The sequence below is a fragment of the Amycolatopsis eburnea genome, assembly GCF_003937945.1.
In the GTDB taxonomy this organism is placed as follows: Bacteria; Actinomycetota; Actinomycetes; order Mycobacteriales; family Pseudonocardiaceae; genus Amycolatopsis; species Amycolatopsis eburnea.
In genome coordinates, this window is sequence record NZ_RSEC01000047.1 from 1 (window position 1) to 41,050 (window position 41,050).

At 71.9% G+C, this 41,050-nt stretch carries 39 protein-coding genes and 1 pseudogene; 23 read left to right on the forward strand and 17 right to left on the reverse strand.

Annotation, left to right across the window (positions count from 1 at the left end):
* Positions 1 to 169 precede the first annotated feature (169 nt).
* Positions 170 to 1,375 carry an HNH endonuclease signature motif containing protein gene (locus tag EIY87_RS21300; protein ID WP_125310945.1) on the forward strand — a complete coding sequence of 402 codons (1,206 nt, stop codon included), beginning with the start codon at positions 170 to 172 and terminating at the stop codon, positions 1,373 to 1,375.
* A 344-nt stretch (positions 1,376 to 1,719) separates the two neighbouring features.
* Entirely contained in the window at positions 1,720 to 2,262 is a 543-nt protein-coding gene (locus tag EIY87_RS21305) for a DM13 domain-containing protein (protein ID WP_125310947.1), read from the forward strand.
* On the opposite strand, the gene EIY87_RS21310 is transcribed toward EIY87_RS21305, so the two are convergent.
* A complete protein-coding gene (locus tag EIY87_RS21310) occupies positions 2,252 to 3,199 on the reverse strand; it encodes a LysR family transcriptional regulator (RefSeq protein ID WP_125310949.1) in 948 nt (315 codons plus the stop codon). The genes EIY87_RS21305 and EIY87_RS21310 overlap by 11 nt on opposite strands.
* A gap of 81 nt (positions 3,200 to 3,280) precedes the next feature.
* Here EIY87_RS21310 and EIY87_RS49395 point away from each other — a divergent pair.
* Positions 3,281 to 3,490: pseudogene (locus tag EIY87_RS49395) on the forward strand (CBU_0592 family membrane protein); the annotation flags it as partial.
* 27 nt (positions 3,491 to 3,517) lie between these two features.
* Here the strand turns inward: EIY87_RS49395 and EIY87_RS21315 are convergent.
* Positions 3,518 to 4,480: a zinc-binding dehydrogenase gene (locus EIY87_RS21315; RefSeq protein ID WP_125310951.1), complete on the reverse strand. Its 963-nt coding sequence runs from the start codon at positions 4,478 to 4,480 to the stop codon at positions 3,518 to 3,520.
* Between the two features lie 55 nt (positions 4,481 to 4,535).
* Here EIY87_RS21315 and EIY87_RS21320 point away from each other — a divergent pair, with 55 nt between their 5' ends.
* On the forward strand, positions 4,536 to 5,297 hold the full coding sequence (locus tag EIY87_RS21320; protein ID WP_125310953.1) for an AraC family transcriptional regulator: 762 nt from the start codon (positions 4,536 to 4,538) through the stop codon (positions 5,295 to 5,297).
* Here EIY87_RS21320 and EIY87_RS21325 read toward each other — a convergent pair.
* Together EIY87_RS21325 and EIY87_RS21330 are read right to left on the reverse strand one after the other, a co-directional pair.
* Entirely contained in the window at positions 5,281 to 5,628 is a 348-nt protein-coding gene (locus EIY87_RS21325) for a hypothetical protein (RefSeq protein WP_125310955.1), read from the reverse strand. The two genes, EIY87_RS21320 and EIY87_RS21325, sit on opposite strands and share 17 nt — an antisense overlap.
* A 71-nt stretch (positions 5,629 to 5,699) precedes the next feature.
* Positions 5,700 to 6,626 carry a LysR family transcriptional regulator gene (locus EIY87_RS21330; protein ID WP_125310957.1) on the reverse strand — a complete coding sequence of 309 codons (927 nt, stop codon included), beginning with the start codon at positions 6,624 to 6,626 and terminating at the stop codon, positions 5,700 to 5,702.
* Positions 6,627 to 6,711: 85 nt separating this feature from the next.
* Here EIY87_RS21330 and EIY87_RS21335 point away from each other — a divergent pair, with 85 nt between their 5' ends.
* Genes EIY87_RS21335 through EIY87_RS21345 form a run of 3 tightly spaced genes read left to right on the forward strand, consistent with a single transcriptional unit; the run spans position 6,712 to position 10,072 of the window.
* Positions 6,712 to 7,407: a succinate dehydrogenase cytochrome b subunit gene (locus EIY87_RS21335; RefSeq protein WP_449657952.1), complete on the forward strand. Its 696-nt coding sequence runs from the start codon at positions 6,712 to 6,714 to the stop codon at positions 7,405 to 7,407.
* The gene (locus tag EIY87_RS21340; protein WP_125310961.1) at positions 7,407 to 9,329 is read left to right on the forward strand and encodes a fumarate reductase/succinate dehydrogenase flavoprotein subunit; all 1,923 of its coding nucleotides are present in this window, start codon (positions 7,407 to 7,409) and stop codon (positions 9,327 to 9,329) included. The genes EIY87_RS21335 and EIY87_RS21340 overlap by 1 nt, the downstream gene beginning before the upstream one ends.
* Positions 9,326 to 10,072: a succinate dehydrogenase/fumarate reductase iron-sulfur subunit gene (locus tag EIY87_RS21345; protein WP_125310963.1), complete on the forward strand. Its 747-nt coding sequence runs from the start codon at positions 9,326 to 9,328 to the stop codon at positions 10,070 to 10,072. The genes EIY87_RS21340 and EIY87_RS21345 overlap by 4 nt, the downstream gene beginning before the upstream one ends.
* Here the strand turns inward: EIY87_RS21345 and EIY87_RS21350 are convergent.
* Positions 10,029 to 10,844: an SGNH/GDSL hydrolase family protein gene (locus EIY87_RS21350; protein ID WP_125310965.1), complete on the reverse strand. Its 816-nt coding sequence runs from the start codon at positions 10,842 to 10,844 to the stop codon at positions 10,029 to 10,031. The genes EIY87_RS21345 and EIY87_RS21350 overlap by 44 nt on opposite strands.
* A complete protein-coding gene (locus tag EIY87_RS21355; RefSeq protein ID WP_125310967.1) occupies positions 10,841 to 12,175 on the reverse strand; it encodes an MFS transporter in 1,335 nt (444 codons plus the stop codon). The genes EIY87_RS21350 and EIY87_RS21355 overlap by 4 nt, the downstream gene beginning before the upstream one ends.
* A gap of 136 nt (positions 12,176 to 12,311) precedes the next feature.
* Between EIY87_RS21355 and EIY87_RS21360 the strand changes: the two genes are divergently transcribed.
* Both EIY87_RS21360 and EIY87_RS21365 read left to right on the forward strand, forming a co-directional pair.
* The gene (locus EIY87_RS21360; RefSeq protein ID WP_125310969.1) at positions 12,312 to 12,935 is read left to right on the forward strand and encodes a TetR/AcrR family transcriptional regulator; all 624 of its coding nucleotides are present in this window, start codon (positions 12,312 to 12,314) and stop codon (positions 12,933 to 12,935) included.
* A gap of 228 nt (positions 12,936 to 13,163) precedes the next feature.
* Positions 13,164 to 14,513, forward strand: a complete 1,350-nt coding sequence (locus EIY87_RS21365; protein WP_125310971.1) for an endo-1,4-beta-xylanase — start codon at positions 13,164 to 13,166, stop codon at positions 14,511 to 14,513.
* 53 nt (positions 14,514 to 14,566) lie between these two features.
* Here EIY87_RS21365 and EIY87_RS21370 read toward each other — a convergent pair whose 3' ends face one another.
* Positions 14,567 to 15,316, reverse strand: coding sequence for a GH12 family glycosyl hydrolase domain-containing protein (locus EIY87_RS21370; RefSeq protein WP_125310973.1), 750 nt, complete (start codon positions 15,314 to 15,316; stop codon positions 14,567 to 14,569).
* A 224-nt stretch (positions 15,317 to 15,540) separates the two neighbouring features.
* On the opposite strand from EIY87_RS21370, the gene EIY87_RS21375 reads away from it, so the two are divergent.
* On the forward strand, positions 15,541 to 18,399 hold the full coding sequence (locus EIY87_RS21375) for a glycoside hydrolase family 9 protein (protein ID WP_125310975.1): 2,859 nt from the start codon (positions 15,541 to 15,543) through the stop codon (positions 18,397 to 18,399).
* A 97-nt stretch (positions 18,400 to 18,496) separates the two neighbouring features.
* Here EIY87_RS21375 and EIY87_RS21380 read toward each other — a convergent pair whose 3' ends face one another.
* From EIY87_RS21380 to EIY87_RS21390, 3 genes are all read right to left on the reverse strand, one after another.
* On the reverse strand, positions 18,497 to 19,432 hold the full coding sequence (locus EIY87_RS21380) for a LysR family transcriptional regulator (protein WP_125310977.1): 936 nt from the start codon (positions 19,430 to 19,432) through the stop codon (positions 18,497 to 18,499).
* Between the two features lie 113 nt (positions 19,433 to 19,545).
* On the reverse strand, positions 19,546 to 19,692 hold the full coding sequence (locus EIY87_RS48405; protein WP_225439968.1) for a hypothetical protein: 147 nt from the start codon (positions 19,690 to 19,692) through the stop codon (positions 19,546 to 19,548).
* 169 nt (positions 19,693 to 19,861) lie between these two features.
* Complete coding sequence (locus tag EIY87_RS21390; RefSeq protein ID WP_125310979.1) at positions 19,862 to 20,410, reverse strand: MarR family winged helix-turn-helix transcriptional regulator; 549 nt, start codon at positions 20,408 to 20,410, stop codon at positions 19,862 to 19,864.
* A 147-nt stretch (positions 20,411 to 20,557) separates the two neighbouring features.
* On the opposite strand from EIY87_RS21390, the gene EIY87_RS21395 reads away from it, so the two are divergent.
* The 3 genes from EIY87_RS21395 (at position 20,558) to EIY87_RS21405 (ending at position 24,489) form a co-directional block, all read left to right on the forward strand.
* Positions 20,558 to 22,570 (forward strand): phosphocholine-specific phospholipase C, encoded by a 2,013-nt coding sequence (locus EIY87_RS21395; protein ID WP_125310981.1) that lies wholly within the window; start codon positions 20,558 to 20,560, stop codon positions 22,568 to 22,570.
* A gap of 203 nt (positions 22,571 to 22,773) precedes the next feature.
* Positions 22,774 to 24,105 (forward strand): MFS transporter, encoded by a 1,332-nt coding sequence (locus tag EIY87_RS21400; protein ID WP_125310983.1) that lies wholly within the window; start codon positions 22,774 to 22,776, stop codon positions 24,103 to 24,105.
* A gap of 87 nt (positions 24,106 to 24,192) precedes the next feature.
* On the forward strand, positions 24,193 to 24,489 hold the full coding sequence (locus tag EIY87_RS21405) for a DUF1540 domain-containing protein (RefSeq protein WP_125310985.1): 297 nt from the start codon (positions 24,193 to 24,195) through the stop codon (positions 24,487 to 24,489).
* On the opposite strand, the gene EIY87_RS21410 is transcribed toward EIY87_RS21405, so the two are convergent.
* Positions 24,477 to 25,496 carry a methyltransferase gene (locus EIY87_RS21410; protein ID WP_125311015.1) on the reverse strand — a complete coding sequence of 340 codons (1,020 nt, stop codon included), beginning with the start codon at positions 25,494 to 25,496 and terminating at the stop codon, positions 24,477 to 24,479. The genes EIY87_RS21405 and EIY87_RS21410 overlap by 13 nt on opposite strands.
* 74 nt (positions 25,497 to 25,570) lie before the next feature.
* Here EIY87_RS21410 and EIY87_RS21415 point away from each other — a divergent pair, with 74 nt between their 5' ends.
* The 6 genes from EIY87_RS21415 to EIY87_RS21440 are packed head-to-tail and all read left to right on the forward strand — an operon-like array spanning position 25,571 to position 30,811.
* Positions 25,571 to 26,140 carry a helix-turn-helix domain-containing protein gene (locus tag EIY87_RS21415; RefSeq protein WP_125311017.1) on the forward strand — a complete coding sequence of 190 codons (570 nt, stop codon included), beginning with the start codon at positions 25,571 to 25,573 and terminating at the stop codon, positions 26,138 to 26,140.
* A 60-nt stretch (positions 26,141 to 26,200) separates the two neighbouring features.
* Complete coding sequence (locus EIY87_RS21420; RefSeq protein WP_125310987.1) at positions 26,201 to 27,367, forward strand: NAD(P)/FAD-dependent oxidoreductase; 1,167 nt, start codon at positions 26,201 to 26,203, stop codon at positions 27,365 to 27,367.
* 2 nt (positions 27,368 to 27,369) lie between these two features.
* On the forward strand, positions 27,370 to 27,618 hold the full coding sequence (locus EIY87_RS21425; protein WP_225439970.1) for a (2Fe-2S)-binding protein: 249 nt from the start codon (positions 27,370 to 27,372) through the stop codon (positions 27,616 to 27,618).
* Positions 27,615 to 28,901: an FAD/NAD(P)-dependent oxidoreductase gene (locus EIY87_RS21430; protein ID WP_125310991.1), complete on the forward strand. Its 1,287-nt coding sequence runs from the start codon at positions 27,615 to 27,617 to the stop codon at positions 28,899 to 28,901. The genes EIY87_RS21425 and EIY87_RS21430 overlap by 4 nt, the downstream gene beginning before the upstream one ends.
* Positions 28,898 to 29,809 (forward strand): dihydrodipicolinate synthase family protein, encoded by a 912-nt coding sequence (locus EIY87_RS21435; RefSeq protein WP_125310993.1) that lies wholly within the window; start codon positions 28,898 to 28,900, stop codon positions 29,807 to 29,809. Before EIY87_RS21430 ends, EIY87_RS21435 begins: the two co-directional genes overlap by 4 nt.
* Positions 29,810 to 30,811 carry a proline racemase family protein gene (locus tag EIY87_RS21440; protein ID WP_125310995.1) on the forward strand — a complete coding sequence of 334 codons (1,002 nt, stop codon included), beginning with the start codon at positions 29,810 to 29,812 and terminating at the stop codon, positions 30,809 to 30,811.
* Here the strand turns inward: EIY87_RS21440 and EIY87_RS21445 are convergent.
* Together EIY87_RS21445 and EIY87_RS21450 are read right to left on the reverse strand one after the other, a co-directional pair.
* Positions 30,808 to 32,157, reverse strand: a complete 1,350-nt coding sequence (locus tag EIY87_RS21445; RefSeq protein ID WP_125310997.1) for an FAD-dependent oxidoreductase — start codon at positions 32,155 to 32,157, stop codon at positions 30,808 to 30,810. The genes EIY87_RS21440 and EIY87_RS21445 overlap by 4 nt on opposite strands.
* A 25-nt stretch (positions 32,158 to 32,182) precedes the next feature.
* Positions 32,183 to 33,541 (reverse strand): nucleotide disphospho-sugar-binding domain-containing protein, encoded by a 1,359-nt coding sequence (locus EIY87_RS21450; RefSeq protein WP_125310999.1) that lies wholly within the window; start codon positions 33,539 to 33,541, stop codon positions 32,183 to 32,185.
* Positions 33,542 to 33,751: 210 nt separating this feature from the next.
* On the opposite strand from EIY87_RS21450, the gene EIY87_RS21455 reads away from it, so the two are divergent.
* Positions 33,752 to 34,273, forward strand: coding sequence for a pyridoxamine 5'-phosphate oxidase family protein (locus EIY87_RS21455; protein ID WP_125311001.1), 522 nt, complete (start codon positions 33,752 to 33,754; stop codon positions 34,271 to 34,273).
* Positions 34,270 to 35,046, forward strand: a complete 777-nt coding sequence (locus tag EIY87_RS21460; RefSeq protein WP_125311003.1) for a class I SAM-dependent methyltransferase — start codon at positions 34,270 to 34,272, stop codon at positions 35,044 to 35,046. The genes EIY87_RS21455 and EIY87_RS21460 overlap by 4 nt, the downstream gene beginning before the upstream one ends.
* A 43-nt stretch (positions 35,047 to 35,089) precedes the next feature.
* On the opposite strand, the gene EIY87_RS21465 is transcribed toward EIY87_RS21460, so the two are convergent.
* Positions 35,090 to 36,253 carry a DegT/DnrJ/EryC1/StrS family aminotransferase gene (locus tag EIY87_RS21465; RefSeq protein ID WP_125311005.1) on the reverse strand — a complete coding sequence of 388 codons (1,164 nt, stop codon included), beginning with the start codon at positions 36,251 to 36,253 and terminating at the stop codon, positions 35,090 to 35,092.
* Between the two features lie 134 nt (positions 36,254 to 36,387).
* On the opposite strand from EIY87_RS21465, the gene EIY87_RS21470 reads away from it, so the two are divergent.
* Together EIY87_RS21470 and EIY87_RS21475 are read left to right on the forward strand one after the other, a co-directional pair.
* Complete coding sequence (locus EIY87_RS21470) at positions 36,388 to 37,032, forward strand: dTDP-4-dehydrorhamnose 3,5-epimerase family protein (protein WP_125311007.1); 645 nt, start codon at positions 36,388 to 36,390, stop codon at positions 37,030 to 37,032.
* A 118-nt stretch (positions 37,033 to 37,150) separates the two neighbouring features.
* Positions 37,151 to 38,743: an MFS transporter gene (locus EIY87_RS21475; RefSeq protein ID WP_125311009.1), complete on the forward strand. Its 1,593-nt coding sequence runs from the start codon at positions 37,151 to 37,153 to the stop codon at positions 38,741 to 38,743.
* A gap of 44 nt (positions 38,744 to 38,787) precedes the next feature.
* Here the strand turns inward: EIY87_RS21475 and EIY87_RS21480 are convergent, their stop codons facing one another.
* The 3 genes from EIY87_RS21480 to EIY87_RS21490 form a co-directional block, all read right to left on the reverse strand.
* Positions 38,788 to 39,147, reverse strand: coding sequence for a darcynin family protein (locus EIY87_RS21480; protein WP_125311011.1), 360 nt, complete (start codon positions 39,145 to 39,147; stop codon positions 38,788 to 38,790).
* Positions 39,148 to 39,158: 11 nt separating this feature from the next.
* Positions 39,159 to 40,049, reverse strand: a complete 891-nt coding sequence (locus tag EIY87_RS21485) for an SDR family oxidoreductase (RefSeq protein WP_125311013.1) — start codon at positions 40,047 to 40,049, stop codon at positions 39,159 to 39,161.
* A gap of 111 nt (positions 40,050 to 40,160) precedes the next feature.
* The coding region (locus EIY87_RS21490) for a family 2B encapsulin nanocompartment shell protein (protein WP_263855618.1) at positions 40,161 to 41,050 on the reverse strand (890 nt) is incomplete at its 5' end.

The following is a 41,050-nucleotide window of genomic DNA, read 5'->3' on the forward strand; positions in this document are numbered from 1 at the left end:
GCGTCCGCGGCTACATCTCCACCGCCCGCAAGAACAGCCTCCACGTCATCACCGCACTCCGCGACGCCATCACCGGAAACCCCTGGCTACCAACAACTGCCGAAATGGCCTGAACAGTCACCCTGATCGTGTGATGAACAGGTGTTCGTATTCCCGGTAATCTGGGTGTGTGGACAGAGAAGCGGTGTGGCAAGCGGATGCGGCGGCCTTGGCCGACCGTGTTGTTGCGCTGCTCACTGTGGTGCGGTCTGCTGAGGCGGAAATCGGTGCGCTGCTGGTGGAAATCGAATCCCGCGGCGTCCAGGAACTCTTCGGATACCGCACCACTGCACGCCTTTACGAGCACCTCGCGGACGTTCCGCACGCTGCCGCCAGACGCACCGTCGCCCGTGCCCAAGCCCTCTACTCCTCCGACGCCACCCCCGCCCTCGCCCCGGCCACCGGTGCCGCCGCCGTGACCGGCTCGTTGAGCACTCCGATGATCGACACCATCATCGACGCCGTCTCCCGCATCCCCGCCACCCACCGCGACACCGCCGAAGCCGACCTCCTCACCTTCGCCACCGACGCCGGTCATAAACAAGTCGCCGCCCTCGGCGCGCGGATCCTGGCCCACCTCGACCCCGACGGCGTTGAACCCGAGGACACCGAACCCGCCACCCCGACCCGGGAACTGTCGCTGCGCCGCAAACGCACCGGAACCTGGGAACTCACCGGCCGCTTCGACGACGAAACCGGCACCCGCGCCAGCGCCCTGCTCGACGCGTTGGCCGAACGTCGCGGTGCCGACGACCTCCGCTCCCCGCAGGAACGCTACGGCGACGCCTTCTCCGACGCAGTCGACCTGGCGTTGAATTCCCCAGAGTTACCGACGCAGGCTGGGGAACGCGCCCACGTCATGGTCGCGGTCTCCCTCACCGACCTCCAGTCCGGCCTCGGCACGGCCACCCTCGGCGACACCGGCGTGATTTCGGCCGCCGAAGCCCGCCTTCACGCCTGCGACTGCAAACTGATCCCCGCCGTCCTCGGCTCCGCCAGCGAACCCCTCGACTTAGGTCGTGCCCGCCGCCTGATCTCACCCGGCTTGCGCCGGGCGTTGTTCCTGCGCGACCGCGGCTGCGCCTTCCCCGGCTGCCACCGCCCACCCCGCCACTGCCAGGGCCACCACATCCGCCACTGGGCCGACGGCGGCCCGACGGAACTGGCCAACCTGGTCCTGTTGTGCGGCCACCACCACCGGCTGTTGCACCGCTCCGGCTGGCAAGTCCGCATCGCCACCGACGGCCACCCGGAGTTCCTGCCACCACGGTTCCTGGACAAACGCCGAAAACCCCGGCGCAACAACCTGCATCAGCCGCTGCCCTTCGCAGCCTGAACACGGGACAGGCCCGCAGCCACCGGCTACTGGCCTATCCCCACGTCTGCTGGTACTGGAACTTCCCATCCCAGCCGGTCGTTCCCGTTGGAACGCAACGACCTCGTGGGTGCCGTCCACTTCGGGTCGGTGAACGGCGGCCTGGCAGCCAGCGTCCGCAGCCGGTGGGTGACGGCCCATTCAGGCATCCGCGTCCCGGTGGCACCGCCGCAGTTGCGGTGGACCGTCCGCCGCCACCCGAGTGGCTGAGCGGGCCCGTAAGAGATCGGTAACCGTCAACCGCGGTACGTCTGGGCGATTCGTCCCGTTGAATAGGGCATCGCCGATGACGGAGGACGACCGAGATGAACCGCACGACCCGCCGACTCGCCCGCCCCTGGCTGATCGGCGTCCTGGCAGCAGGCCTGGTCGCGGTCGCGGTGGGCCTGTACTGGTTCCAGCCGTGGCAGCTGTGGGTCGACCAGACGGTGCAGGAAACCCTGCCGACGGCCGCCGCCGCGCCGGCGCCGGAGTCGTCGGCGCCGCAGCCCGTGGCGCCGGTCGAAGTCGCGGCCGGCAAGCTGATCAGCCACGAACACGAGACCACCGGCACCGTCCGGGTCCTGCGCGCCGCCGACGGGTCACTGCTGCTGCGCCTGGAAGACCTGGCCACCAGCAGCGGCCCCGACGTGCACGTCTGGCTCACCGACGCGCCCGTGAAACCGGGCAAGGACGGCTGGGGTGTCTTCGACGACGGCAAGTACCTCGACGCCGGCAAGCTCAAGGGCAACAAGGGAAACCAGAACTACGCCCTTCCGGCGGGCACCGACCTGGCCGGTTACTCCAGCGTCAGCATCTGGTGCGATCGCTTCAACGTGTCGTTCGGGGCCGCGGAACTCAGCCGGTGATCGACTCGGCCGGGTGGGGCGTCCAGGGGATGGCCACGTCGAGGTCGGCGGCGAACGCGACGATCGCGTCCAGGACGGTCACCACCTCCGTGCGGGGTTCGGAGCGGGTCGTGCGGTGCCGGGCGATGAGGGTGCGGGTGCCGAGGCCGGGCAGGGACACCGCCTTGACGCCCTCCGGCACGGCTTCCCGCACCGCCAGCGCGGGTACCAGCGCGATGCCCAGGCCGCCCGCGACCATCGACAGCGCCACGTTGTAGTCGTAGTAGCTGTGCCCCGGTGGCGGTGCCGACGGCAGCGCGCCGCGCGTGCGTTCGGTGGCGGCGTGGGCCGCGGTTTCGGAGTCGACGCCGAGCCAGGTGAGGTGCTGCAGGTCGGCCGTGCTCGCCGGGTCCGCCGTGCCGGTGGGGAGGACCAGCAGCCAGGGCTCTTCGAGGATCGGGACGTCGCGGGTGCCGCGGGCCGGCTTTCCCTGGCCCGCGGGGCTTTCGTCTTCGAGGATGAGCAGGTCGACCGCGCCCGAGCGCAGCGACTGCAGTGCCTTGCGCGTCTCCATTTCGCGGATCACGACTTCCAGGGCGGGGAACTGCTCGCGCAGCTGGTGCAGGAGCGGGATCAGCAGCGTGCGGATGACGGACTGGAAGGCGGCGATGACGACCGTGCCGGTGACGTCTTCGGCCAGCGCGGCGAGGGCCTTGCGCGCGTCGATCAGTTCGGCCTCGATGTGTTCGGCCGCCTCGGCCAGCACCCGCCCGGCGGGGGTCAGCACGGCGCCGGTCGGCTGGCGGTCCAGCACCGCGGTGCCGGTCGACTCCTCGAGGCGGGCGATCTGCTGGGACACCGCCGACGGGGTCAGGTGCAGGAGCTCGGCGGCGGCGAGCACGCCGCCGGCGCGGTGCACGGCGAGCAGGACGGCCAGCCGTCGGGGATCGATCTGCATTCAGCAGAGCTTAACCCCTGGAGCAGATAACTTCGATTGCGCTGCACCCTACGAGCCGGTCACGATGGCGGCATGGAGGAAATGTTGTCGCTGGCCGCCACCGCGGCCGGCTGGCTGGGCGCCGCGGGCACCGCCGCGGCGTACGGTCTGGTGTCCCGCCGGGTGATCGCACCGGAGTCGGCCACGTTCCAGGCGCTCAACCTGTCGGGCGCCGCGCTGCTGGGTGTTTCGGCCGCGGCCACCGGCTCGTGGCCCGCGGTCGCGGCGAACTCCGTCTGGGTCCTGATCAGCGTCGTGACGCTGTTCAGCGCGCGGCCGCTACGGCACCACGACGAACTTCCCGGTCCCCTCGTCGCCCTCCATGGCGCGGTGGGCGGCGACGATGTCGTCCAGCGCGAACACCCGGTCCAAATGGGACGGACACCGACCGGCCTCGACCGCGTCGACGATCCGCCGCAGCACGGCGGCGTTGCCCTTCAGCGTGTCGCTGTGGAAGGCCGTGAGCTTCGTCCCCGACGGGATCGCCGCGATCGGTTCCAGCTCCGGGATCACCCACCCGCTGAGCGAGCCCGCCACGCACACCGTGCCGCCCGGCCGGACCAGGCGCAGGGAGTCCACCGCCGTGCGCGCGCCGACCAGGTCGAGGACGTGGTCCGGGCCTGACGGCCAGATCGCGCGGACGCCGGCCGCCACCGAGGCGCCGTCGTCGACCACGGCGTGGTCGGTGGTCAGGGCCGCGGCTTTGCCTGCCCGGCGGGTCGTGGCGGCGGTCTCGACGCCCCGCGCGGCCGCGAGCGACGCGGCGGCCATGCCCACCGAGGACGTGCCGCCGCGGATCAGCAGCCGGTCGCCCGGCTCCAGGCCGAGGGTGTCCAGGGCGCCCTGCGCGGTCATGAACGTTTCCGGCAGCGCGGCCAGTACCGGCCACGGCAACGTCGTCTCGACCGGCATCAGCAGGGCGTTCGGCACCAGCGCGTACTCCGCGTAGCCGCCGTCGAACTGCCGGCCCAGCTCACCCATCACCGCGGCGACGGTGGTGCCTTCGGCGAGCGCGGGGTCGGTCGATTCGGCCACGACGCCGACGCATTCGATCCCCAGCACGCGCGGGAAGGTGACCGCGGGGGAGTGACCCTGGCGGGTCCGCAGCTCGGAGCGGTTCAAGCCCGCGCCCCGGACGTGGACCAGGCTCCAGCCGGGCCGGACCGCGGGCACCGGGATCTCGCGGACCTCCAGCACTTCCGGGCCACCGGGGCGGACGCAGACCGCTGCTCTCATCTTCATGTCCGCCACTTTGGGCCCGGACCGGCGTGGCCGACCACCGGTAGGATGCCAAGTCATGCCCATCGGACGCCAAGCTTCGCGGATCTGGCCGTCCGGCGGTGCCCACCTGTGGAGTCCGGGGGCGAGCAGCGAGGCGCACACCCACGACCGCGGCCACCTGGTGTACGCGGCTCGCGGGGTGCTGTCGGTGCACTCCGAACGGGGGACGTCGGTGGTGCCCGCCACGCGCGTGGCCTGGATCCCCGCCGGGTTCGGCCACCACCACCGGGCGCACGGCCACACCGACATGCGGATCGTCTTCCTGACGGCGTCCCTGGCCCGGCTCGTTCCCGCGCACCCCGCGGTCTTCGCCGCGTCCGGCCTCGCCCGGGAGGTCCTGCTCGCGCTGACCGGCACCCGCGAGTACGACCGCGCGGCGACCGCCCGCCTGCACCGGGTGCTCGTCGAGGAGCTCCGGGAAGCGCCGGAGCAGCCGCTGCAGCTGCCGGAACCCCGCGACGACCGGCTGCGCGCCGTCGCGCGGGTGCTGTACGAGAACCCCGCCGACACCACCCCGCTCGCCGAGCTGGGCCGCCGGAGCGGGGCGAGCGCCCGCACGCTGAGCCGGCTGTTCCGCGACGAGCTCGGCATGACGTTCTACGAGTGGCGCACCCAGCTGCGCGTCCACCACGCGCTGGTCCTGCTGGCCGAGGGCCACGACACGACGCGCGTGGCGCACGCCTGCGGCTGGGCGAACCCGAGCGGCTTCATCACGGCGTTCACGGCGATCATCGGGACCACCCCGGGCCGCCACCGGCAGCTCACCAGACCAGTTTGATGCCCATGGCCATCGCGGTGAAGCACAGGATCCACAGGACGATCGGGCCCGCGGCGCCGTGGAACTCGACGAGCGTGCCCAGCCGCATCTTGATCCGGTCGAAGCGCGCTTCGAACGCGGCGATGATCAGGAACGAGGCCAAGGCCGCCGACGGGAGGCCGACGATGGCGGGGAAGTGGCCGGCCACCAGGTCCCGGACCCACGGTTCCCGGCGCCAGGACGCCGCGGCCACGGGGAAGGTGAACACGGACATCTGGACGAGGGCAGCCAGGCCGCCGAGCCAGACGACGGCGTGCCGGACGCGGTGGGATCTCTCGGGCTGTTCGGTCACGCCAACAGAGGCGCGGCCCGGGCACCCCGCGTAACGGATTCCGGCTACGGTTCACCTGGACGGCGCAACGGTCAGCCCGCCGCCGGACTGTCCACAAGAGACACCAGCCCGACCGGCAGGCGCTTCCGGTCCGCGACGAAGCCGACGATCGCGTCGCGCAGGGCGCGCACCGCGCGGGTCGGGTCCACCTCCCGCCGGACCGCGAGCTGCACCACCCGGGTCATCCCCGCTTCCGGGGCGAACCGCGTCATCGAGAACCGGTCGCCCGCCACCGTGCTCGGGACCACCGCCGCACCCAATCCCGCGCGGACCAGTTCGAGGACCGCGTCCATCTCCCCGCCCTCGATCGCGAACGCCGGTTCGAAACCCGCGGTGCGGCAGGCGTTCACCGTCGCCTCGCGGACGTCGTACCCGCGGCGGAACATCACCAGCGGGACGTCGGCCAGGTCGCGGATGCCGAGGCGGGTGCTCGCGATCGGGGCGTCGGCCGGGGCGATCACCACCAGTTCCTCCAGCAGCAACGGCGTCGCCGCCAGGTGCGGGTCCGCCGGGGCGCTCGCCAGCAGGGCCAGGTCCAGCGCGCCTTCGGACAGCCGCTGCCGCAGGTCGCCCGAGCCGCTTTCGTGCAGCTCCAGCTGGATGCCCGGGTAGCGGCGGCGGAACGCGGCCAGCATCGCCGGGAGCAGGCCCGTGCACAGGCTGGGCGGCGCGCCCAGCCGCACGCGGCCGCGGTCGAGCTCGTCCAGCTCCCGGATGGCCCGCTGGGCGGTTTCGGTCTCGGCGAGGATGCGCCGCGCGATCGGGAGCAGGGTTTCGCCCGCTTCGGTGAGCGTGACGTTGCCGCGGATCCGGTGGAACAGCGGTGCGCCCAGGTCGTGTTCGAGCGCGCGGATCTGCTGCGACAGCGAGGGCTGGGCGACGCGCACCTGTTCGGCGGCGCGGGTGAAGTGCCGGTGTTCGGCGACGGCCACGAAGTAGGCGAGCTGCTGGAACTGCACGCCATTATGATAGCCGCTGGCTATCGCGAGCAGAGTTATCATGTCTTTGACCTCTCAATGGTGCCCACCTAACGTCGAGCGAGTGGTGAACGACCTCGCAACCCGGCGGCCCGTCCGGGACTTCTGGGCCTCGACGATCGGCAAGAAGATCGTCATGGCGGTGAGCGGCGCGCTGCTGCTCGCGTTCGTCTTCGCGCACATGGTCGGCAACCTCAAGACGTTCCTCGGGGCCGGCGACCTCAACCACTACGCCCACTGGCTGCGCACGATCGGCGAGCCGGTGCTGCGCTACGAGTGGTTCCTCTGGATCCAGCGCGTGGTCCTGTTCGCGGCGCTCGTCCTGCACGTCACCGCGGCGGTGCAGCTGGCCCGGCGCGACCTGCGCGCGCGGCCGGTGCGCTACGTCCACCGGCGGCCGGTACGGGCCACCTTCGCGGTGCGCACCATGCGCTGGGGCGGTGCGACGCTCGCGCTGTTCCTCGTCTGGCACATCCTCGACTTCACCGTCGGCGCGGTGAACCGGGACTTCGTACCCGGCGACCTGTACCACAACCTCGTCGCCGACTTCCAGGTCTGGTGGGTGAACCTGATCTACCTGGCCGCACTCGCGATGCTTGGCCTGCACATCCACCACGGCTTCGCCAGCGCCGCGCGCACGCTGGGCGTCACCAGCGTGCGGCGAGAACGGGCGATCAAGCTCCTCGGCAGCACGACGGCGGTCGTGGTCGCGGGCGGCTACGCCCTCGTCCCGGTCGCGATCATGACAGGACTGGTGCGCTGATGACCGACTACCTGACCGGCGACCCGATCGCCGACACCAAGGCGCCCGCCGTCCCGCTGGAAAACCGCTGGGACGAACGGAAGTTCGCGGCCAAGCTGGTGAACCCGGCGAACCGGCGCAAGCACCGCGTGATCGTGGTGGGCACCGGGCTGGCCGGCGGCTCGGCCGGCGCGACGCTCGCCGAACAGGGCTACCACGTCGTGCAGTTCTGCTTCCAGGACTCGCCGCGGCGCGCGCACTCGGTCGCCGCGCAGGGCGGCATCAACGCCGCGAAGAACTACCGCAACGACGGCGACTCCGTCTACCGGCTCTTCCACGACACGGTCAAGGGCGGCGACTTCCGGTCCCGGGAGTCCAATGTGTACCGGCTCGCCCAGGTGTCGGCGCAGATCATCGACCAGGCCGTGGCCCAGGGCGTGCCGTTCGCCCGCGAGTACGGCGGCCTGCTCGACACCCGCTCGTTCGGCGGGGTGCAGGTGCAGCGCACGTTCTACGCGCGCGGCCAGACCGGCCAGCAGCTGCTGATCGGCGCGTACCAGGCGCTGTCGCGGCAGATCGACGCCGGGAACGTCGAGCTGCACCCGCGGACCGAGATGCTCGACCTGGTCGTCGTCGACGGCCGGGCGCGCGGGATCGTCGCGCGCGACCTCGTCACCGGGGAGATCGAGACGCACCTCGCGGACGCCGTCGTCCTCGCGACCGGGGGCTACGGCAACGTCTTCTACCTGTCCACCAACGCGAAGGGCTCCAACGCCACCGCGATCTGGCGGGCGCACAAGCGCGGGGCGTACTTCGCGAACCCGTGCTTCACCCAGATCCACCCGACGTGCATCCCGCGCTCGGGCGAGCACCAGTCGAAGCTGACGCTGATGAGCGAGTCGCTGCGCAACGACGGCCGCATCTGGGTGCCGAAGCAGCCGGGTGACACCCGGCCGCCGGCGGAGATCCCGGAAGACGAGCGCGACTACTACCTGGAACGCCAGTACCCGAGCTTCGGCAACCTCGTGCCGCGCGACATCGCCTCGCGGGCGGCGAAGAACGTCTGCGACGCCGGGTTCGGCGTCGGGCCCGGCGGTCTCGGCGTCTACCTGGACTTCGCCGACGCGATCACGCGGTTGGGCCGCAAGGCGATCGAAGCCCGCTACGGCAACCTCTTCGACATGTACCAGCGCATCACGGCGGAAGACCCGTACACCGCGCCGATGCGGATCTACCCGGCCATCCACTACACGATGGGCGGGCTCTGGGTGGACTACGACCTGCAGAGCACGATCCCCGGGCTGTTCGTGATCGGCGAGGCGAACTTCTCCGACCACGGCGCGAACCGGCTCGGCGCGTCGGCGCTCATGCAGGGCCTCGCCGACGGCTACTTCGTGCTGCCCGCCACGCTGAACGACTACCTCGGCTCGACCCGGCTCGACGAGGTGCGCCCCGACGCCGCCGCGCCGGTGGAAACCGAGGTGCGCGAACGGATCGAGCGGCTGCTGGCGGTCAAGGGAACGCGGTCGGTCGACTCCTTCCACCGCGAGCTCGGCGTGCTGATGTGGGACCACTGCGGGATGTCCCGCACCCGCGAAGGCCTGCGCAAGGCCCTGGACCGGGTGCCCGAGCTGCGCGCCGAGTTCTGGCGCGACGTCCGGATCCCCGGCAGCGGCGCGGAACTCAACCAGGAGCTGGAAAAGGCGAACCGGGTGGCCGACTTCCTGGAGCTGGCCGAACTCCTGCTCGTCGACGCGCTCGCCCGTGAGGAGTCCTGCGGCGGCCACTTCCGCGAAGAACACCAGACCCCGGACGGCGAAGCCCGCCGCGACGACGAGAACTTCGCGTACGTCGCCGCGTGGGAATACGGCGAGAAACCTGTGCTGCACCGCGAGGAACTCGTCTTCGACCACGTCCACCCGACCCAGCGGAGCTACACGTGAAACTCACCGTCCGCATCTGGCGCCAGGCCGGTCCCGCCACGGAGGGCAGGCTGGTCTCGTACCCGGTCGACGGGATCAGCCCGGACATGTCCTTCCTGGAAATGCTGGACGTGCTCAACCAGGAACTGATCGCCGCCGGCGAGGAACCCGTCGCGTTCGACCACGACTGCCGCGAGGGCATCTGCGGCTCCTGCGGCGTCGTGATCAACGGGCAGGCCCACGGGCCCGAGCGCACGACGTCGTGCCAGCTGCACATGCGCTCGTTCGCCGACGGCGAGGTGATCGACGTCGAACCCTGGCGCGCCAAGGGTTTCCCGGTGATCAAGGACCTGGTCGTGGACCGCTCGGCGCTCGACCGGATCGTCCAGGCCGGCGGTTACGTCAGCGCCCCCACCGGCAGCGCCCCGGACGCCCACGCGACGCCGGTGCCCAAGCCGGACGCGGACCTCGCCTTCGACAACGCGACCTGCATCGGCTGCGGCGCGTGCGTCGCGGCCTGCCCCAACGGCTCGGCCACCCTCTTCACCGCGGCCAAGGTGACCCACCTTTCGCTGCTGCCGCAAGGACAGCCGGAACGCGCCCAGCGGGTGCTGGACATGGTCGACGCGATGGACGCGGAGGGCTTCGGCGGCTGCACGAACACCGGGGAGTGCGTGGCGTCGTGCCCGAAGGGCATCCCGTTCGCGAGCATCTCGGCCCTCAACCGCGAGTTCCGGAAGGCGAGCCGAGCCGGGCGCCGATGATCCCGGCGGCGGCCGCCATGCCCGCGGCGTTCGGGTGGTACGGGTACGCCGGCGACGCCGGCACCGCGCCTTCCAGCCAGCGCACGGCCGGTTCGGCGCACAGGCCGTGCCCGGCGCTCGGCCCCCGGATGTCCACATAGGACGCACCGTGCCGCCGGGACTGCTCGGCGAGCATGGCCATCAGGCGGTCGAACGTCGCCTGGATGAAGTCTGCGTCGGCGGCGGTGTACGGGTCGGCGGGGTAGCAGCCGCCCGGGCGCCAGTACGTCAGGTAGCCGGTCACGACGACGCGTGCCGCGGGGGAGCGGCGGTGGATCTCCGCCAGCGCGCCCGCGATCTTGGTCGCGGTGGCGGCGATCCGCGCGGGGAACACCGTGCCGTACTGCTCTTCGCACGACGGCCCGTCCGGGCTCGCACACGTCACGAACGCCGAGCCGAGCGCGATGTCGTTGGCGCCGATCGCGAGCGTCACCAGTCCGGTGTCGCGCCGCAGCGCGGTGAACTGGGGCGCGACCACCCCCGCCTGCCGCCCGGTGAGGTCGGCGGTGGTCGCGCCGGAACAGGTGACGTCGGTGAGCGCCGCGCCGAGCCGCGCCGCCAGCAGGTGCGGCCAGTCGTGGTCGGAGCGCAGGCACGTCGCGTCGATCTGCGCCGGGATCCCCGGCCCGGCGGCCGAAGAGTCGCCGAGGGCGACGTACCGCAGTGGCCCGGCGGCCGCGGCCGGAGCCGCGAGCAGCCCGGCCAGCAGCGTCACCACCAGCGCGATCCTCATCGGACCGGCAGGTCCGCGCTCGGCACCGCGGCCAGGTCCTTGCGCGCGTCGCGGCGGATCGCGGCCGCCAGCACCGGAACCAGCGCGACCGCGACCACGGCCGCCGCGGCGAAGACGTAGTACGGGGCGACCAGGCTGTCCGTGCTGCTCTCGACCAGGCCGTAGACGTACGGGCCGATGAACCCGCCGGTGATCCCGAGCATGTTGATGAACGCCAGGCCCGCCGCGGCCACCAGCCCGGACAGGCGCGCCATCGCGACCGACCAGAACAGCGGGAGCGTGCCGAAGGCGAAGAAGTTCGAGACGAACAGCAGGCTGACGCTCCACACGGGATCGCGCGAGACGAGGAAGCCCAGCAGTACCAGCAGAACCGCGCTCGCGCACACGCCGATGAGCGCGACCTCGTGGCCGTGGCGGCGCTTGAACCACGGGAAGAAGAGCACGCCGGCCAGCGCCGAGATGCCGCCGCTGCCCGCCACCAGCCCGATCAGGAACGGGCTGTCCAGGCCGAGCGACTGGATGTAGGCCGGGAAGTTGAAGCCGATGCCGCCACCGATCGACTGGTTGATCAGGTAGATGGCGCCGAGCAGCAGCACGGTCGGGCGGCCGAACGCCAGGCGCAGGCTGCCGCGGAGCTTGGCCGGCGACCCCGGGGCCTGGCCGACGGCGCGTTCGGTCAGCACGGCGGCTTCGTCCGGCGTCAGCCACTTCGCGTCGGCGGGACGGCTGGGCAGCGCGAACCAGACGACCACGCCGATGAGGACGGTGACCAGGCCCTCCACCAGGAACATCCACTGCCAGCCGCGCAGCCCGGCGACGCCGTGCAGCTCCATCAGCGCGCCGCCGACGGGGGAGCCGATGATGACGGCGACGCACGGCGCGGTGTAGATCAGCCCGACGACGGTCACCCGGTGCTTCTGCGAGAACCACTGCGTGACCAGGTACATCATCGCCGGGAAGAGACCCGCCTCCGCGGCGCCGAGCAGCAGCCGCAGGAGGTAGAAGGACAGGTCGTCCGCCACGAACATCATCGCGGCCGACACCGCGCCCCAGCTGACGGCGATGCGCGTGATCCAGACGCGGGCGCCGACGCGGTAGAGGATCAGGTTGCTCGGCACCTCGAGCAGCGCGTAGCTCACGAAGAACAGGCCGGCGCCGAGCCCGTACGCGGCCGCGCTGATGCCGACGTCGGCCGCGAGCGCCGTCTTGGCGAGCGCGACGTTCGTCCGGTCCACGTACGACATGAAGTAGGCGATGCCGAGCACCGGCAGCAACCGGGTGACGGCCTTCTTGGTGGCGAGTTCGTGCAGGAGGTCTCGTGCGTTCGTCATCGGACGCCCTTCAGTGCGATACCGCGTCTGACCTGCAATACTACGGAGTATCACGGTAAGGTTGGCGCATGTCGCCGTCAAGGGCCGCCCGGCGGCCGTGAGACGATGGCCCGGTCGCAGGCGAGGAGGACGAACAGTGAGCGCGAGCCCGGACCTCGAGCCCGGCGCGCGGCGGAGGATCCTCGACGCCGCGGCCGAGGCGTTCATGGCGCACGGGTTCGCCAACGCCACGATCGACGACATCGCGCGTGAAGTGGGTGCCACCAAAGGCCTGGTGTACTACCACTTCCGCTCGAAGTTCGACATCTTCCTCGCGGTGTACGAGGAGGCCATGGGCCGCGTCCGCGACCGCGTCGAGCACCACGCGACCGGGCCCGGCACGGGCCGCGACCGGCTCGTCGCCATGGCGGTGGCGCACGCGGTGAACCTGATGGAGGACCTGGCCTACCACCACGTCGTGCACCAGGCCGTGCGCGGGCAGGTCGCGACGGCGCTCAAGCCGCGTCAGCGTGACACGCTCCAGGAGCTGAACGGGCTGCGCGGGGCTTACGAGCAGTTGTTCCGCGGCGTGGTGGCCGACGGCATCGCCGACGGTTCGCTGCGGGAGGTTGATGCCGCGCTGGCGACTCGGACGTTGCTGAGCAACTTGAACGCGATCGACACGTGGTACCACCGGATCCCGGGGCAGGAGCCCGCTGAGTTGCGCGAGCTGGCCGGGCGCATCGTGGACCTGCTGATCGGCGGCCTCGCCGGCTCCTGACCAGCCCGGTGGCGGCGCAGCGACGTCATGAACGACCCTTTCATGGCGTCCGGCGAGGTGAACGACTCTTTCATGACATCGCGGTCCATTGACTGAGGCGGTGCGCCTGGCTACCGTGTGTCTGCGCGCCGGTCTGGGAGCGCTCTCAGGAGTACGCGGTGGTACTCGTGGGACGGGCCGGTCGTTCGAGCACGTCCGGAGCACCCGAACCCCCGAAAGTGTCCGACCATGAAACTTTCCGCACTTCGCGCCGCGCTCGCGGCGACTGCCTCGGTGGCCGCGGTGGGCGCCACACTGCTCACCGCGAGTCCCGCCGGGGCGGCGACCACGCTCGGCGCTTCAGCCGCGCAGAGCGGGCGGTACTTCGGTGCCGCCGTCGCCGCCGCCAAGCTCTCCGACAGCACCTACGTGTCCATTTTGGACCGTGAGTTCAGCATGGTGACGCCGGAGAACGAGATGAAGATGGACGCCACGGAGCCGTCCCAAGGTCAGTTCAACTACACCAATGCCGACCGGATCGTCAACCACGCGCTCGGCGCGGGCATGCGCATGCGCGGGCACACCCTCGCCTGGTACCAGCAGCAACCCGGCTGGATGCAGAGCATGGAGGGCAGCGCGCTGCGGCAGGCGCTGATCAACCACATCACGCAGGTCGCCGGCCACTACAGCGGCAAGATCTACGCCTGGGACGTGGTGAACGAGGCCTTCGCCGACGGCGGGTCCGGCGGCCGCCGCGACTCCAACCTGCAGCGGACCGGCAACGACTGGATCGAGGTCGCCTTCCGGACCGCCCGCGCCGCCGATCCCGTCGCCAAACTCTGTTACAACGACTACAACATCGAGGACTGGTCGGCCGCCAAGACCCAGGGCGTCTACCGGATGGTGCAGGACTTCAAGTCCCGCGGCGTCCCGATCGACTGCGTCGGCTTCCAGTCCCACTTCGGCAGCGGCGGCCCGCCGAGCAGCTTCCAGACGACGCTGACGAACTTCGCCGCGCTCGGCGTCGACGTGCAGCTGACCGAGCTGGACATCGCGCAGGCGTCGTCGAGCGCGTACGCCGCGACCACGCGCGCGTGCGTGAACGTGCCGCGGTGCACCGGGATCACGACGTGGGGCATCCGCGACACCGATTCCTGGCGCTCGGGTGAGAACCCGCTGCTGTTCGACGGGAACGGGAACAAGAAGGCCGCCTACAACGGCGTGCTGGACGCGCTGAACGCGGCGCCGGGCACCCCGACCACCACCCCGACGACACCCACCACACCCACGACCACCCCGACGACCACGACGAGCGCGCCGCCGCCGGGTACGTGTTCCGCCTCGGTTTCGCTGAACGCGTGGAACGGCGGGTTCGTGGCGACGGTCCGGGTCACCGCCGGCTCGGCGGACCTCAACGCCTGGACGGTGACGCTCACCCTGCCGTCCGGGGCCGCGGTGACCAATTCCTGGAACGTCCAGCGCAGCGGTGACCGGTGGTCCAACGTGAGCTACAACGGCCACGTCGCGGCCGGTCAGTACACGGAGTTCGGCTTCCAGGCCACCGGGTCCGGAACGCCGGCGGTGGCCGGCTGCGGCTGAGCCACCCGGTGGGTCGGGTCTGCCGCCCGGGAGGGGTCGGCAGACCCGATCCGCTAGTTCACCGAGGCCGAGAAGGAGTTGACGGCGAGGCCGACGCCGCCGCTCCACGGCTCGAACCCGGCCTGGATGCTGGTCAGGTACCAGGAGCGGTCCACGCGGGTGCGGTTGTCGACGTCGTTGACGAAGTCCATGACGTTGAACGACCAGCCCGAAATCGCGGACTGGGCCACGTAGGACACCACGTCGTTGCCGCCGTTGTTGCCCTGCCAGACGTCCCAGCCGCGCCCGCCGATGCTGGTGGTGCCGACCTTGCCACCGACGGGCTGCACGTTCCCGGTGTGGTTGAACCAGATCATCAGCTCCATCTGGTTGACCCCGTTCGTCTTCGCGGTCGGGTCCATCCAGATGTCGTAGGAGGCGTCGAAGACCGACCCGCCGACGTAGGTGTAGGAGATCGACGACGGCGCGCTGCCGATCCGGCTGAGCTGCCGGGGCAGGTTCGTGCCGGGGGAGCAGTTGCCGTAGTGGCACCCGGCGTAGACGGCCGGGTAGGACAGCGGCGCGCCGCCGCTGGTCGACCCCTGCTGGGTCTGGATGCGGAACCCGCTGCCGGTGACGTTGATGCACTGGGTCGCGCTGCTGCCCCAGCGGTTGTTCATGACGACGTACCGGCCGCCGATCGTCGTCGAGCCGTACTGGTCGCAGATCAGCGTGTCCGCGTGCGCGGCGGGCGCGCCGGCGAGCGGGGCCACCAGTCCGGCCGCGGTCAGCAGGACAGCGGAAAGGGCGTGCCTGAGTTTCATCCTGGAGTCTCCACTTCGTCGTGGTAGCGCTCCTGGGAGCGCTCTCAGCATGAATCGATCCGATGAAACCACAGCGGAACCCCGAGGCAAAGGGGGTGACCGTGATCAATTCACGAAATGCGGCTGTCGCCGTCGGTCGCCGGGTGATTGCCAAGGGCGCGTCGCGCTGGTTACAGTCCCTCCGACTGGGAGCGCTCCCAAACTCGACGACGAGGAGAGGGCGAATGCGGGCGAGGACAACCCTGGCCGTACTGGCCGCCGCGGTGCTGGGGCTGACGGCGGGCGCCGTGCCCGCCGCCGCCGCGGACTACGAGCGGCTGCTCAACGGCACCTTCGACAGCGGCAGCGCCGATCCCTGGTGGGCCGGCTCGGGAACCACCGCCCGGGTCACGGACGGGGAGTTCTGCACCGCCGTCACCGGCGGCACGGCCAACGGCTACGACGCGCTGTCCGGCCAGAACGGCGTGCCCTTCGAAGCCGGGCAGCCGTACACCCTGACGTTCGACGCGCACGCGACGACCAGCCAGCAGATCTCCGCCGTCGCCGGGGAAGCCGTTTCGCCGTACCGGCAGATCTCGCGCACCGACCTGACGGTCACCCCGGTGAAGCAGCACTTCACCGTCACCTTCACGTCCACTTTGGACTTCCCGAACGCCGGGAACGGGCAGCTGGCGTTCTGGTTCGGCGGCCAGGCCGCGGACAACACCGTCTGCCTGGACAACATCTCGCTCGTCGGCGGCGTCATCCCGCCCGGCGGCCTCCCGCCGACCAGTGGCATCCGGGTGAACCAGGAGAGCTACGTGCCCGGCCTGCCCAAGCGGGCCACCGTGATCAGCGACGCGACCACGCCGCAGACGTGGACGCTGAAGAACTCGGCGGGCACCGCCGTCGCCACCGGCCAGACCCGCCCGCGCGGCGCGGACGCCGCCTCCGGCGAGAAGGTGCACGAGATCGACTTCTCCGCCTACGAAACCCAGGGCACCGGCTACACCCTGAGCGTCGGCGCGGAAACCAGCTTCCCGTTCGCCATCGCCGCGGACGGGCTCAAGCAGCTGCGCTACGACTCGCTGGCGTTCTTCTACCACCAGCGCAGCGGGATCGCGATCGACGCCCAGTACGCCGGGGCGGCCTACGCGCGGCCCGCGGGGCACGTCAACGTGGCGCCCAACCAGGGCGACGACCACGTGCCCTGCCGCGCCGACCTGAACTGCGGCTACACCCTCGACGTCCGCGGCGGCTGGTACGACGCGGGCGACCACGGCAAGTACGTCGTCAACGGCGGGATCGCCGCGTGGCAGCTGCTCGACGAGTACGAGCGGGCGTCGCGCGTGGGCGACGCGAGCGCGCTGGGCGACGGCAAGCTCGCCATCCCCGAGCGCGCCAACGGCGTCCCCGACATCCTCGACGAAGCCCGCTGGGAAGTCGACTTCCTGCTGTCGATGCAGGTGCCCGACGGTGCCCCGGACGCGGGCATGGTGCACCACAAGATCCACGACGCGCAGTGGACGGCCCTGCCGACGCGGCCTGACCAGGACAGCCAGCCGCGCCGGCTCTCCGCGCCGAGCACGGCCGCCACGCTGAACATGGCGGCGGTCGCCGCGCAGGCGTCGCGCTTGTGGCGGACGATCGACCCGGCGTACTCGGCGAAGCTGCTCGCCGCGGCCGAAAAAGCGTACGCGGCGGCGAAAGCCAACCCGAACAAGCTCGCCGACCCGAACGACGGCACCGGCGGCGGGACCTACAGCGACGGCACCGTGACCGACGAGTTCTACTGGGCGGCCGCGGAGCTGTTCGCCACCACGGGGAAGAGCGGCTACCGCGGCGACGTCACCGGGTCCGCGCTCTACCGCGGCGCCAGTTTCACGACGCACGGCTTCGACTGGGCCTCGACGGGCGCGCTCGGCGACATCACCCTCGCCCTGGTGCCCACCGACCTGCCCGCGGCCGACGTCTCGGCGATCAAGACGGCGATCACCACGACCGCCGACAGCCACCTGGCGCAGCTCGCCACCATGGGCTACCCGGCGCCGTACCGCACCGCCGACGGCACGTACGAGTGGGGCTCCAACGGCCTGGTCGCGAACAACGGCGTCGTGCTCGCGCTGGCGTACGACTTCACCAAGCAGGACAAGTACCGCGACGGCGCGTTCGCGGCGGTGGACTACCTGCTGGGCCGCAACCCCGCGAACTACTCCTACGTCTCCGGGCACGGCGACCAGCCGGTGCAGAACGTCCACCACCGGTTCTGGGCGCACGAGCTGGACGCCTCGCTGCCGACCGCCCCGCCCGGCGCGCTGTCGGGTGGGCCGAACAGCGGCCTGCAGGACCCGACGGCGGCCCGCCTGCTCGCCGGCTGCGCGCCGCAGCGCTGCTTCGTCGACGACATCCAGGCGTACTCGGTGAACGAGGTCGCGATCAACTGGAACTCGGCGCTGGCGTGGCTGACCAACTGGACGGCGGAGAAGTCGCCGTCGGGGGCGGACACCACCGCCCCGACCGCGCCGGGCACGCCCGCCGTGTCCGCGGTCTCGGCCACCGGCGCGACGCTGACCTGGCCGGCGGCGGCCGACCCGGAGAGCGGCGTAGCGAGTTACGACGTCGTCCGCGTGGACGGCTCGGCACGCACGGTGCTCGCCACCGTCACCGGGACGAGCGCGACGCTGACCGGGCTGACGGCGTCGACCGCCTACAACGTGGTCGTGGTGGCGCGCAACGGAACCGGCCTGAGTTCGCCGGATTCGCCCGCGGCGCGGTTCACGACGCTCGCGGCGGGCGGCTGCTCGGTCACCTACGCGGCGAACACCTGGAACAGCGGCTTCACGGCGACGGTGAACCTGACCAACACCGGCACCACGGCGTGGTCGGCGTGGAAGCTGAAGTTCTCCTTCCCCGGCAACCAGAAGGTGACGCAGGGCTGGTCGGCGACCTGGGCGCAGTCGGGCGCGGACGTGACCGCGACCTCCTTGCCGTGGAACGGTTCGGTGGCGCCGGGCCGCTCGGTGGCGATCGGGTTCAACGGGAGCTACACCGGGAGCAACGCGAACCCTGCGGCGTTCACGGTGAACGGCGCGGCCTGCGGCTGAGCGACGGACGTCACGCGCCCCGGCCGGAACACCGGCCGGGGCCGTGCGTTGTAACGGGTGTCCTGAACTCCCGCTTCCGCTCGCAGGTCGACCCCCCTCAGACCTCCGCTGAGCGGGAGCGGGTCTGCGCCGCTTGCGCGTGCGGGTCGTCCGCGGGCAGCCACGCGTTCCCGGTGACCGGCGAGCCGACGTCCCGCGTCAACGCCGCGAGCACGCCGCGGACCGCCGCGCGGGTCTCGTCCCGGCGGCACACCAGCGACCACGTCCAGAACGGCGCCGGGTCCACGACCGGCCGCCGCGCGAGGTCCGGCGGGACCGGCGCCGTCTGACCCTTGGGGGAGTTCAGCACGGGGCGGCCCAGTTTGCGGACGTGCTCGAAGAACGCCGGCCCGGTGATGCCGCCGTCGTGGGTGCGGACCACCGTCGCCCCCGTGGCGGCGGCGAACTCCTCGGCGAAGGCGTTCCAGGAGGCCCAGCTCGCCGTGTCCGCGTCCACCAGCACGACCGTGTCGGACGCGCGCACCGGGGCGGTGCCGCGGCCGATCGCGTGCAGGCGGTCCGCGCCGATCAGGTGCCCTTCGAGGCCGTGCTCGGCCAGGTCGGCCGCGCGGGCCCAGCTGATGGCCAGGTCGATGCTGCCGTCGGCGACGCGGCGCAGCTGGGCGTGCGAAGGCAGCACCCACGTGTCGACGTGCAGCTGCGCCACTCCCGCGGTCCGGTCGAGCAGGTCGGCGGGCCGCCAGTTGACGTACCCCAGCCGCACCGGTTCGGTCGCGGCGAAGCCCGCCGCCGAGCGCCGCAGGTCGTCCGCCTGCTCCAGCAGCGCGCGGATCCGGGGCAGCAGCGCCTCGCCGCAGGCGGTGAGCGACACCGAACGCCGGTCGCGGTCGAAGAGGCGGACGCCGAGGTCGCGCTCCAGCGCCTTGATCTGCTGGGACAGCGAGGGACCCGCGATGTGCAGCCGCTCCGCGGCCCGGCCGAAGTTCAGTTCCGTGGCGACGGCCACGAAGTACCGAAGCTGGCGTAGCTCCATCCCGGCAGCTTAGTGCGGTGGGAGCGCACCCTCGACGTCGTGCTCCGCCGCTGAGTTTGTGCTCCGGCGCGGCGGGTACACCGAGCGCGGTGGTGTCCCGTCCGGGTTCGAGCTCAGCTCGTGATCTCCGCGGATCCGGGCAGCCGGACGGGTGCCGCTGCCATGATCGGGTGCCAGCGCGTCGCGTCGAAGATCAGCGTGATCGCTTCGATCTTCCCGTCCCGCAACCGGAAGTGCTCGGCCGTGCGCTGGACGCCCACCGGTGTCGCGGTGTGGACGTCGTAGACGAGTGTCGCCTCCGACTCGCCGTACAGCTCGCTGATCAGCTTTCGAACGAGAAGGTGTCGGCGAGGCAGGAAGCCGCGGCGGTCACGTCGCCGTCGAAGCGCGCGCGGTGGTAGGCCTGCACGGCCTCGCGGGTCGGGTCGGTCATCGGTCCTCCAGGTAGCGGGCGAGGTGCTGGTGGTTCTCGACGAGGCGCAGGCACAGGTGCCGGAGCACCGCCATCTCCTCCGGGGTGAAGCCGCGGAACACCGCGGCCATCGCCGCCTGGGACGGGCGCCGGAAGTCCTCGAGCCAGGTCCGGCCGTCCGGGGTGATCCGGACCAGCACCGAGCGGCGGTCACGCGTGTCGGGGACCCGCTCGGCGAGGCCCGCCCGTTCCAGGGTGTCGACGAGGCCGGTGACGTTGCGCGAGCTGACCCCGGCGGACGCGGCCAGGTCTTTGACGTTGGTGCCGGCTTCGCGGCCGGCGACGCGGATGAGGATGTCGAGCGCGCCGGGGCTGAGGCCGCGGTTGTCGGTGCCCCGGGAGCGCAGCTGGTCGAGGGCGCGCGCGGCCGTGCGCACGGCCGCGGCCGCCTCCAGCGCGCCGGTGTCGCCGTCGACGGCGAAGCCCGCCAGCGCCGCGCGGACACCGGGGGAGAACAGGCGGTCGTCGGCGTCCCGGCCGAACGCCGCGTCGGATACGTCGTTCATAGTGAAGCACTACATTAGTACGTACTTCCGTAATTGGGAAGCTCGTTAACCAGGGTTTCAACCGGAGTTAGCCTCTGTCGTGGCACAGGTTCTCGATCAGCGACCCATACTGACCCGGCTCTCCACCACGACACCCCCGGAGTCCCCATGACGGACGTCAATCGTCGGCGCTTCCTGCAGCTGGCCGGCGGCACGGCTGCCCTTTCCGCACTGTCCACCAGCATCGCCCGCGCGGCGGAGATCCCGGCGTACCGGCACAGCGGGACGGTTCGGGACATCGAGCACATCGTGGTCCTGATGCAGGAGAACCGGTCGTTCGACCACTACTTCGGCACGCTGCGCGGCGTGCGCGGCTACGGCGACCCGCGGCCGGCGACCCTGGCGAACGGCAAATCGGTCTGGGCGCAGTCGGACGGCAAGCGCGACATCTACCCCTTCCGTCCCGAAGCGGACAACCTCGGCCTGCAGTTCATCCAGGACCTCCCGCACGGCTGGAACGACACGCACGCGGCGTGGAACGGCGGCAAGTACGACAAGTGGGTGCCCGCCAAGGGATCGACCACCATGGCGTACCTGACGCGCGAGGACATCCCGTTCCACTACGCGCTGGCCGACGCGTTCACGATCTGCGACGCCTACCACTGCTCGTTCATGGGCTCGACCGACCCGAACCGCTACTACATGTGGACGGGCTACACCGGCAACGACGGGCAGGGCGGCGGCCCGGTGCTCGGCAACGACGAAAAGGGCTACTCCTGGACGACCTACCCCGAGCGGCTCGAGAAGGCCGGGGTCTCGTGGAAGATCTACCAGGACATCGGCGACGGCCTCGACGCCGCCGGCGGCTGGGGCTGGATCGACGACGCCTACCGCGGCAACTACGGCGACAACTCGTTGCTGTACTTCAACTCCTACCGCAACGCCAAGCCCGGCGACGCGCTGTACGAGAAGGCCCGCACCGGCACGAACGCCAAGGCGGGCGAGGGCTACTTCGACCGGCTGCGCGCCGACGTCAAGGCGGGGAAGCTGCCGCAGGTTTCGTGGATCACCGCGCCGGAAGCGTTCTGCGAGCACCCGAACTGGCCGGTGAACTACGGCGCCTGGTACATCGCGCAGGTGCTCGACGCGCTCACGGCGAACCCGGAGGTGTGGAGCAAGACCGCGCTGTTCATCACCTACGACGAGAACGACGGCTTCTTCGACCACGTCGTCCCGCCGTACGCGACCGCCGGTCAGTCTACAGTGGACACGACGGGCGAGATCTTCGCCGGCTCGGCGTCGAACCCCGCCGGCCCCTACGGGCTCGGCCAGCGCGTGCCGATGCTCGTGGTGTCGCCGTGGAGCAAGGGTGGCTACGTGTGCTCGGAGACGTTCGACCACACGTCGATCATCCGGTTCATCGAACGGCGCTTCGGCGTCCACGAGCCGAACATCTCGCCCTGGCGGCGCTCGGTGTGCGGCGACCTGACCTCGGCGTTCGACTTCTCCCGCACCGACCCGCGGGTGCCCGCCCTGCCGGACACCGCGGGCTACGAGCCGCCGGACCGCGACCGGCACCCGGACTACGTCCCCGCCGTCCCGGCGACCAACGCGCTGCCCAAGCAGGAACGCGGCTCGCGCCCGGCCCGGGCCCTCCCGTACGACCTGTCGGCCGACGCCCGGCTGACCGGCGGCGGCCTGGCGGTGACGTTCGCCAGCCACGGCCGCGCGGGCGCGGCGTTCTACGTGGTCTCGCCGTCGGGGGAGCCGCGGACGTACACCGCGGGTGCGGGCCAGTCCCTCACGGCCACCCTGCCGGCGGCGGGCGCGTACGACTACACGGCTTACGGGCCGAGCGGTTTCGTCCGCCAGTTCCGCGGCGGCGCGGCGGGCCCCGAGGTCGCGGTCCGCTGCGGCGACGGTGACCTGACCCTGGTCCTGACCAACCCCGGTACGACGCCGGTGCGGCTGACGGTGAAGGACGCCTACGGCCGTCGTGCGGTGACCCGCCTGGTGCGGCCGGGCGCGAAGGTCGTCGAGACGATCGGGATCCGGCGGAGCGGGAACTGGTACGACGTTTCGGTGACCTCGGACGCGGATCCGAAGTTCCTGCGCCGGTTGGCGGGCCACGTCGAGACGGGGCGGCCGAGCACGAGCGACCCGGCGATCCTGACGGAGTGAGCTTGCCGTGAGGGGGCCTGCAACATGACCTCCGGACCTGGGCTCGCGGCGGAAACCATCCCTCGCCGCTGAAGTCACGAACCACCGCGAAAACCCGGTCGGCTCCGCGCCGGCCGGGTTTTCGCATGTCAGCGGCCCTTGCGGATCATATCGAAAATTATATACGATCCTGCCCACGGTCAGCGGACACCAAAGGAGCCGTCATGCGACTGTTCGGAAGCATCGATCGGGAGCACCGCCGGGTGGTTCTCGCGGCGATGGCCGGGACCACCATCGAGTGGTACGACTTCTTCATCTACGCCATCTCGGCCGGGCTCGTCTTCGCCACCCAGTACTTCGCCGCGCTGGGGAAGGACGCGCTGCTGCTGTCCTTCGCGACGGTCGGGATCAGCTTCTTCTTCCGGCCCATCGGCGCCGTGGTCGCCGGGCACCTCGGGGACCGGTTCGGGCGGCGGGCGCTGCTGATCGCCACGCTGCTGCTGATGGGTGTCTCGACCGTGCTGATCGGCCTGGTCCCCGGCGCCGGCTCGATCGGGACCGCGGCCCCCGTGCTGCTGGTCGTGCTGCGGATCGTGCAGGGGCTCTCGGCCGGCGGGGAGTGGGGTGGTGCGGCGCTGCTCGCCGTCGAGCACGCGCCCGCCGACCGGCGGGGGCTCTACGGTGCGTTCCCGCAGATCGGCGTACCGATCGGGCTGCTGCTCGCCAACGGCGCCCTCGCGCTGGCCGCGGCCGTGACGACGCCCGCGCAGTTCCTCGCCTGGGGCTGGCGCATCCCGTTCCTGCTGAGCTTCGTGCTCATCGTCGTGGGTCTGCTGATCCGCGGCCGCGTCGCGGAAAGTCCCGTGTTCGAAGAGGTGCGCCGCACGCGCAGCCGGTCGAGCCTGCCGCTGGTGCCGCTGGTCCGGCACCACGGGGTGCTGGTCCTGCTCGGCGCGGTGCTGTTCGCCGCGAACAACGCCGTCGGGTACATGACGACCGGCGGGTACGTCCAGTCCTACGCGGTCAAGACGCTGCACCTGGACCGGTCCACGGTGCTGGCCGCGGTCATGGTGTCGGCGGTCGCCTGGCTGGTCAGCACGCTCGTCGGCGGGCACCTCGCGGACCGCGTCGGGCGGATCAAGGTGTACCGCATCGGGTTCGCCGTCCAGCTGCTGTGGATGGTGCCGTTCTTCGCGCTGCTCGACACCGCGAACGTGGGCCTGCTCGTGCTCGCGCTGGTGCTGTTCTCCGTCGGCCTCGGGCTCACCTACGGCCCGCAGGCCGCGCTGTACGCGGAGATGTACCCGACGCGGGTCCGCTACAGCGGCGCGGCGATCTCCTACGCCCTCGGCGCCGTCCTGGGCGGGGCGTTCGCGCCGACGATCGCGGAAGCCCTGCAGTCGAGCACCGGGACCGTCTACTCGGTGTGCGCCTACCTCGCGGGGATGACGCTGCTGGGCCTGCTGGCGACCTTCTTCGTCCGCGACCGGCGGGGCGTTCCCCTCCGGACGGCCGAAGTGCCGGCGGAGTCCCGCGCCACCGACCCGACCGGGTAAAGCCGGGGCCCGCGAATTGCGGGGCCCGGGGCCGGGTGGGAGCGTCGGGGGACCGACTGTTTTCCCACCACGGAACCAGGAGCTCGGATGACCACCACCGAAATGCCCGCCGTCCACGAATGCACCGTCAGCGGTTGCTCCTACAACCACGACGGCTGCCACGCGTTCGCCATCACCGTCGGCGGGGACAACGGGTCCGCCGACTGCGGCACGTTCGTCCCGCTGAACACGAAGGGCGGCCTCGACCGCGTCGTCGCGCAGGTCGGCGCGTGCTCCCGCGCGGACTGCCGGCACAACTCGGCGCTGGAGTGCACCGCGCCCAGCGTCCGCGTCGGGGCCGGCCAGGGCGGGCACGCGGCGAACTGCCTGACCTACGAGCCGTAACGGGCCCGGCCGGCGGGCACGAATTCCAGTGCCGTCCGGCCGTCCGACACCGGGCTCGTGCCGCGCGGCTCGAGACCGCTTTCGGCGGCCAGCGCGGTGAGTTCGCCGACCGTCCGTTCGCGGCCGCCGAAGCACATCAGCATGAACAGGTCGATGGCCGTGTCCGCGCCCTGGCCGCGCACCGGCTCGACGACCACCACGGTGGCGCCCTGGCCGGCCGCCCGGCGGCAGTTTTCCAGGATGCGGCGGGCGTGGGCGTCGTCCCAGTCGTGCAGGATGTCCGACAGCAGGTACGCGTCCGCGCCGGTGGGCAGCGGGTCGAAGAAGCTGCCGGGCACCGCGCCGGCGCGGTCCGAGAGCCCGGCCGCGGCGAACCGCTCCGCCGCGGCGGTGGCCGACGGCGCCAGGTCCAGCACCTCACCGCGGACGCCGGGGTGGACCCGCAAGATCGCCTCGAGCAGGGTGCCCGCCCCGCCGCCGACGTCCAGGATCCGCGGGAAGCGGCCCCAGTCGAAGCGCTCGGCGATCTGCGGGGCCTGCACCTGGAAGCGCCAGCGCATCTGCGCGTCGAACGAGCTCCGCAGGGCCGGCTCGGCGTCGATGTCCGCCCAGAAGTCCCGGCCGTAACGGCGGACGTAGGCGGGCTCGCCGGTGGTGATCGTCCCCAGCAGGTCCGCGAACGCCAGTTCGGCGCGCCCGCCCGCGCTGCCGATGTCCAGCAGCGGCTTCACGCCCTCCGGCGCGTCTTCCCGCAGCTGGGCGCCGAGTTCGGTGGGCCGGTACCCGCCCGGCGCGGCTTCGAAGACGCCGACCGCCACCAGGTGGTCGAGCAGGCAGCGCAGGGCCGGGGCCGAGGTGCCGGTCTCCGCGGCGAGCTGCTCGGCGGTCGCGCCCGCGTCGCCCGCGCGTTCGGCCAGGCTGAGCGTCGCCGCCACCCGGATCGCCATCGGGGTGGCCAGGCCGGCCATCGCGAGGATGTTCACCAGGCCCAGGCTAGCGCGTGTCATCATGTCGCTGAACCGAACGGAAGGCGGGGCGAGTGGACGCTTTACCGAACGGCGGTGACCCGTCGATCCGGGACATGCTCGCGGTCAACCTGCGCGCGGCCCGGGCGGCGCGCGAGCTGTCGCTGTCGGAGCTGTCGCGGCGTTCGGGCATCGGCAAGGCGACGCTCTCGCAGCTCGAAGCGGGCACCGGCAACCCGACCATCGAGACGGTCTTCAGCCTGTCCCGCGCCCTCGAGGTGGCGATCTCCGACCTGCTCGACCACCGGCCGCGCGGCGGGCTGACCGTCGTCCGCGGCGCCGACGTCGAGGTGCTCCGCGGCGAGGGTGTCGACCTGCGGCCGCTGCGCCGGATCGAGGCCGAGAACAGCGTCTTCGAGGTCTACGACCAGGTCGTGCGGGGCGACGCGCCCCAGCGTTCGCAAGGGCACGTCGGCGTCGAGCACACCGTCGTGCAGACCGGCGGGCTGCGGGTCGAGGTGGCCGGCCGGGTCGTCGACCTCGGGCCGGGGGACTACGTCGCGTTCGACGCCCGCGAGCCGCACAGCTACACCGCGCTGGCCGCCCCGGTGCACTCCGTCCTGCTGCTGCAGTACCGCGCGGACGAGCGGCTCGACGGCCGCCCGCACCCCGTGCTGCCGGATTGACAGCGTTCCGACGGCGGACCTACGCTCCGATCGTTCGCTTTACCGAACGCTGGAGGGTCGATGAACCGAACGCGGGTGGTGGTGATCGGCGCCGGGATCGTCGGTGCGGCGTGTGCCAGGGAGCTCCGCCTGGCCGGCTTCGACGTCCTCGTCGTCGACCGCGGCCGGCCCGCTGGCGGCACCACCTCGCACGGTGAAGGCAACCTCCTCGTCTCGGACAAGGGACCGGGCGCGGAACTCGCGCTCGCGCGGCTTTCGAACCGGTTGTGGCCGCGGCTCGTCGAAGAACTCACCGCCGAAGACCCGCGCGCGGCGGCCGCGGTGGAGTTCGACCCCAAGGGCGGCATCGTCGTCGCCACCACCGAGGCCGGTGCCCGCGCGCTCACCGCTTTCGCCGCCGCGCAGGCCGCCGCCGGGGTGCGCACCGAGCGGCTGTCCGCGGCGGACGTCGCGGCGGCCGAGCCGGCGCTCACCCGCGAGGTGACCGCCGCCGTCCGCTACCCCGAAGACGCGCAGGTGCAGCCGGCCGGCGCCGCGCTGGCCCTGCTCGGCTCGGCGCTCGCCCACGGCGCCCGGCTGCGCGCGGACACCGAGGTGACCGGCGCCCGCGTCGAAGGCGGCCGGCTGACCGGGGTCCGCGTACCCGGCGAAGTCCTCGACGCGGACGTCGTCGTGAACGCGGCGGGCCCGTGGGCCGGCGAGGTGTCGGCGCGGCTCGGTGCCCCGGTCGCGGTCCGGCCGCGTCGCGGGGAGGTGCTGGTGACCACCCCGATGCCCGGCGTGGTGCGGCACAAGGTCTACGACGCCGACTACGTCGGTGCGGTCGGCACCGGCAGCGGCGACCTGCAGACCTCCGCGGTGGTCGAGTCGACACGCGGCGGCACCGTGCTGATCGGCTCGTCGCGCCGCCGGGTGGGCTTCGACGACGCGATCCGGCCGGAAGTGCTCGGCGCCATCGCGGCCAAGGCCGTCCGGTTGTTCCCCGCCCTCGCCGACGCGGCGGTGATGCGGGCCTACGGCGGGTTCCGGCCCTATGTGGACGATCACCTGCCGGTGCTGGGCGAGGATCCCCGGCTCGGAAACCTTTGGCACGCAACGGGACACGAAGGGGCGGGTATCGGCCTGAGTGTCGGCACCGCGCGGCTGCTGCGGGAGCTGCTCACCGGGCAAACGCCGTCGATGCCGGTCGAAGAGTTCACCGTGGACCGTCCGGCGGTGGTCGCGTGAGCATCGAAATCACCGTCGACGGCGAACGCGTGCGGGGCGTCGAAGGCCAGACCGTGGCGGCCGTCCTGCTGGCGGCCGGGCGGCGGTCCTGGCGCACCACGCGGTCCGGCGCGCCGCGCGGCGTGTTCTGCGGGATCGGCGCCTGCTTCGACTGCCTGCTGACCGTGAACGGCGTACCCGACGTCCGCGCCTGCCGCCGCCGCGCCGCGGACGGCGACGAAATCCGGACCCAGTCCCGGGAGGACGCGTGACGCGGGTGGTCGTCGTCGGCGCCGGGCCCGCCGGGCTCGCGGCCGCCGAACACGCGGTGCGCGCCGGTGCCGACGTCACGCTGCTGGACCAGTCCGACGCGCCGGGCGGGCAGTACCACCGGCAGCCGCCGGGGATGCCGCACGGCTTCGACGCGGTGCTGAGCCGGTGCTCGTGGTGGCCGGAAAGCACGGTGTGGGCGGTCGACGGCAAACGCTTGCACGTCCTGCGCGGCCCGGCCGACGGCGCCGGGCGGGAGCGGCACGTCCTCGAGCCCGACGCGCTGGTCCTCGCCACCGGCGCGCACGACCGCACGCTGCCGTTCCCGGGCTGGCAGCTGCCCGGCGTCTTCACCGCGGGCGCCGCGCAGGCGCTGGCCAAGGGGGAGCGGGTGGCCGTCGGCAGGCGGGTGCTGGTCGCCGGGGCCGGGCCGTTCCTGCTGCCCGTCGCCGAGTCGCTCTTGGCTGCCGGCGCCGGCGTTCTCGCCGTCCTGGAAGCGAACCCGGCGTCGACCGTCCGGAAAGGATGGTCGTGGCGGGACGCGCGCAAGGCGGGGGAGCTGGCCCGGTACGCGGCCGCGCTGGCCCGCCACCGGGTGCCGTACCACCTGGGCCGGACCGTCGTCGAAGCCCGCGGGGACGACCGCGTGCGGGAGGCGGTCACCGCCCGCCTGCGCGCGGACTGGTCGGTCGTGCCCGGCACCGAACGGACCTACGAGGTCGACGCGGTCTGCGTCGGGCACGGGTTCGCGCCGCAGCCGGACCTGGCCGTCGCGGCCGGGTGCGCGCTCGACGGCGGTTTCGTCCGGGTCGGCGAGGACCAGGGCACGAGCGTTACCGGGGTGTTCGCAGCGGGCGAGCTGACCGGCATCGGCGGCGCGGACGCCGCGGCGGCCGAAGGCGCTGTCGCCGGGTGCGCCGCCGCCGGGGGCGTGCCGGACCGCGCGCTGCTGCGCGAGCGGGACCGCACGCGCGCGTTCGCCGATCGGCTGGCCGCCGCCCACCCGATCGGCGCGGCCTGGCCGGGCTGGCTGCGCGAGGACACGATCGTCTGCCGGTGCGAGGAAACGACAGCCGGCGAACTGAAACGCGCGGTCCGCGATCCCGCCGCGCCGGGTCCGCACGCGCTCAAGCTCGGCACCCGCGCCGGCCTCGGCCCCTGCCAGGGCCGGATGTGCGGCGCCGCGGTCAGCGCGCTGTGCGGCACCGCCGAACGCCACCACCGTCCGATCGCCCAGCCGATCCGCCTGGGCGAGCTCGCCGACGCGAAGGAGAACGAGGCATGAAGACCCGTGACCTCGGGGGCGTGGTCGTCGCCGCCGCCCTGCCGTACCGGGAGGACGACCGCGCGCCCGCCGGGCTGGCCGTCGACTACGACGCCTATGCCGAGCACTGCCGCTGGCTGGTCGAAAACGGCTGCCGCGGGGTCGGCCCGAACGGGTCGCTCGGCGAGTACTCCTCCCTCACCGACGAAGAACGGCGCCGCGTCGCGCGCACCGCGATCGAGGCCGTCGGCGACGACGGGATCGTGGTCGTCGGGGTGCACGGCCCCGGCGCGCACCAGGCCCGGTACTGGGCCGAGGCCGCGGCCGAGGACGGCGCCGACGGCGTCCTGTGCCTGCCGCCGACGCTCTACCGCGCCAACCGCGGCGAGGTGCTCGCGCACTTCGAAGCCGTCGCCTCGGTCGGGCTGCCGGTGATGGTCTACAACAACCCCTTCGACACCAAGGTCGACCTCACCCCGGACCTGCTGGCCGAAATCGCGCGGATCGACAACGTCGTGGCGGTCAAGGAGTTCTCCGGGGACGTCCGGCGCGTGCTGGAAATCCGTGAGCGGGCACCGGAACTGGCCGTGATCAGCGGGGCCGACGACGTCGTCCTGGAGAGCCTGCTGATGGGCGCCACGGGCTGGTTCGCCGGGTTCCCCAACGTCTTCCCGGCCGAGTCGGCGCGGCTGTACGAGCTGGCCACCGCGGGCAAGCTCGACGAAGCGAAGGCGCTGTACGAGCCGCTGGTCGCGGCGTTCCGCTGGGACTCGCGCACCGAGTTCGTGCAGGCGATCAAGCTCGGGATGGACCTGGTCGGCCGCCGCGGCGGCCCGTGCCGGCCACCCCGCGGGCCGCTCTCGGACGTCCACCGCGAGCAGGTCCGCGCCGACATGGGCCGCGCGCTGGCCGCGCTGGGGGTGGCGTAGATGCGGTCCTCGCGCGCGATCACGGCGGTCGATTCGCACACCGAAGGCATGCCGACGCGGGTGGTGACCGGCGGCGTCGCTTCGATCCCCGGTGCCACGATGGCCGAGCGGCGGCGGTACTTCATGGCCGAGCTGGACCACATCCGGCAGTTCCTGATGCACGAGCCGCGCGGCCACTCCGCGATGAGCGGCGCGATCCTGCAGCCGCCCTGCCGCGCCGACGCCGACTGGGGCGTGGTGTACATCGAGGTCTCGGGCTGCCTGCCGATGTGCGGCCACGGCACGATCGGCGTCGCGACGGTGCTGGTGGAGACCGGCATGGTCGAGGTGACCGAGCCGGTGACCGTGGTGCGCCTGGACACCCCGGCCGGGCTGGTGCACGCCGAGGTGACCGTCCGCGACGGGCGCGCCGAACGGGTCAAGCTGCGCAACGTCGCGTCGTTCCTCGCCGAGCGCGACGCCGTGGTTTCCGTGCCGGGCCTGGGCGAGGTCCGCTACGACTTGGCCTACGGCGGCAACTTCTACGCCATCCTCGAACTGTCCCAAGTGGACATCCCGTTCGACCGGGCCGAGAAGGACCGGATCCTGGGCGCGGGCCTGGACATCATGGCCGCGATCAACGATCAGCGGCCGCCGAAGCACCCCGAGGACCCGCTGATCGGCGGCTGCAAGCACGTCCAGTTCCTGGCGCCGGGCTCGGACGCGCGGGCGTCGCAAAACGCGATGGCCATCCACCCGGGCTGGTTCGACCGCTCGCCGTGCGGCACCGGCACGTCCGCCCGGATGGCGCAGCTGCACGCCCGCGGCGAGCTGCCGCTGCACACGCCGTTCGAGAACAGCTCGTTCATCGGCACGACGTTCACCGGCGAACTGGTGGGGGAGACCGAGGTGGGCGGGGTGCCGGCGGTGATCCCGGAGTTCTCGGGCCGGGCGTGGATCACCGGCACCGCCACCTACCTGCTGGACCCGGCGGACCCGTTCCCGGCGGGCTTCGTGCTCTAAGCGGCGAGCTGGTCGTCGTCCCGGGCGGCTCGCCGGGCGCCGCGCAGGACGCGCAGCGCCAGGCGGGGCCGCATCAGGGCCTGCGGTGGGTCGATCAGGCCGGCGACGCGCATGAAGGCGTTCGTCACCTCGGCATCGCGCGTCGCCGCGGACTGGACGCGGGCGACGTAGGCGTTGCCGAGGTGCGTCTTGACGCTGCGGCGGCCGGTCACGCCCGGGAACGCCAGGTCGCCGCCGGCCGCGATCTCCCACGGGGCGTCGATCACGCGGGCCGCGTCGGCGAAGAACCGGGCCGGGCGGAGCGTGCCGCCCAGGTGCTGCCGCAGGGTCCGGGCCTGCAACGCCGCCGCGGTCATGCCCTGGCCGTACACCGGGTTGAAGACGCAGAACGCGTCGCCGACGACGAGGAAGCCGTCCGGGACTCGGGGCAGCAGCTCGTAGTGGCGCCGCGTGCTCGCCGGGAAGCGGAAGCAGACCGGTTCGGTCAGCGGTTCCGCGTCCGCGATGGCGTCGTGGACGTCCGGCACGGGCAGGGACTTCGCGTACGCCAGGAACCCTTCGGGGTCCGTCGGCGGGTGGTCGCCCAGCAGCCCGGTGAGCGACAGCAGGCACTCGTCGCCGCCGAGGGTGTGGAAGAACGCCCCGCGCGGGTGGCCCGGGGTGGCGATCACGTTGATCGACTGCTCGTCGGTGAACGGGTTCGTGCGCAGCCGGTAGCGGCGGCTCGTGTACGCCAGGTCGACCTTGACGCGCTCCACGGGCACGTCCGGGTAGCCCAGCGCGCTCAGCCACTTCGGTGCCCGCGAACCGCGGCCGGTGGCGTCGACGACGAGGGCGGCGTCGAGGCGCCGTGGGGTGCTGCCTCCGGTGCGCTCCTGGACGTGGACCCCGGTCACCCGGCTCCCGTCCGCGGTCGCCGCCAGGCCGGCGATGTCGTGGCCCGTCAGGAACCGCACGTTCGGCAGCGCGGCGACCCGTGCCCGAACGTGGTGCTCCAGCACCGGCCGGGCGGCGCCGATGATGAGCAGGCCGGTCGGGCCCGGGCGCAGCCGGTGCCCGTCGACGTACCAGCGCATGCGCGCCGAGACGTCGCCGACCGCGACCCCCGCCTCGCGCAGCTCGCCGGTCAGCCCGGGGAACAGCTCCTCCGCGGCCTGCTGCCCGCGGGCCAGCAGGCCGTGGGCGTGCCGGCCCTGGGGCACGCTCTGGCGCACCCCGGGCCCGGTGAACCGGTCGCGGTCCACCACGACCACCTCGCCGTACACCTCGGCGAGGACCCGGGCCGTGAACAGGCCGGCGATGCTTCCGCCGAGGACGACGGCGCGTTCCGCGCTTCCGTTGCTCATCCCGGCACCTCCTCGGGTTCGGGGCCTAGGCGGCTCGGTCCGTGGCGCGGCTGGAGAACCGCGAAGGCTGCGCGAGCTTCTCCAGCTGGGCGACGACGTCGGTCGGGCTCGGGGCGGTCAGCAGGTCGCCGTAGAGGCGGTCCGCGCCGTGGCGGAAGGACTCGTCGGTGAGCACCCGGGTCACCTGGGCGCGGATCTTCTCGACCGACGGGCGGCTCAGGTCGATCACGTCGCCGGCGCCCGGGCCGGAGACGAACCCGACGGTGGTGGGCGCGACGACGTACCGGGTGGCCGCGACGCCGCCGTCGAGGGCGACCGCCGTGACGTCCTCCTCGAGGAAGTCCACGACGAGCTGCGGCACGCGCGAGGTCGCGGCGGCGATCGTGGTGCCGAAGCCGCCGTGGTGGATCAGCGCGGAGCAGGTCGGCATCAGCTGGTCGAGCGGGACGTAGTCGACCACCCGCACGTTGTCCGGCACGCGGGGAACCGCGCTGAGCTGCTTCTCGTTGAGCGTCGCGATGACCTCGATGTCAAGTCCGCCCAGCGCTTCCAGCAGGACTTCGACGTACTCCCAGCCGGTGGTCATGTAGCTGCGCATCGACAGCCCGAGCGACAGCGCCACCCGGGGCCGGTCCGGCAGCGGGTAGAGCCAGTCCGGGATGATCTCGGCGTTGGCGTGCGGGATCCACCGCACCGGGACCATCGTCGTGTCGACCGGCCAGTTGATGGCGGCCGGCATCGGGTTCAGCGTCCACTGCCCGAGCATCGTCTCGCGGTCGACCGGGACGCCGTACTTCTCCGCCATCGGCCGGATCGTCTCGGCCAGCGGGTTGTCGACGGCCGGCGCGCCCGGGCGCCCGGTGATCTCCTCGAAGGTGTCCAGGCACCAGCCGACGAAGTCCGGCCCGGTGTAGCGGGCGTGCCGGGCCCCGACCGCCCGCGCGGCCACCCCGGCGCCGGCGAAGCACGGGTCCCAGATGACCAGGTCGGGCCGCCAGCCGCGGAAGAACTCGACGAGCCCGTCCATCGCGGGCAGGTTCGCCGCGTCGCCCTGGTAGGGGTTGAAGTCCCACATGGACGGCAGCAGGAACTGGCTGAAGATGTTCCACCGCTCGCGGGCCGCCTCGGGCAGGTCCAGCGCCGCGGTGATCAGCTCGACCTTGGCCCGTTCCTCGGTGTAGGCGTTGCCCGGCCCCATCGGCACCGGCATCGCGGCCTCGTCGCACACGGGGACGAACGGCAGGCCGGAGTTGGTGGCCATGGTGGCGAGCGCCGGGTGGGACACCACGTAGACCTCGTGCCCGGCGGCGCGCAGCGCCCAGGCGAGCGGGACCATCGGGTACAGGTGGACGGGGTTCGGCCACAAGGCGAACGCAACGCGCATGACTACTCCTTAAATCCTCTTTGTTCCCGATGGTCGCTAAGTCCGATCCGGGGGTCTTCTTCCCGGGTGCGAGACCGCCCTGATCGGGTGCCGCCGAAAGCACTGAGCACCCTCGGAGAAGAAAACCGTGCGCGGATCGGTCATGATCGCTGGCGAAAGTGGGACAAATGCGACTCTTGCCTCGAACCGGGCTGTGAGGAGGACTGCCGGATGACTGCGGAAGCGCCGGAAGGCAAGGTGATCAGTGGGTACGACGCCCCCGCACCGAGCTGGGAGCTGGTGGAAAAGGGCCTCGTGCACGGGAACTCCACGTACTGGCTCTCGACCGTGCGCCCGGACGGGCGGCCGCACGTCATGCCGCTGTTCGGCGTCTGGGACGGCGGCTCGATGTACTTCACGTCGAACCCCGCGAAGCGCAAGGCGAAGAACCTCGCGGAGAACCCGCACTGCGTCATCACGGCCACCAGCGACGACCTCGACATCGTCATCGAGGGCACGGCCGCGAAGGTGACCGACGAGGCCGAGCTGCGGCGGGTCGCCGAGCTGTACCACGACAAGTACGGCTGGCCGCTCACCGTCGTGGACGGCGCGTACGAGGCGCCCTTCGGCGCGCCCACCGCGGGGCCGCCCCCTTACGAACTCTACGAAGTCACCGTCGGGACCGTGTTCGGCCTGGGCACTTCGGAGCCCTTCGGCTCGGCTCGCTGGCGCTTCGGGACGGAGGAGTCATGACCGACGACGACCGCGGCTGGGCCGACATCCACGGCTCCTGGGGTGACGCCCACGCCGAGCTGTACGACCTGGTCTTCACCAGCCGCGGCAAGAACTACGAAAACGAAGCCGACGACATCACCCGGATCATCCGGTCGCGGCGGCCGGCCGCGGAGAGCCTGCTGGACGTCGCCTGCGGGACGGGCGCCCACCTGGGCCGCTTCGGCAAGGCGTTCGACCACACCGAAGGCGTCGAACTCGCCGACGCCATGCGCTCGGTCGCGCGGCGCCGGCTGCCCGGCGTCTCGGTGCACCCCGGCGACATGCGCACCTTCGACCTCGGCCGCACCTTCGACGCCGTCGTCTGCCTGGGCAACGCGATCGCGTGCGTCGAAACCGTCGCCGACCTGCGGCTCGCCGTCGACCGGCTGGTGCGGCACCTGGAACCGGGTGGCGTGCTGGTGGTCGAGCCCGGCTGGTTCCCCGAGCAGTTCCTCGACGGGTACGTCGGCGGGCACCTGGTCGAAGAGGAGCGGCGGATCGTCTCGCGCGTCACGCACTCCACCCGCCAGGGCGACAGCGCCCGGGTGGAGATCAAGTTCGTCGTCGCCCAGCCGGACGGCATCCGGGAGTGGACGGACGTCTTCCTGATGCGGCTGTTCACCCGCGACGAGTACGTGAGCGCCTTCGAGGACGCCGGCTGCGCGGTCGAGTTCGCCGACATCCCGTGGCGGCTCGGCGAACGCCCGCACAACGCGCCGGGCCTGTTCATCGCCGTGCGCAAGGATTCCTGACCGCCGGGCGGACGGCCGGACCCGACGAGGCCCGGCCGTCCGGTCAGGCCGCCCGCACCTGCCCGCCGGTGCACGCTTCCCGGATGATGCCGCAGATCCCCGCGATCTCGGCCGGCCCGACGGCCGTCCCGGTCGGCAGCGAAAGCACCCGGTCGCACAACGCTTCCGTGCGCGGCAACGGCAACGGCGTGTGCAGCGCGGGGTGGTCGCGGTAGGGCGGGATCTGGTGGCAGCCGGGGTGGAAGTAGCGCCGGGCCAGCACGTTGTGCCGGGCCAGGGCGCCGAGCACGGTGTCGCGATCGGCGCCGGCGACCGCGCCGTCGACCTCGATGACGATGTACTGGTGGTTCGCGCGCTCCCCGGGAGCCGGCTCGTGCAGGCGCACGCCGTCGAGGCCCGCCAGGCCCGAGCGGTACAACCGGTGGTTGCGCCGGTTCGCGGAGATGATCGTCTCCATCGCGTCGAGGGAGGTCAGCCCCATCGCGGCGGACGCCTCGGTCATCCGCCCGTTGATGCCGCACACCACCTGGTCCCGCTCGTCGTTCATCCCCAGGTTGCGCATGGCGCGGGCGCGCTCGGCGAGCTCGTCGTCGTCGGTGACGATGGCCCCGCCTTCGAAGCTGTTCAGGTACTTCGTCGCGTGGAAGCTGAACACCTCGGCGACACCGAAGCCGCCGATCGGCCGGCCGCGGTAGGTGCAGCCGACCGCCTGGGCGGCGTCCAGGATGAGCGGCAGGCCGTGCCGCTCGGCGAGCGCGGCCAGCCGGTCGATCTCGCACGGCCTGCCGAACACGTGCACGCCGACGATCGCGCGGGTCCGCGGCCCGATGAGGCGGGCGACGTGGCCGGGGTCCGCGTTGGCGGTGCCGTCGACGTCGCAGAACACCGGCGTGGCGCCGATCCAGTGCAGTGCGTGCGCCGTCGCGGGCGAGGTGAAGGAGGGCACGACGACCTCGTCGCCCGGCGCGATCCCGGCCGCCTTCGCCGCGATCTGGATGCCCACCGTCGCATTGCCCACCGGGACGCAGTGCCGGGTGCCGGCCAGCGCGGCGACCCGCGCCTCGAATTCCCGCACCAGCGGGCCGTTGTTGGCCAGCCAGTGCCGGTCCAGTGCGCCGCCGAGCCGGTCGAGGAACTTGCTCCGGTCGCCGATGTTCGGCCGCCCGACGTGCAGCGGCGTGCTGAACCGCGGCGGTGACCCTGTCATCTGCACTCCTTCCCGCCGGCCACGTGCACCGGAAGGCCGTCTAAATCCTGTTGATGGCGATCTGCCCGTTTTGTGCGCAATAATCCTGCCTCAGGTCTTCGCGTTCATCGCCGGTCGGGAAGAGGGTGGGCACATTGGGAGAGGTTCAAGACGCCAGGGAACTGGCCGTGCCGGGCGCGTTCGAGTTCGGCCCGCGGGTGTTCCCGGACGAGCGGGGCCTGTTCGTGTGCCCCTTCCAGGAAGCGGCTTTCGTCAAGGCGGTCGGCCACCCGCTGAAGGTGGCTCAGCTGAACCACAGCCGGTCCCGGCGCGGCACGATCCGGGGCCTGCACTACGCCGACGTGCCACCCGGCCAGGCGAAGTACGTCTACTGCTCGCGAGGGGCGCTGCTGGACGTGGTCGCCGACATCCGCGTCGGCTCCCCGACGTTCGGCGTGGTGGACGCGGTGCGCCTCGACCCGCTCGAGTTCCGCGCGGTGTACGTGCCGGAGGGGCTCGGCCACGCGATCATGGCCCTCGAAGACGACACCGTGCTGTCCTACCTGTGCACGACCGAGTACGACGCGGGCCGCGAGCACGGCCTCGACCCGCTCGACCCGGAACTGGGCCTGCCGTGGCCGTCGGACGTCGAGCCGCTGCTGTCGCCCAAGGACCGCGCGGCGCCCCGGCTGGCCGAGGCGCTGGCGGCGGGGCTGCTGCCGCGGTACGGGGAATGCGTGGCGCACTACCGGCGGCTGCGGGAAAACCGGGTGCCCGCCGATTCGACATCGGCGCACTGAATTACGAAGGTAGTGTCGAAACCGCTTCGGCGCCGCAAACTGCGCATTTTCAAGGATGCCCGCACCGTCGATCGGGTCGAGTGTTGACGGTATATGCCGGACGCATGAAGGGTTTCTCATGACAACGAACAGCTCGACCCACTCCGGTGAGCGGGCGGGCAGGCGGGAGTGGGTCGGCCTGGCCGTCCTCACCCTTCCGACCCTGCTGCTGGCGCTGGACATGAGCGTATTGCTGCTGGCGATTCCGCACGTGACCGCGGATTTGCACCCGAGCAGTTCGCAAATGCTGTGGATCATCGACATCTACGGGTTCACCATCGCCGGACTGCTGGTCACGAGCGGGAACCTCGGCGACCGCATCGGGCACCGGAAACTGCTGATGATCGGCGCGACGCTGTTCAGCGCGGCGTCGGCCGTGGCCGCGTTTTCGACCAGCGCGACGATGCTCATCATCGCGCGTGCGGCGCTCGGGATCGCCGGGTCCACTTTGGTCCCGACCGAGATGGCCCTGATCAGCAACATGTTCCGCGACGCGAAGCAGCGCGGCATGGCGCTCAGCATCTGGACGAGCTGCTTCATGGTCGGCCTGGCGATCGGCCCGCTGGTCGGCGGCGTGATGCTGTCGGCGTTCTGGTGGGGCTCGGTGTTCCTGCTCGGCCTGCCGGTGATGGTGCTGCTGCTCGTCGCCGCGCCGATCCTGCTGCCGCGGTCCGAACCCGGGACGGGGGCCGGCAGGCTGGACCTGATCAGCGCCGGTCTTTCGCTCGCCGCGGTCCTGCCGGTCATCTACGGCCTCAAGGAACTGGCGCGCGGTGAGTCCGTGCTCGTGCCGACCCTGGTCCTCGTGGTGGGGCTGCTCTTCGGCACGGCGTTCGTCCGCCGCCAGCGCCGGCTCGCCGACCCGCTGCTGGACATCCGGCTGCTCGGCAGGCCCGCCTTCAGCGGCGCGCTCGGCATCCTGCTGCTCGGCGGGTCCACGATCAGCGGCATCCTGCTGCTGTTCAACCAGTACCTGCAGCTGGTGCTCGGCCTCTCGCCGCTGAACTCCGGCCTGTGGCTGATCCCGTACACCGTCGCGATGATGGTCGGGTACATGATCGCGCCGCCGCTGGCGCAGCGGTTCCGCCCGGCGTTCGTCATCGCCGTGGGGATGGCCGTCTCCGCCGCCGGTTTCCTGGTGCTCACCCAGGTTCCGGTGACGAACGGGCTGCCGGTCACGGTGATCGGCACGGTGCTGGCGACCGGTGGGCTCTCCCCGATGGTGGTGCTCGGCATCAACCTGGTGATCGGCTCGGCCCCGCCGGAGAAGGCGGGCGCGGCCGGCGCGATTTCGCAGACCAGCAACGAGCTCGGCATCGCGCTCGGGATCGCCCTGTTCGGCAGCATCGCGACGGCCGCCTACCGCGGGCAGATCGAGGTGCCGGCCGGGGTGCCCTCGGACGTCGCCACCGCGGCCAACGGCGGCATCGCCGAAGGCACGGCGGCCGCGCAGAGCCTGTCCGGCCAGGCCGGCAGCACGCTGCTCACGTCCGTTCGCGAGGCGTTCACGAGCGGGTTCGCCGTCGCGGCGCTGGTCTGCGCGATTCTCATCGCGCTGCTCGCGACGCTCGCGCTGGTGCTGTTCCGCAACGTCCGCCTGGACGGCGAAGCGGCCGCACCGGCCGACGCCGACATCACGCCGGAACCGGTGGAGGCCGAGGAGGCCGCCTAGCCTCCGGAGCGCCGGGAGCGGTGTGCTCCCGGCGCTCCCGGCGTTCACTCGAGGTCGACGGTGGCGAAGGTGCTCATGCCGTAGTTCTTCGCGTACCCGTTCTCGACCCCGACCAGGATCTCGGTGATTTCGAAGTACCGGTCCCAGAACGGGGTTTCGCGCAGGGCCTCGATCACCAGCTGGTAGGACTGGTGGTCGGCGGCCTCCCACACCCAGACGTCGGTGACGCGCGCGGAGTAGAACTCGGTGTCGAAGAACCGCGACCGCACCCCCTTCGCCTTTTCCTTCACGACCGGGAGGATCTCGGTCTCGAACGCGTGCACCCGCTGCGCCACCGTGAGACCGAGCCACTCGGGTGTCGTCTTCACGAGCATGAACGCGGTGACTTCGGCTTCGAAGGACATGACTTCCCCTTTCAGGCGTACGCGCCGGTTTCGATGTCCTCGACCAGGCCCGGCCCGGAGGGCGTCCAGCCGAGCAGCTCGCGCGTGCGGGCGCTCGACGCCGTCATGTCCAGCGCGAAGAACCGGCCGACGAACCCGAAGTGCTCGGCGACCTTTTCGGGCGCCAGCGAGACCACCGGGACGTCGAGCGTGCGCCCGACCGCCTCCGCGATTTCCCGCGCTGTCACGGCTTCCTCCGCGACGGCGTGCAGCTTGGTCCCGGCCGGCGCGCCTTCGAGACCGAGGCGGACGAGCCGGGCCGCGTCGGCGCGGGCGACCGCGGACCACGCCGTGGTGCCGTCGCCGGGGTAGGCCGACACGCCGTGCTCGCGCGCGGCGGCCGTGATCGCGGCCAGGAACCCGTGGTCGCCCGGGCCGTGCACCGACGGGGCGAAGCGGACGCTCAGCACCCGGACGCCCTTCTCCGCGTACTCGAGCGCGAGGTTCTCGGCCCCGCCGCGGTGCGAGTCCGGGCCGACCTCGGGGGAGACGTCGGACTCCGTCGCGGGCCGTCCCCGCACCAGGCCCGAGAGCCCGGCGGCGAGGGCGAACGGCCGGTCCGTGCCCACGAGGGCCTCGGCGAGCGTCTCGACCGCGGCCCGCTCGGCCCGGTTGCTCTCCGCAGGGTTGCCCCAGTCGTGCTTGTTGGCGAGGTGGACGACGGCCTGGGCGTCGAGCGCGGCGTCGCGGAGCCCGGCCAGGTCGTCGAGGTCGCCCCGCCGGACCCGCGCGCCCTTCTTGCCGAGGGCGAGCGCGGCGGCGTCCGAGCGGGCGAGGCCGGTGACCTCGTGCCCGGAGCCGAGGAGCTCGTCGACGACGGCCGAGCCGATCCAGCCGGTCGCGCCGGTGACGAACACGTGCATTCTGCTGCTCCTTCTTCGGAATCTCTGGTCGAGATCGAAGTTAGGAGCCTCGGTAGTACTTGTGCCACGCAACTCTGGCAAGGGCTACTTGCGTCAGGCGCAACTTTTCGCTCAGCGCCCGACTTCGACGTCGTCGAGGATGCCGAGTGCGTCGGGGACGAGTACGGCGGCGGAGTGGTAGGCGCTGACGAGGTAGGAGGTGACGGCCCGGTCGCCGGTGCCCATCAGCCGGACGTTGACGCCGGGCTGGTATTCGTCGGGGAGTTTCTTGGGGCGTAATCCGATCACGCCGGCGTCGTCTTCGCCGGTGCGCATCGCCAGGATCGACGTGGTCCCGGCCTCGGTCACGGGGATTTTGTCGCAGGGGAGGATCGGGACGCCGCGCCAGGCGTTGACCCGTTTCCCGTCGAGGACAACGGTATCCGGGTAAACCCGGTGGGCGGTGCAGGTCCGTCCGAACGCGGCGATGGCGCGGGGGTGGGCGAGGAAGAACTTGGTTTTGCGGCGGCGGCAGAGCAGATCGTCCATGTCCAACGGCGTCGGTGGCCCGCTGCGGGTGGTGAGCCGGTGCTTGAGCCCGGCGTTGTGCAGGAGCCCGAAGTCGGTGTTGTTGATCAGGTCGTGTTCCTGCCGTTCCCGCAGGGCTTCGACGGTCAGCCGCAGTTGCTGGTCGAGTTGGTTGTGGGGGGTGTTGTAGAGGTCGGTGATGCGGTTGTGGGTGTGCAGGACGGTTTGGGCGACGGCGAGTTCGTATTCCCGGGGTGCGGGGTCGTAGTCGACATAGGTGCCCGCGAGGCGGGGTTCGCCGTCGTGCCCGGCGGACAGGTCGATGCTCGCTTCACCCTTGCTGTTCTGCGGTTTCACCGGGCGGGCCGCGGCTTCGGTGAGGTGGGCGCGCAGGGAGTCCAGGCGTCCGTTGAGGCGGGTGTAGGTCGCGGCGGGCAGGACGAGGGCGGTGACGCGGGTGGCGGCGCGGGCGGTGTGGTCCCAGGTGGCGTCGG

What these genes read in the sequence shown, in the direction of transcription:
- EIY87_RS21305 (WP_125310947.1), top strand. Translation starts at nt 1,720, where the DNA reads ATGAACCGCACGACCCGCCGACTCGCCCGCCCCTGGCTGATCGGCGTC.
- EIY87_RS21310 (WP_125310949.1), bottom strand. Translation starts at nt 3,199, where the DNA reads ATGCAGATCGATCCCCGACGGCTGGCCGTCCTGCTCGCCGTGCACCGC.
- EIY87_RS21315 (WP_125310951.1), bottom strand. Translation starts at nt 4,480, where the DNA reads ATGAAGATGAGAGCAGCGGTCTGCGTCCGCCCCGGTGGCCCGGAAGTG.
- EIY87_RS21320 (WP_125310953.1), top strand. Translation starts at nt 4,536, where the DNA reads ATGCCCATCGGACGCCAAGCTTCGCGGATCTGGCCGTCCGGCGGTGCC.
- EIY87_RS21340 (WP_125310961.1), top strand. Translation starts at nt 7,407, where the DNA reads ATGACCGACTACCTGACCGGCGACCCGATCGCCGACACCAAGGCGCCC.
- EIY87_RS21350 (WP_125310965.1), bottom strand. Translation starts at nt 10,844, where the DNA reads ATGAGGATCGCGCTGGTGGTGACGCTGCTGGCCGGGCTGCTCGCGGCT.
- EIY87_RS21355 (WP_125310967.1), bottom strand. Translation starts at nt 12,175, where the DNA reads ATGACGAACGCACGAGACCTCCTGCACGAACTCGCCACCAAGAAGGCC.
- EIY87_RS21365 (WP_125310971.1), top strand. Translation starts at nt 13,164, where the DNA reads ATGAAACTTTCCGCACTTCGCGCCGCGCTCGCGGCGACTGCCTCGGTG.
- EIY87_RS21370 (WP_125310973.1), bottom strand. Translation starts at nt 15,316, where the DNA reads ATGAAACTCAGGCACGCCCTTTCCGCTGTCCTGCTGACCGCGGCCGGA.
- EIY87_RS21375 (WP_125310975.1), top strand. Translation starts at nt 15,541, where the DNA reads ATGCGGGCGAGGACAACCCTGGCCGTACTGGCCGCCGCGGTGCTGGGG.
- EIY87_RS21380 (WP_125310977.1), bottom strand. Translation starts at nt 19,432, where the DNA reads ATGGAGCTACGCCAGCTTCGGTACTTCGTGGCCGTCGCCACGGAACTG.
- EIY87_RS21390 (WP_125310979.1), bottom strand. Translation starts at nt 20,410, where the DNA reads ATGAACGACGTATCCGACGCGGCGTTCGGCCGGGACGCCGACGACCGC.
- EIY87_RS21395 (WP_125310981.1), top strand. Translation starts at nt 20,558, where the DNA reads ATGACGGACGTCAATCGTCGGCGCTTCCTGCAGCTGGCCGGCGGCACG.
- EIY87_RS21400 (WP_125310983.1), top strand. Translation starts at nt 22,774, where the DNA reads ATGCGACTGTTCGGAAGCATCGATCGGGAGCACCGCCGGGTGGTTCTC.
- EIY87_RS21405 (WP_125310985.1), top strand. Translation starts at nt 24,193, where the DNA reads ATGACCACCACCGAAATGCCCGCCGTCCACGAATGCACCGTCAGCGGT.
- EIY87_RS21410 (WP_125311015.1), bottom strand. Translation starts at nt 25,496, where the DNA reads ATGACACGCGCTAGCCTGGGCCTGGTGAACATCCTCGCGATGGCCGGC.
- EIY87_RS21415 (WP_125311017.1), top strand. Translation starts at nt 25,571, where the DNA reads ATGCTCGCGGTCAACCTGCGCGCGGCCCGGGCGGCGCGCGAGCTGTCG.
- EIY87_RS21420 (WP_125310987.1), top strand. Translation starts at nt 26,201, where the DNA reads ATGAACCGAACGCGGGTGGTGGTGATCGGCGCCGGGATCGTCGGTGCG.
- EIY87_RS21435 (WP_125310993.1), top strand. Translation starts at nt 28,898, where the DNA reads ATGAAGACCCGTGACCTCGGGGGCGTGGTCGTCGCCGCCGCCCTGCCG.
- EIY87_RS21440 (WP_125310995.1), top strand. Translation starts at nt 29,810, where the DNA reads ATGCGGTCCTCGCGCGCGATCACGGCGGTCGATTCGCACACCGAAGGC.
- EIY87_RS21445 (WP_125310997.1), bottom strand. Translation starts at nt 32,157, where the DNA reads ATGAGCAACGGAAGCGCGGAACGCGCCGTCGTCCTCGGCGGAAGCATC.
- EIY87_RS21450 (WP_125310999.1), bottom strand. Translation starts at nt 33,541, where the DNA reads ATGCGCGTTGCGTTCGCCTTGTGGCCGAACCCCGTCCACCTGTACCCG.
- EIY87_RS21455 (WP_125311001.1), top strand. Translation starts at nt 33,752, where the DNA reads ATGACTGCGGAAGCGCCGGAAGGCAAGGTGATCAGTGGGTACGACGCC.
- EIY87_RS21460 (WP_125311003.1), top strand. Translation starts at nt 34,270, where the DNA reads ATGACCGACGACGACCGCGGCTGGGCCGACATCCACGGCTCCTGGGGT.
- EIY87_RS21465 (WP_125311005.1), bottom strand. Translation starts at nt 36,253, where the DNA reads ATGACAGGGTCACCGCCGCGGTTCAGCACGCCGCTGCACGTCGGGCGG.
- EIY87_RS21475 (WP_125311009.1), top strand. Translation starts at nt 37,151, where the DNA reads ATGACAACGAACAGCTCGACCCACTCCGGTGAGCGGGCGGGCAGGCGG.
- EIY87_RS21480 (WP_125311011.1), bottom strand. Translation starts at nt 39,147, where the DNA reads ATGTCCTTCGAAGCCGAAGTCACCGCGTTCATGCTCGTGAAGACGACA.
- EIY87_RS21485 (WP_125311013.1), bottom strand. Translation starts at nt 40,049, where the DNA reads ATGCACGTGTTCGTCACCGGCGCGACCGGCTGGATCGGCTCGGCCGTC.